Genomic DNA, 53,496 nt, shown 5'->3' with positions numbered 1-53,496 from the left:
GGTGCGCCCCACCGGGGTCCCGGGGGCGCCCCCGGGGCGGCCCGCGGCCCCCCCCCCCCCCCGCCCCCGCCCGGGGGGCCCGGGCGCCCGCGCGCCCCCCCGCACCCCTCTTCGGGACGTTAGAACAGGCCGGTCAGCCCGCCGCCTCGACGCTCTCACCGGGCGGGCGTCCGCTCACCCGTTCGGACTCAAGGGCGGTCTGCAGGATCACCACCGCGGCGGCCTGGTCGACCACCGAGCGGCCCTTCTTGGCCTTGACCCCCGAGGCGCGCAGCCCGTGGGTCGCGGTGACCGTCGACATCCGCTCGTCGACCAGCCGGACCGGCACCGGCCAGAGCCGGTTGGCGAGCCGGGCCGCGTAGCCGCGCACCTTCTCGGCGGCCGGGCCCTCCTTGCCGCTGAGCGAGCGCGGCAGCCCGACGATCACCTCGATCGCGCCGTACTCCTCGACGATCGCGGCGATCCTGGCCTGCGACTTCACCCCGGCCGGGACGGTCTCCACCGGGGTGGCGAGCACCCCGTCGGGGTCGCAGGACGCGACCCCGATCCGGGCGTCCCCGACGTCGACGGCGATCCGCCGCCCGCGCCGGAAGGGCTTCTCCTCGAACTCCATCAGAACGCGGACCCCATCAGGAGGCACGCTCCGCGACCAGGCCGCGCACCGCGGCGACGGCCTCGTCGATCGCGGCCGGGTTGGTGCCGCCGCCCTGGGCGACGTCGTCCTTGCCGCCACCGCCGCCGCCGAGGGTCTTGGCGGCGGTGCGGACCAGCTCGCCGGCCTTGATGCCGCGGCCGCGGGCGTCCTCGTTGGTGGCGATCACGGTCAGCGGGCGGTCGTTGGCGACGGTGAAGGCGGCGACCACGGCCGGGCGCGAGCCGAGCCGGCCGCGCACGTCCAGGACCAGCTTGCGCAGCTCGTCCGCGCCCGTGCCGTCGGCGACCCGGGCGGCGACCACGGCGATGCCGTGCACGTCCTCGGCCGAGTCGGCCAGGCCCGCGGCGGCCGCGAGCACCTTCTCGGCGCGGAAGCGCTCGATCTCCTTCTCGGCGTCCTTGAGCTTGGCGAGCATGCCGGAGATCTTCTCCGGCAGCTCCTCCGGACGGCCCTTGACCAGCTCGGTCAGCTGGGCGACCACGGTGTGCTCACGGGCCAGGAAGCGGTAGGCGTCGGCGCCGACCAGCGCCTCCACCCGGCGCACGCCGGAGCCGATCGAGGACTCGCCGAGCAGCTTCACCAGACCCAGCTGGGCGGTGTTGCCGACGTGCGTGCCGCCGCACAGCTCCTTGGAGAAGTCGCCGATCGTGACGACGCGGACCTCGTCGCCGTACTTCTCGCCGAACATCGCGATGGCGCCGGCCTTGCGGGCCTGGTCCATCGTCATGACCTCGGCGGTGACCTCCAGCTCGCGGGTCAGCACGTCGTTGATCTTCTGCTCGACGTCGGTCAGCACGCTGCCGGGCACGGCGGCGGGCGAGCCGAAGTCGAAGCGGAAGCGGCCCGGGGCGTTCTCCGAACCGGCCTGGGCGGCCGTCGGGCCGAGCGCGTCGCGCAGCGCCTGGTGGGTCAGGTGGGTGGCCGAGTGGGCGCGGGCGATGGCCCGGCGGCGGTCCACGTCGATGGTGGCGTACGCCGCGGAGCCGAGCACGACCTCGCCGAACAGCACGCCGCCGGAGTGCACGATCACGCCCGGGACGGGCTGCTGCACGTCGCGGATCTCGACGACCGCGCCGGAGTCCAGCCGGATCCGGCCGTGGTCGGCGAGCTGGCCGCCGCCCTCGGCGTAGAACGGGGTGCGGTCGAGGATGAGCTCGACCTCGTCGCCCTCGGTGGCGGCCGGCGCCGGAACGCCGTTCACCAGCAGGCCGACCACGGTGGCCTCGCCCTCGGTGAGGGTGTAGCCGGTGAAGACGCTGGCGCCGGACTTGTCGGCGACCTCGCGGTACGCGGCGACGTCGGCGTGGCCCATCTTCTTGGCCTTGGCGTCCGCCTTGGCGCGGTCCCGCTGCTCCTGCATCAGGCGGCGGAAGCCGGCCTCGTCGACCTGCAGGCCCTGCTCCTCGGCCATCTCCAGGGTCAGGTCGATCGGGAAGCCGTAGGTGTCGTGCAGCTTGAACGCCTGGTCGCCGGAGAGCACCGCGCCGCCGGCCTGCTTGGTCTCGGTGACCGCGGCGTCCAGCAGGTTGGTGCCGGCCTTCAGGGTCTGCAGGAAGGCCGTCTCCTCGGCGGTGACGACCGTCTCGATGCGCTTGCGGTCGGCCTCCAGCTCCGGGTACTGCGGGGCCATCGCCTTGATCGCGATGTCCGTCAGCTCCTTGGCCACCGGCTCGGTGGCGCCCAGCAGGCGCATGTTGCGGATGGCGCGGCGCAGGATGCGGCGCAGCACGTAGCCGCGGCCCTCGTTGCCGGGGGTGACGCCGTCGCCGACCAGCATCAGCGCGGTGCGGATGTGGTCGGTGACCACGCGCAGCGAGACGTCCGCCTTGTGGTCCGCGCCGTAGGCGTGGCCGGTCAGCTCGGCGGCCCGGTCCAGGATCATCCGGCTGGTGTCGATCTCGAAGAGGTTGTCGACGCCCTGCAGGATGGCGGCCAGGCGCTCCAGGCCGAGGCCGGTGTCGATGTTCTTGCTCGGCAGGTCGCCGAGGATCTCGAAGCCGTCCTTGCCGTCGCCGTGGCCGCGCTCGTACTGCATGAAGACCAGGTTCCAGATCTCCAGGTAGCGCTCGCCGTTGACGGCCGGGCCGCCCTCCTCGCCGTACGCGGGGCCGCGGTCGTAGTTGATCTCCGAGCACGGGCCGCACGGGCCGGGGACGCCCATCGACCAGAAGTTGTCCTTCATGCCCAGGCGCTGGATGCGCTCGGCGGGCACGCCGATGACCTCACGCCAGATCAGCTCGGCCTCGTCGTCGTCCTGGTAGACGGTGATCCAGAGCTTCTCCTTCTCCAGGCCGTAGCCACCCTCCGCGACGGGAGTGGTGAGCAGCTCCCAGGCGAACTTGATGGCTCCTTCCTTGAAGTAGTCACCGAAGGAGAAGTTGCCGCACATCTGGAAGAAGGAGCCGTGCCGGGTGGTCTTCCCGACCTCCTCGATGTCCAGGGTGCGCACGCACTTCTGCACGCTGGTCGCGCGCGAGAACTGCGGCTTGACCTCGCCCAGGAAGTAGGGCTTGAACGGGACCATGCCGGCGTTGACCAGCAGCAGGGTGGGGTCGTCGGCGACCAGGGACGCCGACGGAACGACGGTGTGGCCGCGCTCCTCGAAGAAGCGCAGCCAGCGGCGGCGGATCTCTGCCGACTCCATTAGTGGTCCTTCCGGTTGGTACCGCCCCGCGGCGGAATCGCGCGTCGGGGCGTCTTCTCGATGGCTTGGGGGGTGGTGCGGGGACCGTCCGAGGACGATGCGCGGGTACTGCTGGACGGAGGCAGGGCGGCGGCCGGGCTCCCGGGCGCCGCCGAGATAGCTCGGTACCGGGGCTCGCCGCGCACGACACCGCGGCGACGCGGCTCGACGACGGCGGTGCCCTCCAGTCCGAGGTCCTCTCGCAGCTGCTCCTCGCGCTCGGTCATGCCGGTCCGCACGTCCTGCGCGAACTGCTTGGCCCGGTCGCCCAGCTGCAGCGCGCCGCGGGCGGCGGTGCCGGAGAGGCTGTCCGGGGTGAGCCGGTGCACGGCCTCGTTGGCCTTGTTCATGGCCCAGACGGTGGCGCCGGCGCCGACCGCCATCCAGAAGATGCGTCGCACCATGCCGTCAGCCCCTCACCGCGCGCCGGACCCGGGAGAGCAGACCGCTCCTGGGGGCGGTCGCGGCCCGGACCTCGGCCCGGATCAGCCGGGCCAGCTCCTCGCGCTCGGCCGGCTGGGTCGGCAGCGTGGCCGTGCCCTGCTGCTTGGCGACCGCCTTGCGCACGCCGTAGCTGAACGCCGCGACCTTGACCAGCGGACCGCCCAGGGTGGCCGCGACGGTGGAGGAGAGCGCGTTGGCGTTGGCCGCCGCGTCCTGCACGTTGGCGGTGATCTCGTCCACCCGCTCCAGCTGCTCGTTGGCGCTGCGCACCGCGGTGCCGGCGTCGGTCAGCAGCGGCACCGCCTGCTCGGTGACGGCGGAGACCAGGACGGCGGCCTCCTTGAGCACCCGCGACAGCCGGACCAGCACGACCGCGAGCAGGGTGACCAGGACCGCCCAGAACACGGCGACGAGCAGGCCGGCCAGCTCTCCCACGGACACCTTTGCGCGCTCCCTCGCTGTGCGTACCTCAGGGCACCCATGCCCTAGGGAACCCTATCGCGACCGCGCGCGGTTTCCGGACCGGGTTTCCCGCGCGGGGCACGCGGCGATCCGACCGGATGTGCGATCCGCGCGCGTAACCCACCCGCCGGTCACCTCGTTCTGCCGGGCAGGCCGCGGCCACGCGGCCCGGACGGGCGGACGCCCTGGCCACCCCCGGCCCGGGCCTCGACGCGGGGAGCAGGGTGTGGAGGGGGAACCGACACCGCGACCGGAGGGGCCGCCGCCGGGGCAGGAACGTTTGCTCCGGGCCCGGCTGTCGGTCTTCGCGGGCGGCTTCGACGCCGACGCGGCCGAGTACGTCTGCGCCGGCGCGGGCATCGACCCGGACGAGTTGCCCGGACTGCTCACCGGACTCGTCGCCCGGTCCGCCCTGCTGCGCGAGCGGAGCCCGCACGGCGTGCGGTTCCGGCTGCCGGACGCCGGCCGTGCGGACGGGCGGCGACGGCTGCGCGCCGCCGGCGAGGAGCGCCGGCTGCGGCGGCGCCACCGGGACTGGTACCTGGGCGTGGCCACCTGGGGCGAGGTCGAGTGGTTCGGCCCCCGGCAGGCGGAGACCGCCGAGCGCACCGCCCTGGTGCACGCCGACCTGCGGGCCGCCCTGGAGTTCTGCCTGTCCGAGCCCGGCGAGCAGCGCACCGCCCTGCTGCTGGCCGGCACCCTCTGGTTCTACTGGGCCGGCTGCGGCCACCCCGCCGAGGGGCGGCGCTGGCTGGAACGGGCGCTGGCACTCGACCCGGAGCCCACCGAGGCCCGTGCCACGGCGCTCTGGGCGACCGGCTGGACGGCCGCACTGCAGGGCGATCCGGCCGCCGCCCGGGCCGCCCTGGAGGAGTGCCGCCGCCAGGCGCTGGCCACCGGCGACGACCGCGCGCTGGCCCGCGCCGTGCACCGGCAGGGCTGCGCCGCGCTGACCGGCGACCGGCCGGCCCGCGCCGCCGAGCTGTTCGAGGAGGCGCTGCGGCGCTACCGCGCCGTCGGCGAGCTGGACAGCAACGTGCTGTTGGCGATGGTCGGGCTGGGCACCGCCCAGCTGCGCCGGGGCGACCGGGAGCGCGGCGAGCTCCGGCTCGGCCGGGCCCGTGAGCTGTGCGAGCGGTACGGCGAGCAGTGGGCGTACGCGTACGGACTCCACGCGCTGGCGTACGCGCGCTGGCTGAACGGTGAGATCCGCCCGGCCCGGACGCTCGCCCGGGAGAGCGTCCGGCTGCACCGCCGCTTCAACGACCGGGCGGGCATCGGGCCGGCGCTCGACCTGCTGGCGCGGCTGGAGGGCGGGCCGCTCCCGCCCGGGAATAGTTGAAACTTGTCCGGTGCTGGAGGGGGCGGAACCACCGTACGGAAGGAGCACCCCGTGGCCAACATCGCCGACGACTACCGCATGGCGAACTTCTACTTCGACTCCAAGGCGTACACCGACGCCGCCCGGATGCTCGAAGGAGTGCTCGCCGAGGAGCCGGCCAACCTGTCGGTCCGGCTGCTGCTGGCCCGCAGCTACTTCCACTCCGCCCAGCTGCGCAAGGCGGAGGCCGAGCTGCTCCGGATCCTGGAGGCCGACCCGGCCGAGGACTACGCCCGGCTGATGCTGGGCCGCACCCTGGAGCGCCAGGGCCGCGCCGAGGAGGCCCGCCCGCACCTGCGGCTGGCCTCCGCGATGACCGGCGAGTCGTACTGACCCACCGCGACACCGCCCGGGGCACCACCCGGGACCGTCCGGACACCACCCGGACAAGGGGCGAGCCCCCGCCGCCACAAGGGCGACGGGGGCTCGCTGGGGTACTGCAGGTGATACCGCTCGCGGGTCAGCGCGAGTAGTACTCGACGACGAGCTGCTCGTCGCAGATCACCGGGACCTCCTTGCGCTGCGGCGCACGGTCCAGACGGAAGGCCAGGGCCTTCAGGTTGACCTCGAGGTACTTCGGGGTCTGGCCCTCACCCGCGTTGCCACCCTCACGGGCGACCTGGAACGGGACCTTCTCCTTGCTGCGCTCGCGGACGGTCACCACGAAGCCCGGCTTCATCTGGTACGACGGCTTGTTGACCTTGCCGCCGTTGACCTCGATGTGGCCGTGGACGACCATCTGACGGGCCTGGTAGATGGTGCGGGCGATGCCCGAACGCAGCACCAGGGCGTCGAGGCGGGTCTCCAGCTCGGCGACGAGCGCCTCACCGGTCTTGCCCTCGGCCTTCTTCGCGCGGTCGAACGCGCGCGCCATCTGCTTCTCGCTCAGGTCGTACTGAGCGCGCAGCCGCTGCTTCTCGACCAGACGGACCTTGTAGTCCGAGTTCTGCTTGCGGCCACGGCCGTGCTGGCCGGGCGGGTACGGGCGGGCCTCGAAGTACTTGACGGACTTCGGGGTCAGCGGCACGCCGAGCGCACGCGCGATCTTGACCTTGGGGCGCTTCTGGTTCGCCATGAACCAAACCTTCCTTGCTTACGAATACGGCTTCACCAGGTGTTGACGGAGGTCGCACGTCGCGGCCCGGAGAAAACCCCACTGCCCGAGGGCAGTGCGATCAGCCGCTCTCCGGAGCCGGGCACGAGATGTGCTTGTCACACGGAAATCGAACCGGGAACCGGTTCGCCCGCGACACCGAAACGGTGCGCGACGCTCCTGGTACGGACCTCCCGGAGGAGGCCGACGGCCGATGTCCCGCTGGTGCGGCCGGTCGGCTGGGTCTCCCCCGCCGCCGTCCCGGGACATGGCACTCCGCCCGAGTATACCGGCAGATCACCCGTCCTTTGACCCGGGCTCCTCCTGGCCCTTCGGCTCCCCCGTGGGCGCCGCCTTCGGCTCCTTCTTCGGCTCCGCCTTGGAAGCCCCCTTCGACGCCGCCCTCGGCTCCCCGCGCAGCCGCGCCCTGGTCCACTCCACCACGTCCGCGTAGCGCGCCTCCCCGCCGTGCCGGGTCGGCTGGTAGTACGCCTTGCCGTGCACCGCGTCCGGCGCGTACTGCTGGGCCGCGATGCCCTCCGGCAGGTCGTGCGGGTAGCGGTACCCCTTGCCGTGCCCCAGCTTGCCCGCGCCGCCGTAGTGCGCGTCCCGCAGGTGCGGCGGCACCGGCCCGGCCAGCCCCTGCCGGACGTCCGCGAGCGCCGCGTCGATCGCCAGGTACGCGGCGTTCGACTTGGGCGCCAGGGCGAGCGCGATGGCCGCCTGGGAGAGGATGATCCGGGCCTCCGGGAAACCGATCAGCGCCACCGCCTGGGCCGCCGACACCGCGGTCTGCAGCGCCGTCGGATCGGCCAGGCCGACGTCCTCGCTGGCCGAGATCATCAGCCGCCGGGCGATGAACCGCGGGTCCTCCCCCGCCTCGATCATCCGGGCCAGGTAGTGCAGCGTGGCGTCCACGTCACTGCCCCGGATCGACTTGATCAGCGCGCTGGCCACGTCGTAGTGCTGGTCGCCGTCCCGGTCGTAGCGGACCGCCGCCTGGTTGACGGCGGTCTCGGTGGTGGCCAGCGTGATGCTCGCCTCGCCCTTCTCCAGCGCCGCGCCGGCCGCCGCCTCCAGCGTGGTGAGCGCCTTGCGGGCGTCCCCGCCGGCCAGCCGCACCAGGTGGTCCTCGGCCTCCTGGCTCAGCTCCACCGCGCCCTCCAGGCCGCGCTCGTCGGCGACCGCGCGGCGCAGCAGCGCCCGCACGTCGTCGTCGGTCAGCGACTCCAGGGTCAGCAGCAGCGAGCGGGAGAGCAGCGGGGAGATCACCGAGAAGTACGGGTTCTCGGTGGTCGCGGCGATCAGGGTGACCCAGCGGTTCTCCACGGCGGGCAGCAGGGAGTCCTGCTGGGCCTTGGAGAAGCGGTGGATCTCGTCGAGGAACAGCACCGTCTCCCGGCCGGTCATGCCGACCGCGCGGCGGGCGCCGTCGATGACCGCGCGGACCTCCTTGACCCCGGCGGTGATCGCGGACAGCTCGACGAAGCGCCCCTCCACCGCCTGGCTGATCACGTGCGCCAGCGTGGTCTTGCCGGTCCCGGGCGGGCCCCACAGGATCACCGAGCTGGTCGCCGCCGGACCGCGCGAGCCCGCGACCAGCCGGCGCAGCGGGGAGCCGTCCTTGAGCAACTGCCGCTGGCCGGCCACCTCGTCGAGGGTGCGCGGGCGCATCCGCACGGCGAGCGGCGCGCGGCCGGGCTCCTTGCTCTGGCGTTCCTCGGCGGCGGCGGTGAAGAGGTCCGGTTCGTCCACACCGGAAGCCTATGCGAGCCCGCCGACAGCACGGCCCGGCCGGCGCCCGCGCCACTACTCCCCGAGGCCCGCCGCGTGGTCCGGGACGTAGCGCTGGAGGTCGCGCGGGGGCCGCTGGTAGCCGCGCGAGGCCGGGCGCCGCGGCAGCTCGATCCGCGGCGGCTTCACCTCGCGGTAGGGCAGGGTGGAGAGCAGGTGGGCGATCATGTTGATCCGGGCCCGCCGCTTGTCGTCGCTCTCCACCACGTTCCACGGCGAGTCCGGGGTGTCGGTGTGCAGGAACATCTCGTCCTTGGCCCGCGAGTAGTCCTCCCAGCGGCTGATCGACTCGACGTCCATCGGCGAGAGCTTCCACCGCTTCATCGGGTCCTCAAGACGGTCCCGGAAGCGTCGCTGCTGCTCGGTGTCGCTGACCGAGAACCAGTACTTGCGCAATAGCAGGCCGGACTCGGTGAGCATCCGCTCGAAGGTCGGGCACTGCTGCAGGAACTGCCAGTACTCCTCCTCGGTGCAGAAGCCCATCACCTTCTCCACCCCGGCCCGGTTGTACCAGCTGCGGTCGAACAGCACGATCTCCCCGGCGGCCGGCAGGTGCTCGACGTAGCGCTGGAAGTACCACTGGGTGCGCTGGCGCTCGGTGGGCGCGGGCAGCGCGGCGACCCGGGCGATGCGCGGGTTCAGGAACTCCGTCACCCGCTTGATCGCGCCGCCCTTGCCGGCCGCGTCGCGCCCCTCGAACACCACCACCAGCCGGGCGCCCTCGGCGCGCACCCACTCCTGGAGCTTCACCAGCTCGTGCTGGAGCCGCAGCAGTTCCTGCTCGTAGGGCTTCCTCGCCAGGCGCTCGCCCGGGCCGGTCCGCCCGTCCGCGGCGCTCTGCTCGTGCTGGGCCTTCGCTGCCACCCGGGGGCCTCCGTTCGGTGGGGTACTGATGACCCTTCACCGTACGTCCTGGAACCGGTTCCCGCAGGTCGGGGGGACCGGCCGGGCAGCGGCCGCCCCCTGAACCGCCGCTGCCCGGCTCCCCCGTGGGCCGGTCCGAGGACCGAGCGACCAACCATGACCCAGACCTGCCGGACGGGTCCAATTTCCGGTTCCATAACCTGGGGGCATGGATGTCGACACCCGCCTGCTGCGCAGTTTCGCCGCGGTCTGCGAGGAGGGTCAGCTGACCGCGGCGGCGGCCCGGCTGTTCGTCTCCCAGCCGACGCTGACCAAACAGATCCGCCAGCTGGAGAGCCAACTCGGGGTGGAGCTGTTCGAACGGTCGCGGCGCGGCATGGCCCCCACCCGGGCCGGCTGGGCGCTGGCCGCGCACGCCGGGGCACTGCTGGCGGGCTGGGAGGAGGCGCTGCGCGCCACCCGGGCGGCCGCGGCGGACCAGGGCTCGACGCTGCGGGTGGGATTCGAGGGCGGCATCATCAACCTGATGTCCCGGCGCACGGTGACGGACTTCGGCCGCAGGATGCCGGGCTGGCAGGTGGAACTGCGGCAGAACAACTGGTTCGACCCGACCTCGGGCCTGGCCTCCGGCGAGATCGACCTGACGCTCTGGCACGCTCCGCCGTCGCTCTCCGAGCGGTACGGGGTGGCCGTGCTGGGCGAGGAGGCGCGCTGCGCGGCGCTGCCGGCCGGGCACCGGCTGGCCGCCCGTGCGGTGATCGACTTCGAGGAGCTGCTCGACGAGCCCTTCGTGGCGATCCCGCACGAGGCCGGGCACTGGCGCGACTACTGGCTGGCGGTCCGGGAGCGGGGCGGGCGACCTGTGCGGATCGGCGCAGTGGCGCACAACACCGACGAGTGGCTGGCCGCGGTGGTGTGCGGCCAGGGCGTCGGTTTCGCCCCGGAGACGATGAGTCGGCTGGCACCGCGCGAGGATGTCGCGTACCGGCCGGTGCGAGGGTTGAGCCCGAGCCAGGTCGGGCTGTACTGGCCGAAGGACCGGAAGCCGACGCCCGCCATGACCGCGTTCGTGCGCAGTTGCCGCGCCACGATAGGTCTCGGAGGAGAGCCGGCTCGCTCGGCCCGGACGGCCCCGTCGGGCTGGCCAGGGGCCGGCCGTCGGGCTGGGGCTGGGGGCTAGACGGCCTCGAAGGGCTCGGGGTAGTGGCACAGGCCCCGCGGGGAGCCGTCGTACGCGGGCAGCGCGAGCGCCTGGAAGTACTCCCCGGGCACCTCGAACGGACCGCTCACCTCGTGCCGTTGGGCCGGGATGAAACCGAAACGGCCGTAGTAGTCGGGATCGCCGAGCACGACGACGAGCTTCTCGCCGGCCTCCTCGGCGGCCGTCAGCGCGGCCCTGACCACCAGCTCGCCGACGCCTTTGCGCTGCCATTCGGGAGCCACGGCGACCGGCGCGAGCGCCAGCCCCCGGCCCTCGCCGACCCGCAGCCGGGTGAGCAGCGCGTGGCCGACCACCAGCCCGGAGTCGTCGACCGCGACCACCGACAGGTCGGGCAGCCAGGCCGGGTCGCGGCGCAGTGCGTCGACCAGGTCTGCCTCGTCGGGGCCGGGGAAGGCGGCCATGTGAACACGTCTGGTGGCGGGCGCGTCCTCGGGACACTCGATCCTGGTACTGACCTTCACAGGGGAACCCTCTCTTTGTCGCACACCGTTGTGGACCGGCCCCGGACAGCGGAAAACCGTCCGGGGCCGTGAAAGGTTAGCCGATGTCGGCCGACGGGGTGTCAGGCCTTCGGCTGGCCCTCCGACTTGCCGTCCTCGCGGGCCTTCGGCTGGGCGTCCACGCCGGCCTCTCGCCGCTGCGCCGGGGTGATCGGGGTGGGGGCGCCGGTCAGCGGGTCGCCGCCGGTGGACGTCTTCGGGAAGGCGATGACGTCCCGGATGGTGTCGTACCCACCGAGCAGGGTGACGATCCGGTCCAGGCCGAAGGCGACACCACCGTGCGGCGGCGGGCCGTAGTTGAAGGCGTCCAGCAGGAAGCCGAACTGCGAGGCCGCCTCCTCCTCGGAGAGGCCGATCGCGTCGAACGCCCGCTTCTGCACGTCCCGCTGGTGGATACGGATCGAACCGCCGCCCAGCTCCGAGCCGTTGAGCACCAGGTCGTAGGCGTTGGACAGGGCGCTGCCCGGGTCGGTGTCGAAGGTGGCCAGCGACTCCGCCGTGGGGGCGGTGAACGGGTGGTGCACGGCGTGCCAGCCCTGGAAGGCGCCCTTGTCGTCCTCGATCGGCTCGAACATCGGGAAGTCGACGACCCACAGGAAGGCCCACTGGGACTCGTCGATCAGCTCGCAGCGGCGGCCGATCTCCAGACGGGCGGCGCCGAGCAGCTCCTGGGAGGGGCGCTCCTTGCCGGCCGCGAAGAAGATCGCGTCGCCGTTCTTGGCGCCGGCGGCGGCGGCCAGGCCGGCCAGGTGCTCCTCGGAGAGGTTCTTGGCGACCGGGCCGCGCAGCTCGCCGGTCTCGGCGTCGATCAGCACGTAGGCGAGGCCGCGGGCGCCGCGCGCCTTGGCCCAGTCCTGCCAGGCGTCGAGCTGCTTGCGCGGCTGCGAGGCACCGCCGGGCATGACCACGGCGCCGACGTACGGGGCCTGGAAGACCCGGAAGTCGGTGCCCTTGAAGTACCCGGTGAGGTCGGTGAGCTCCTGGCCGAAGCGGACGTCCGGCTTGTCCGAGCCGTAGCGGCCCATGGCGTCGGCGTAGGTCATCCGCGGCAGCGGGTTCGGGATCTCGTAGCCGTGGACCTCGCGCCAGACGGCGCCGATGATCTTCTCGCCGAGGGCCAGGATGTCCTCCTGGTCGACGAAGGAGGCCTCGATGTCCAGCTGGGTGAACTCCGGCTGGCGGTCGGCGCGGAAGTCCTCGTCGCGGAAGCAGCGGGCGATCTGGTAGTAGCGCTCCATGCCGGCCACCATCAGCAGCTGCTTGAACAGCTGGGGCGACTGCGGCAGGGCGTACCAGTGGCCGGGCTGCAGGCGGACCGGGACGAGGAAGTCGCGGGCGCCCTCGGGGGTGGAGCGGGTGAGGTACGGCGTCTCGATGTCGAGGTAGTCGTTCTCCTCCATCACCCGGCGGATGATGTTGTTGACCTTGGAGCGCAGGCGCAGGCCCTTGGCCGGGCCCTCGCGGCGCAGGTCGAGGTAGCGGTAACGGAGGCGCACCTCCTCGTTGACCGTGCCGGGCTCGTACTCGGCGACCGGGAACGGCAGCGGCGCGGCCTCGGAGAGGACCTCGATCTCGCTGACGACGACCTCGACGGCGCCGGTCGGGATGTCCGGGTTCTCGTTGCCCTCGGGCCGCACCCGGACGTCGCCGACCACCTTGACGCAGTACTCGGCCCGCAGGCCGTGCACCGAGTCGAGGTCGCGGACCACGATCTGCACGGTGCCGGAGGCGTCGCGCAGGTCGATGAAGGCCACGCCGCCGTGGTCGCGGCGGCGGGCGACCCAGCCGGCCAGGGTGACGGTGGTGCCTGCGTGCTCCGGGCGGAGCGTGCCCGCGTCGTGCGTGCGGATCACAGCTGCTTCTCCTTCAGGGTGGTGACGAGTGCGTCGAGGGCGACGGGGTTCTGCTCGCCGGTGGTGAGGTCCTTGAGCTGGACGACGCCCTCGGCGAGGTCGCGCTCCCCCGCGACGAGGGCGAAGCGGGCGCCGGAACGGTCGGCGGACTTCATGGCGTTCTTGATGCTCTTGACGCCGAAGGCGAGATCGGTGGCGACGCCGGCCCGGCGCAGCTCGATCACCTTGGCGAACAGGACGTTCTTGGCCTCCTCGCCGAGCGCGACGGCGTAGACGGAGGTGGCGGCCGGCAGGTCGAGGGTGACTCCCTCGGCCTCCAGGGCCAGGAAGGTGCGGTCCACGCCGAGCGCCCAGCCGACCGAGGGCAGCGCCGGGCCGCCGATCATCTCGGACAGGCCGTCGTAGCGGCCGCCGCCGCCGATCGCGGACTGGGCGCCGAGGCCGTTGTGCACGAACTCGAAGGTGGTCCGGGTGTAGTAGTCCAGGCCGCGGACCAGCTTGGGGTCGTCGACGAAGGCGACGCCGTTCGCGGTCAGCAGCTCGCGGACCTTCTCGTCGTAGGCCTTGCAGTCCTCGCAGAGGTAGTCGCGCAGCATCGGGGCGCCGCCGAGCTGGGCCTGCACGTCCGCGCGCTTGTCGTCCAGCACCCGCAGCGGGTTGATCTCGGCGCGGCGGCGGGTGTCCTCGTCGAGGTCCAGGCCGGCCAGGAACTCGACCAGGGCGGCGCGGTAGACCGGGCGGCACTGCTTGTCGCCGAGGCTGTTGAGCAGCAGGCGGTAGTCGCTCAGGCCGAGCGCGCGGAAGGCGTCGTCGGCCAGGATGATCAGCTCGGCGTCCAGCGCCGGGTCCTCGGCGCCGATCGCCTCCGCGCCGACCTGCGAGAACTGGCGGTAGCGGCCCTTCTGCGCCCGCTCGTAGCGGTAGTAGGAGCCGGAGTACCAGAGCTTGACCGGCAGGTTGCCCTGCTTGTGCAGGTTGGCCTGGAGCGCGGCGCGCAGCACGGAGGCGGTGCCCTCGGGGCGCAGCGCGAGCTCGTCGCCGCCCTTGGTGGTGAGGGTGTACATCTCCTTGCTGACGATGTCCGTCGACTCGCCGACGCCGCGCGAGAACAGCTTGACGTCCTCGAAGACCGGGGTCTCGATGTACCCGTAGCCGGCCCGGCGGGCCGGGGCGGCGATCGCCTCGCGGACCGCCAGGAAGGTCGCCGAGCTGGGCGGCAGCAGGTCGTAGGTGCCCTTGGGGGCGGTGAAGGTGCTCAACTTCTCTTCCGTCACATTCCTCGTCGCGGGAAAGCCGGGGCGCCGGCCGCCCCCGCTGCCTGCCGGAGGTAGGGGTTGGTGGCGCGCTCGCGGCCGATGGTGGTCTGTCCGCCGTGGCCGGAGAGGACCACGGTGGCGTCGTCGAGGGGCAGGCACACCCGGGCCAGCGAGCGCAGGATCGCCTCGCCGTCCCCGCCCGGGAGGTCGGTTCGCCCTATGGAGCCGGCGAAGAGCAGGTCGCCCGAGAAGAGCACCGGGGGAAGGTCCTCGGCGCCGGGCGTCCGGAACGTCACCGACCCCTTGGTATGGCCGGGGGCGTGGTCGACGGTGAGGGACAGGCCGGCCAGTTCCAGCACGCTGCCGTCGGTGAGCTCGCGCACGTCGTCGGGCTCGCCGACGGTCAGCTCGCCCATCAGCTGGGTGCCCAGGGAGCGGCCGAGCGCCTTCTCCGGGTCGCTCATCATGTAGCGGTCCTCGGGGTGGATCCAGGCCGGCACGCCCTTGGCGCCGCAGACCGGGACCACGGAGGCGACGTGGTCGATGTGGCCGTGGGTGAGCAGCACCGCGACCGGCTTGAGCCGGTGCTCGCGGACCAGTTCCTCGACGCCGGCGGCGGCCTGGTGCCCCGGATCGACGATGACGCACTCCTCGCCCGGCCCCGGCGCGACCAGGTAGCAGTTGGTGCCCCAGGCTCCAGCGGGGAATCCGGCGATGAACACGCGCGTCCTTCGGTGTCGGTCTTCGGGGTCTTCGGCGTTCCTCGCCGTGGCGGCTTCGGCTGCGGCTACGAACTGTGATGTAGGGGCAGCCTACCGGCGGTGCGGGCCCGGTTGCGAACCAGATGGGCGTGACAGGTTCACTTCGAGCTGAACGGTTCACCCCGTTCTTACGGTCGCGGTCCCTACACTTGGCCGCCGATGAGTGCGATGATCCGCATCGGCGTCGCACACAGACGAAGCCCCCACATCCGCGATCAGCACATCCGTAGGAGACAGAGCCGGTGGTCAGCAGCGAACAGCGACGGCGGCAGCTCGCCCGGGATAAGTACGAGCGCCAGCAGGAGCGCCGGGTCGCCGCGGCGGCCGCGCGCAAGCGGCGCAACACGATCCTCGGCGCGTCACTCGCCGTGGTCGTGCTGGCGGGTGGCGGCACCCTCTTCGCGACCGGCGCCTTCGACTCGGACGACAAGAAGAAGGACGGCGCCACCGCGCAGGCCGCGCCGACCCCGACCGAGCCCAGCGTGCCGACCCGCAAGCCGGTCGAGGGCTGCGGAGAGCCGGCGCCGGGCACCCCGAACGGCAAGAAGTGGCAGGCCGAGCCGGCCCTGACCGTCGACACCAAGGCCACGTACAACGTGACCCTGGACACCAACTGCGGCAAGGTGACGCTGGCGCTGGACGCCGCCAAGGCGCCGCACACGGTGAACTCCTTCACCTTCCTGGCCGGCGAGCAGTACTTCGACCACACCAAGTGCCACCGGCTCACCACCGGCGGCATCTTCGTACTGCAGTGCGGCGACCCGACCGCCAGCGCCACCGCTCCGGGCGGCACCGGCGGCCCGGGCTACAAGTTCGCCGACGAGAACCTCACCGGCGCCAAGTACCCGGCCGGCACCGTGGCGATGGCCAACGCCGGCCCGGGCACCAACGGCAGCCAGTTCTTCCTGGTCTACAAGGACACCGAGCTGTCGCCGAACTACACCCCGTTCGGCACGATCACCGGCGGTCTGGACGTGCTCCAGAAGATCGCCGCCGCGGGCACCCTGGAGGGCGGCGGGGACGGCCACCCGATGGCCGACGTCACCCTCAACTCGGTGACCGCCGCGAAGGGTTGACCCGCTCCGGGGCGGTCCTGGAGCGCCGTCGCGGCGCCCCCGGACCGCCCCGGACCGAAATCGCCCGGCCCGGATGCGGACAGCACCGGGCCTGGTCGCCTATGTTGGCGTTGTATAGGGTGCCCAGACCCGCCGGCCGTCACCCTCGGCAGCAGAAGAACACGGCGGACGGGGACGGCGGACTCATCGGTCCGCCGCACATCAACTGTGGACGACGGACGCGTACCGCCCCGGCGCGGGCGCGACGTCATGTGGAGGACGCGCTATGAGCAGCGACCCGTGGGGCCGTGTCGACGAGCAGGGCACGGTCTACGTCAGGACCGCGGACGGCGAACGCGTCGTCGGCTCCTGGCAGGCCGGCTCGCCCGAGGAGGCGCTCGCCTACTTCGAGCGCAAGTACCAGGGCATCGAGGTGGAGATCGGCCTGCTGGAGAAGCGGGTGCGCACCACCGACCTGGCCGCCAAGGACGCCCAGGCCGCCCTGGAGCACCTGCGCGAGCAGGTCACCGAGGCGCACGCGGTGGGCGACCTGGCGGCACTGGCCCAGCGGCTGGACACGCTCGCCGGCCAGATCGAGAGCCGTCGCGAGGAGCGCAAGGCGGCCCGGGCCAAGGCCCAGGACGAGACCCGCACCGCCAAGGAGGCGCTGGTCGCGGAGGCCGAGCAGCTCGCCGAGTCCACCCAGTGGCGGGAGGCCGGCGACCGGCTGCGCGCCCTGGTGGACACCTGGAAGGGCCTGCCCCGGCTGGACCGCAAGAGCGACGACGAGCTGTGGCACCGCTTCTCGCACGCCCGCTCGGTCTTCTCCAAGCACCGCAAGTCGCACTTCGCGGCGCTGGACGCCGAGCGCGAGCAGGCCCGGCTCACCAAGGAGCAGCTGGTCGCCGAGGCCGAGGCGCTCTCCTCGTCGACCGAGTGGGGCGACACCGCGGCCGGCTACCGCGACCTGATGGCCCGCTGGAAGGCCGCCGGCCGCGCCCAGCGCGACGTCGAGGACGAGCTGTGGGCGCGGTTCCGCGGCGCCCAGGACGTCTTCTTCCAGGCGCGCAGCGCGGTGTTCAGCGAGCGTGACGCCGAGCAGGTCGCCAACCAGAAGCTCAAGGAGGCACTGGCGGCCGAGGCCGAGACGATCCTGCCGATCACCGACCTCAAGGCGGCCAAGGCGGCGCTGCGCGAGGTCAATGAGCGCTGGGAGGCGATCGGCCACGTGCCGCGCGACGTCCGCCCGAAGCTGGACGGCCGGCTGAACGCGGTCGAGCGGGCCATCCGCGAGGCCGAGGACGCCGAGTGGAAGCGCTCCAACCCGGAGGCCAAGGCCCGTGCGGCCGGCATGGTCGGCCTGTTCGAGGCCAAGGCGGACAAGCTCCGCTCCGACCTGGACAAGGCCCGCGCGGCCGGCAACGCCGCCAAGGCGGCCAAGCTGGAGTCCGAGCTGGCCGGCGTCCAGGAGCTGCTGGAGCAGGCGCACCGCAGCCAGGAGGAGTTCAGCGGCTGATCCGGCCGCGGACACCACGCGAAGGGCCCCCGGGGAGCGATCCCCGGGGGCCCTTCGCGTCGCACGGCCGCGTCGGGCTCGTGCGGACCGTGCGGCGCGGCTACTTGCGGGCCGAGGTGACGCGGTAGACGTCGTAGACGCCCTCGACGCCGCGGACCGCCTTGAGGACGTGGCCCAGGTGCTTGGGGTCGCCCATCTCGAAGGTGAAGCGGCTCATCGCCACCCGGTCGCGGGAGGTCTGCACCGCCGCCGACAGGATGTTGACGTGCTGGTCGGACAGCACCCGGGTGACGTCCGAGAGCAGCCGGGAGCGGTCCAGTGCCTCGACCTGGATGGCCACCAGGAAGACCGAGGACTGGGTGGCCGCCCAGTCGACCTCGATCATCCGCTCGGGCTGCTGGCTGAGCGCCTCGACGTTGACGCAGTCGGCGCGGTGCACCGAGACGCCGTTGCCGCGGGTGACGAAGCCGACGATGGCGTCGCCCGGCACCGGGGTGCAGCAGCGCGACAGCTTGACCCAGACGTCCTCGACGCCCTTGACGATCACGCCCGGGTCGCCCTTGGCCCGGCGGCGCACCGCGCGCCGGTTGTCGTGGGTCGGGGTGGCCGTCTCCGCGAGGTCCTCGGTGGCACCCTCCTCGCCGCCGAGCGCCTGCACCAGCTTCTGGACGATGCTCTGCGCGGTGACGTGGCCCTCGCCGATCGCCGCGTACAGCGAGGAGATGTCCGGGTAGCGCATCTCGTGGGCGAGGGTGACCAGCGAGTCGCCGGTGAGGATCCGCTGGATCGGCAGGCCCTGCTTGCGCATCGCGCGGGCGATGGCCTCCTTGCCCTGCTCGATCGCCTCCTCGCGGCGCTCCTTGGAGAACCAGGCACGGATCTTGTTGCGGGCGCGCGGGGACTTCACGAAGCCCAGCCAGTCCCGGGACGGCCCGGCGTTCTCCGCCTTGGAGGTGAACACCTCGACGGTGTCGCCGTTCTCCAGGGTCGACTCCAGCGGCACCAGCCGCCCGTTCACCCGGGCCCCGATGGTGCGGTAGCCGACCTCGGTGTGCACCGCGAACGCGAAGTCCACCGGGGTGGCCCCGGCCGGCAGGGCTATGACGTCGCCCTTGGGGGTGAAGACGAAGACCTCGTTGCTGGCCAGGTCGAAGCGGAGCGACTCCAGGAACTCGCTGGGGTCGGCGGTCTCCTTCTGCCAGTCCAGCAGCTGCCGCAGCCAGGCCATCTCGTTGACGGCGCCGGCCTTGTCGTCCTTGCGGGTCTGGGTGGGGGTGTCGGTGCGCACCTTGGACGCGCCGGCCACCGCGCGCTGCTTGTACTTCCAGTGCGCGGCGATGCCGTACTCGGCGCGGCGGTGCATGTCGAAGGTGCGGATCTGCAGCTCGACGGGCTTGCCCCCGGGACCGATCACCGTGGTGTGCAGCGACTGGTACATGTTGAACTTGGGCATCGCGATGTAGTCCTTGAACCGCCCCGGCACCGGGTTCCACCGCGCGTGGATGGTGCCCAGCGCCGCGTAGCAGTCGCGGACGGTGTCGACCAGGACCCGGATGCCCACCAGGTCGTAGATCTCGGCGAAGTCCCGGCCCCGGACGATCATCTTCTGGTAGACCGAGTAGTAGTGCTTCGGCCGGCCGGTGACGGAGGCGGTGATCCGGGCGCCGCGCAGGTCGCCCTGGACCTGGTCGATGACGGTCGCCAGGTACTCGTCCCGCTTGGGGGCGCGCTCGGCGACCAGCCGGACGATCTCGTCGTACATCTTGGGGTAGAGGATCGCGAAGGCGAGGTCCTCCAGCTCCCACTTGATGGTGTTCATGCCCAGCCGGTGCGCCAGCGGGGCGTAGATCTCCAGGGTCTCGCGGGCCTTCTTCTCCTGCTTCTCCCGCTTGAGGTAGCGCATCGTGCGCATGTTGTGCAGGCGGTCGGCCAGCTTGATCACCAGGACCCGGGGGTCCTTGGCCATCGCGACGACCATCTTGCGGACCGTCTCGGCCTGGGCGGCCTCGCCGAACTTGACCCGGTCCAGCTTGGTGACGCCGTCCACCAGCAGGGCCACCGAGTCGCCGAAGTCCTTGCGCAGGGTCTCCAGGCCGTAGTCGGTGTCCTCGACGGTGTCGTGCAGCAGCCCCGCCATCAGGGTCGGGGCGTCCATGCCGAGCTCGGCCAGGATGGTCGCGACCGCCAGCGGGTGGGTGATGTACGGGTCGCCGCTCTTGCGCTTCTGCCCGCGGTGCCACTTCTCGGCGACCGCGTACGCCTTCTCGATGTCGCGCAGCAGCGCCGGGTCGGCCTTGGGGTCATTGGCCCGGATGGAGCGGAAGAGCGGCTCCAGCACGGGGTTGAGCACGCTGGAGCGCTGGCCGCCGAGGCGGGCGAGGCGGGCCCGCATGCCACCGGCGGAGGCGGCCCGGCCGGCCGGGGCGGACGAGCGGGACGGGGTCGGCGCCGGGCGTGCCGGGGTGGCCCCCGAGGGCGTGGGCCGGTTCTCGGGGGCGGCCTCGGCCGCCGTGGGCACAACCTCGTCGGGCAAGGACACTCCTCAGGGCACTCGACCTGCCCCCCGCGGGCGCCGCGCGGCTCGCGCCGCGGCCCGCGCAACCGGGAGGGGATGAATCTTCATGGTACCGAGCCCGGCGTCAGGACGTTCGGTCGGCCGGGCCCGCACACGTGGCGGACACACGCCCGACACAACGGCGGGCGGCGGCCGGAGCATTCCGACCGCCGCCCGCCGTTCGATGGGCCCCAACGGGACTTCAGACCGTGACCAGCGTCTCCAGCGGAGCGCCGCCCAGGTGCGGCGCCAGCCGCGCGCGGCCGTCGAGGAAGCCCAGCTCCATCAGCACGACCACACCGGCCAGCTCGGCCCCGGCCTCCTTGACCAGGTCCAGCGAGGCACCGATGGTCCCGCCGGTGGCGAGCACGTCGTCCACCACCAGCACCCGCTCACCGGGCGCGAAGGCGTCGCACTGGACCTCCAGCGTCGCCGAGCCGTACTCCAGCTCGTAGGAGCGGCGGAACACCTCGCCGGGCAGCTTGCCCTGCTTGCGGATCGGCACGAAGCCGAGCCCGGCCGCGAAGGCCGCCGGGGCGGCCAGGACGAAACCGCGCGCCTCCAGGCCGACCACCTTGGTGGCCCCGAGCTCCGCGGCCCGGCCGGCGAGCGCCCGGGTGAGCGCGCCGAAGGCCTCGGCGTCGGCGAGCAGCGGCGCGATGTCCTTGAACAGCACGCCCGGCTTCGGGTAGTCCTGGACGTCCCGGATCCGGCTGGTGAGCAGCTCGGCCAGGGGGGTGTCGGCGGTGGTCACGAAGGGTCCTTAGGGTCGGCGGCGGTCAGCGCTTGGTCGACGGACGGCCCTTGGCACGCGTGGTGCCGGCCGGGCGCCCGCGCTGACCGACCATACCCGCCGGCAGGTCCTCGTCGGCGATCTCCTCGGCCTCGCCCGCCTCGCCGGCCTCCTTGGCCGCGGCGGCCTTGGCGTCGGCGGCGCGGCGCTGGGCGACCCGCTTGGCCAGGGCCTTCATCTCCGGCGCCTCCTCCTTGAGCTGCGCGAGCAGCGGGGTGGCGACGCAGATCGACGAGTAGGCACCGGCGGCCAGACCGATGAACAGCGCCAGCGAGATGTCGTTCAGGGTGCCGGCGCCCAGCAGGCCGCCGCCGATGAACAGCAGCGCCGCCACCGGGAGCAGCGCGACCACGGTGGTGTTGAGCGAGCGGACCAGGGTCTGGTTGAGGCCCGCGTTGGCCGCGTCGCTGTAGGTGAGCTTGTTCTGCTTGGTGATCCCCTTGGTGTTCTCCTTCACGGTGTCGAAGACGACGACCGTGTCGTAGAGGGAGTAACCGAGGATGGTCAGGAAGCCGATCACGGTACCCGGGGTGACCTCGAAGCCCACCAGGGCGTAGACGCCGATGGTGATCAGGAGGTCGTGGATGAGGGCGACCAGGGCGGCCACCGCCATCCGCCACTCGAAGGCGATCGCCAGGTAGATCGTCACCAGGATCATGAAGATGACCAGACCGGTGAGCGCCTTGTTGGAGATCTGCTCACCCCAGCTGGGGCCGATCACCTGGGCCTCGATCTCGCCGACCGGGACGCCGAGCTCCTGCGAGAGCTTGCCGGTGACCTCGGCGGAGGTGGTCTTGTCCTCCGAGGAGACCTGGATGCGGATCTTGCCGTTGTCGGTCGACTGCACCAGCGGGTGCGAGGAGACGATCTTGTCGACCGCCTCCTGGGTCTGCGACACCGTCAGGCCGGGCTTGGTCACGGTGTAGACCGAGCCGCCCTTGAACTCGATGCCCAGGTGCAGGCCCATCGCCAGGCCGATCCCGGCGACCAGGACGATCACCGCGGAGATGCTGTACCAGAGCTTGCGCCGGCCGACGAAGTCGAAGCTGACCTCGCCCTGGTAGAGCTTGTGGCCCAGATTGGAGAAGCGCGACACGGTGTCAGGCCCCCTTCACGGCGGCGGAGGACGAGGGGGAACGACGGCGGGTGCTGCGCAGCGGCGGGCGGGCGCCCAGCCGCTTCGGGTCCAGGCCGGACCACGGGTGACCCTCGTAGAAGAACTTCCGGCGGGCCAGCAGCGTGATCAGCGGCTTGGTGAACAGGAAGATGACGACGACGTCGAGCGCCGTGGTCAGGCCCAGCGTGAACGCGAAGCCCTGCACCTTGCCGACCGAGACCAGGTAGAGCACGGCGGCACAGAGGAAGGAGACGAAGTCCGACACCAGGATGGTGCGCCGGGCGCGCGGCCAGGCCCGCTGGACCGCCGGGCGCAGCGGGGCGCCCTCGCGGACCTCGTCGCGGATGCGCTCGAAGTACACGATGAAGGAGTCGGCGGTGATACCGATCGCGACGATCGCGCCGCAGACCGCCGGCAGGTTCAGCGCGAAGCCGATCCCCGCACCGAGCAGGCTCATGATCGAGTAGGTCAGCGCCGCCGAGACGAGCAGACCGGCGATCGAGATCAGGCCCAGGCCCCGGTAGTAGAGCAGCGAGTAGGCGACCACCAGGATCATGCCGATCAGACCGGCGACCAGACCGGCCTTCAGCTGGTCCCCGCCGAGCTGCGGGGAGACGGTGGTGACGTCGCTGGTGGTGAACTCCAGCGGCAGGGCGCCGAAGCTCAGCACGTTGGCGAGGCTCTGCGCCTCGGTCTGGCTGAAGTTCCCGGAGATCACGGCCGAGCCGCCGGGGATGGCGCTGCGCACGTACGGGTGGGAGACGACCTGGCCGTCCAGCACGATGGCGAACTGGTTGGTCGGGTCGGGCTGGGTGGCGAGCTGGCCGGTGACGGCGGTGAACGCGTCGGTGCCCTTGCCGTTGAACTGCAGCTGGACCTGCCAGCCGCCGCCCTGCTGGGTGTCGATGGTGGCCTGCGCCTTGGAGACGTCCGCCCCCATGACCGCGACCGGGCCCAGCGCCAGCTTGTAGTAGGCGCCGTTCTCGTCCTTCTGCGTGCAGGCGACGGTCGGCGCGCCCTCGGCGCTCTGGTAGTTCTTGTTGCGCTGCTCGGGCTTGGTGCAGTCCAGCGAGCCGAACTGGGCGGCCAGCTCCGGCGGGACGGTGCCCGAGGTCATCGCCGCGGAGAGGTCCTGCGTGGCCGCCGGGTCGGTCGCGGCGGCGCTCGGGGCGCCGGTGGCGGCGGGGGTACCGGCGGTGGTGGCCGCGGGGGTGGTCGGGTTGTCGGCCGCGAGGGCCTCACCGGCCGGGCGGCCCTGCTTGGTGGCGCTCGCGCTCGGCGTACCGGTCGCGGCGGCGCTCGGGGCACCGGTGGCGGCCGCGGTCCCGCTCGGGGTGGCGGCGGCGCTCGGGGTGCCGGTCGCGCCCGCGGACGGGGTCGCGGTCGGCGCCGGGGCCTGGATGCCGCTGGGGGCCAGGGCCAGGACCGGGCGGAAGTAGAGCTTCGCGGTGGTGCCGACCTGGTCGGCGGCGCTCTGCTTGTCACCGCCCTTGGGGATGTTCACGATGATGTTGCGGTCGCCCTGGGTCTGGACCTCCGCCTCGGAGACGCCCATACCGTTGACGCGCTGCTCGATGATCCCGGTGGCGATGTCCATGTTGGACTTGTTGATCGCCTTGGGATCGGTCGACTTCGCGCTCAGCGTGATGCTGGTACCGCCGGCGAGGTCGATACCGAGCCGGGGCTTGGTGTTGCCCGTCCCGAACATGAGGGCGACCAGTCCGACGGTGACGACCAGGATGAGGGCCAGCGCCCGCCCTGGGTAACCGTCGCGCGGGCGCGACTTGGGTGTTGCCACCTTGCTCGTTTCTCCCTGTCCATGCCACTTCCCCCCACCGACCCCCGCCCAGCACGCGGCTGGGCGGGGTAATGGCGGAACTGCGGCCCTGAGTCCTGTGGGCTCGCGGCACAACGCCGCGCAGCCGGGCGGGTGCCCGACCGTACTACTTGCTCGCGGGAGCCCCGCCCTCGGCCTCGGCCTTCGCGTCGCCCCTGTCGGCGTCGTCCTTGCTGAACGACAGCGGCTTCGCGTCGGCCGACCCGGCCTCGACCTCGACGTCCTCGTCCGAGGCGTCGACCCCCTCGTCCTCGGCCGGGCGACCGTTGATGATCGCGTCGTACTCGGCGGGCTCCAGGACCGCCGCGATCGCGCTCTTGGTGAAGTGGGTGACCACGCCCGGCGCGATCTCCAGCTCGACGGTCTCCTCGTTGATCGCCTTCACCTGCGCGTACAGGCCGCCGATGGTCCGCACGCCCGCCCCCGGCTCGAGTGCCGTCTGCATCTGGGTCATCTGCGCCTGGCGCTTCTTCTGCGCCCGGAACATGAGCACGATGGCGAGGATCGGGAGGAGGAGGATGATGAGGTTCACTGCAGCCAGGGTCCTTTACGGGCCGCCGGCCGGCGGCCTGTGTGGTATTGGTCGTCCCGTCGGGTGAGAGGGGCGGTCCGGCGGAGTCTAGGCGACCCCGAACTGATCGGACAACGCCAAGCATCGCATCCTGCCGCCGAAAGTGGCGACCCTCCGCCTGCACAGTTTCCCCGGACTTCTCCCCCGGCTTCTGCAGGCGCCCCGGGCGGCGGGCGCACATGGTCCGCACACGCTCCGCCATCACCCGTTCGGCCCTGACCGGGCGGCGCGTCGTCAGCCCTGGCCGGATCCGCCGTCCCCGTCCGGGGCGAACAGCTCCGGCTGGGGGGCCGCCGCGGCGCGTCCGGGCTGTGCCGGCGGGGTGAGCCCCAGGTGCCGCCAGGCCGCGGCGGTGGCGATCCGCCCGCGCGGAGTGCGGGCCAGCAGACCCTCGCGGACCAGGAACGGCTCGGCGACCTCCTCGACCGTCTCGGCCTCCTCCCCCACCGCGACCGCCAGGGTCGACAGCCCGACCGGGCCGCCGCCGAACAGCCGCAGCAGCGCGTCCAGCACCGCCCGGTCCAGCCGGTCCAGACCACGGGCGTCCACCTCGTAGACGTCCAGCGCCCGGCCCGCGATCGCGGGGGTGATCACGCCGTCGTGCCGCACCTGCGCGTAGTCGCGCACCCGGCGCAGCAGCCGGTTGGCGATGCGCGGCGTACCCCGGGAGCGGCCGGCGATCTCGGCGGCGCCGGCCGGGTCGATCTCCACGTCCAGCAGCGCGGCCGAGCGGTGCACCACCCGCTGCAGCTCGGCGGGCGCGTAGAACTCCATGTGCCCGGTGAAGCCGAAGCGGTCGCGCAGCGGCGGCGGCAGCAGACCGGCCCGGGTGGTCGCGCCGACCAGGGTGAACGGCGGCAGCTCCAGCGGAATGGCGGTCGCGCCGGGCCCCTTGCCGACGATCACGTCGACCCGGAAGTCCTCCATCGCCATGTAGAGCATCTCCTCGGCCGGCCGGGACATCCGGTGGATCTCGTCGAGGAACAGCACCTCCCCCTCGGCGAGCGAGGAGAGGATCGCCGCGAGGTCGCCCGCGTGCTGGATCGCCGGCCCCGAGGTGATCCGGATCGGGGCACCCAGCTCGGCCGCGATGATCATCGACAGGGTGGTCTTGCCGAGCCCGGGCGGCCCGCTGAGCAGCACGTGGTCGGGGGCCGCGCCGCGCTGGCGGGCCGCCTGGAGCACCAGCGACAGCTGCTCGCGCACGCGCTCCTGGCCGATGAACTCGTCCAGCAGCCGGGGGCGCAGCGCCGCCTCGACGGCCTGGTCCTCACCGTCGGCGGCGGCGGTCACCAGCCGGTCGGCGGGCTCGGAGTCGTACGGGCTCATCGGAGGTGGCTCCCACATCGGTGTCGGCGGCACTGTCGGCGCCGTCGGTGTCGGCGGTGTCGACAAAAGGACAGGTCGTCAGATGGCTTCAGCGAGAACGGTTGAGCCCGCGCAGCGCCAGCCGCAGCAGCGCGCCGACGTCCGGCACCGGCTGCGCCTCGGCCTGCGGGGTGACGGCGGCGACCGCCTCGTCCGCCTCGCGCGGCGCGTAGCCGAGGCCGACCAGCGCGGAGTGCAGCTGCTCGCTCCACGGCGCCGGCCCGGTGGCGACCGGCTTCTGCGCGGGGACCGCGCCGTGCGGGGCGCCCAGCTTGTCCTTGTACTCCAGCAGCAGCTTGGCGGCCTTGGCCTTGCCGATGCCGGGCACCGCCACCAGTGCCTTCTCGTCGCCGTTCGCGACCGCGAGGCGCAGCGCGTCGGGGCTGTGCACTCCGAGGATCGCCTGGGCGAGCTTGGGGCCGACGCCCGGCGCCGCCTGCAGGATCTCGAAGATCGCCCGCTCGTCGTCGTCCGCGAAGCCGAACAGGGTCAGCGAGTCCTCCCGGACCACCAGCGAGGTCGCCAGCCGGGCCGGCTCCCCCAGCCGCAGACCGGCCATGGTGTTCGGGGTGCACTGCACGGCCATGCCGACCCCGCCGACCTCGACCACCGCGACGCCGCCGGACAGCGCCGCCACGGGTCCTTGCACGAAGGCGATCATCGGGTGGTTCCTCTCGGGCCGTGCGGGGAGCTGGTACGGGCCGCCAGGATCGCGGCCTCCAGGCGGTTGGCGGCGCCGCCGCGCCAGATGTGGCAGATGGCCAGCGCCAGCGCGTCGGCGGCGTCGGCCGGTTTGGGGGGCGCGTCCAACCGCAGCAGCCGCTGCACCATGGCCGTGACCTGCGCCTTGTCGGCCCGGCCCGAGCCGGTGACGGCGGCCTTGACCTCGCTGGGGGTGTGCAGGGTGACCGGTATGCCGCGCCGGGTCGCGCAGAGCATCGCCACCGCGCTGGCCTGCGCCGTGCCCATCACGGTGCGGACGTTGTGCTGGGCGAAGACCCGCTCGACCGCCACCAGGTCGGGCCGGTGCTCGTCCAGCCAGGCCTCGATGCCCTGCTCCACCAGCAGCAGCCGGTGCCCGATCTCCGCCTCGGCGGGGGTGCGCACCACACCGACGCCGGCCATCCGCAGCGGCCGGCCCGGCGCGCCCTCGACCACGCCGACGCCGCACCTGGTCAGCCCAGGGTCGACACCCAGCACCCGTACCAAGGCTCCCCCTCCCTCATGCTCTCCTCCGACCTGCGAAGGCTACCCGTCACCACCGACAGCGCCCCGAACGACACCGGCCCGGCGGTCCTGGGGACCGCCGGGCCGGAAGGGGGCACGATCACTCGGCGTCGAGCTGCGCACCGACCTCGTCGCTGATGTCGAAGTTGGCGAAGACGTTCTGCACGTCGTCGCTGTCCTCCAGGGCGTCGATCAGCTTCAGGATCTTGCGGGCGCCGTCGACGTCCAGCTCGACCTGCATGCTCGGCAGGAAGTTGGCCTCGGCCGAGTCGTAGTCGACGCCGGCGTCCACCAGGGCGGTGCGGACGGCGACCATCCGGGAGGCCTCGGAGACGATCTCGAAGGAGTCGCCGAGGTCGTTGATCTCCTCGGGCTCCTGGTCCAGGACGACCTCGAAGAGCTTGTCCTCGTCCACGCCGTCCGCCTTGGGGACGATCACGACGCCCTTGCGGGTGAACAGGTAGGAGACCGAGCCCGGGTCGGCCATCGAGCCGCCGTTGCGGGTCATCGCCACGCGCACGTCGGAGGCGGCGCGGTTGCGGTTGTCGGTGAGGCACTCGATGAGCACCGCGACGCCGTTCGGGCCGTAGCCCTCGTACATGATGGTCTGGTAGTCGGCTCCGCCGGCCTCCAGACCGCCACCGCGCTTGACGGCGCGGTTGATGTTGTCGATCGGGACCGAGCTCTTCTTCGCCTTCTGGATGGCGTCGTAGAGCGTCGGGTTGCCGGCCGGGTCGGGGCCGCCGGTGCGCGCCGCCACCTCGATGTTCTTGATCATCTTGGCGAAGAGCTTGCCGCGCTTGGCGTCGATCACGGCCTTCTTGTGCTTGGTGGTAGCCCACTTAGAGTGGCCGGACATCGCCAGCTCCTTTACGTCGCCAAAGGGAAATGAACAGATGAGATCTTACCGGTGCGGCCGCCGCCCGACCGCACACGGTCACCTACGCGCGGTCACGCGGCGGCGAGGTGCTCCTCGACCATGCGCACGAAGTAGGCGTGCACCCGGTGGTCGCCGGTGAGCTCCGGGTGGAACGAGGTGGCCAGCAGGTTGCCCTGGCGCACGGCCACGATCCGGCTCTCCGGGCCGTCGGCGGCCGGCAGCTCGGCCAGCACCTCGACGGCCGCGCCGACCGACTCCACCCAGGGGGCGCGGATGAACACGCCGTGCACCGGGGCGTCGTCCAGGCCGCGGAAGGCGATGCCGGACTCGAAGGACTCGTTCTGGCGGCCGAAGGCGTTGCGGCGCACCGTCATGTCGATGCCGCCGACCGTCTCCTGGTCCTCGCGCCCGTCCAGGATCTTGTCGGCCAGCATGATCATGCCGGCGCAGGTCCCGTACACCGGCATGCCGGCGGCGACCCGCTCGCGCAGCGGGTCCATCACGCCGAACAGCAGGGCCAGCTTGGACATCGTGGTGGACTCCCCGCCGGGGATCACCAGCGCGTCGACCTCGGCCAGCTCCTCCGCACGACGGACCGGACGCGCCAGCGCGTCGGCCTCGGCCAGGGCGATCAGGTGCTCGCGGACATCACCCTGGAGGGCGAGGACGCCGATGACTGGAGTGGACACTTCTCGTACCTCTTGACTCTCGAACTCGACGACGCACGGCGGCCCGCCGCGCCGATGATCTCACCGCGCGGCGGGCCGTCCACAGCGCATTACCAGCCGCGGTTGGCGTACCGCTCGCTCTCGGGCAGGGTGTCGCAGTTGATGCCGACCATGGCCTCGCCCAGGTTGCGGGAGGCGTCGGCGATGATCTTCGGGTCGTCGAAGAAGGTGGTGGCCTTGACGATCGCGGCGGCGCGCTTGGCCGGGTCGCCCGACTTGAAGATGCCCGAACCGACGAAGACGCCCTCGGCACCCAGCTGGCGCATCAGCGCGGCGTCGGCCGGGGTGGCCACGCCACCGGCGGAGAACAGGACGACCGGCAGCTTGCCGAGCTCGGCGACCTCCTTGACCAGCTCGTACGGGGCGCGCAGCTCCTTGGCGGCGGCGAACAGCTCGTTGTGGTCCAGGGCGCGCAGGTGGCCGATCTCGTTCTTGATCTGGCGCAGGTGGCGGACCGCCTCGACGACGTTGCCGGTACCGGCCTCGCCCTTGGAGCGGATCATGGCCGCACCCTCGGCGATGCGGCGCAGCGCCTCGCCCAGGTTGGTGGCACCGCAGACGAAGGGGGTGGTGAAGGCCCACTTGTCGGAGTGGTTGACCTCGTCGGCCGGGGTCAGCACCTCGGACTCGTCGATGTAGTCGACACCCAGCGACTGCAGGACCTGGGCCTCGACGAAGTGGCCGATCCGGGACTTCGCCATGACCGGGATCGAGACCGCGCCGATGATCTCCTCGATCATGTTCGGGTCCGACATGCGCGCCACGCCGCCGTCCTTGCGGATGTCGGCCGGCACCCGCTCCAGGGCCATGACGGCCACAGCGCCGGCGTCCTCGGCGATCTTGGCCTGCTCGGCGTTGACCACGTCCATGATCACACCGCCCTTGAGCTGCTCGGCCATGCCGCGCTTGACCCGGGCGGTACCGATCTGCGGCTGGTCTGCGGTGGTGGGGGTGGTGGACACGTGAGACCTCACTCGAAGATGAACCAGTGCTATCGCCCTATGGTAGGCGGAAGAAACCGGCCCTCCATGCGCCACCAAGTCCAGCCGCTCCGGTGGGATACGACAAAGAGGCCGTATCCGGGGCAAGCCGTCACCGCAGGTGGAGCGGGTGCCACGGACAGGTCCCGCACGACACGTCCTAGGCGGGAGCACCCTCAGGAGTGAGTGCCACCGGCGGCGCGTCGTCCATCTCGAAGGCCATCGGGAACGGCGCCTTGCCCGCCAGCCGGAAGTACCGCACCAGCCGGTGCTCACGCACCGCCCGCGCCGCCCGCACCGCGTCGTTGTGGAACCGCCGCGCCATCGGCACCCGCCGCACCGCCGCCGTCAGATCCCGCACCGCGTCCTCGCCGCCCGGCTCCGCCACCAGCGCCGCCACCTGCTCCGACTCCGCGAACACCGCCCGCAGCGCCAGGCTCAGCTGGCTCTCCGCCACCTCGCGCTGCTCGTCCTCCGCCTGCCGGGCCGCGTGCGCCGCGTCCAGCAGCAGCAGCGACGCCGCCGGATCCAGCAGCGAGGACGTCGCCAGCTCCATCGCCACCGACGCCCGGCGGACCAGCTGCGCGTCCAGCGCCGCACGGGCGGCGTCGATCCGGGCGTGCAGCCGGTCCAGCCTTCCGGCCGTCCAACTCAGGTACATGCCGAACAGCACCACGGCCACGCCGGCCCAGATCCAGGTAGTCACGGGGCGCTACGCTACCGGGTGCCCCCGGTTCACCCCTCGATCGCGGTGTTCCGGTACGCGTCGCGGTCGATGTCGCGCACGTCCACCGCCAGGTGCAGCCGCTCCCCCGGTGCCGGCTTCACCCGCTCCGCCAGCAGCGCCAGCACCCCCTCGGTGAGCGCCGACTTCGCCTCCGGGCTGCGCCCCGGGAAGATCTGGAACTGCACGAACACCTGCGCCTCGGGACGCTCGCTCCAGCCGACCACGACCTCCGGGTCGGTCGGCCGGAAGATCGTCTTGCAGCCCTCCGGCTGGGCGGCGATGGTCTCCACCGCCAGCCGGTTGATCGCCAGGCCCAGCTCACGGCGGTCGAAGGAACCGGCCAGGCTCGGGGAGTAGTCGACGGAGATCTGCGGCATCGGGCCCTCCAGGGACACGGGGACTGCGGACGGTGGAACCGTCCGACCTTAACCGCGCCCGCCGCCCGTTCAGTCCCGGGCCAGCCCGAACCGGCCGCGCCGCCCGCTGCGCTCGTCCTCCACCACTGCGGCCTCCCCCGCCGTCACCGTCTCGTACACGGCCAGGATGTCCGCGCCCACCGTCGACCAGTCGAACCGCCGCACGTGCCGCGACGCCGCCTTGCGCAGCTCCTCCAGCCGGGCCGGATCCCCCAGCAGCCGCAGCGCGGTGCGCGCCAGCGCGTCCGCGTCCTCGACCGGGAAGAGCTCGCCCGCGTCCCCGCCGTCCAGCACCTGCTTGAACGCGTCCAGGTCGCTCGCCAGCACCGGCGCCCCCGCCGACATCGCCTCGACCAGGATGATCCCGAAGCTCTCGCCACCGGTGTTCGGCGCCACGTACAGGTCCACGCTGCGCAGCAGCCGGGCCTTGTCCCGGTCGCTCACCATGCCCAGGAACTCCACCTGCGCCCGGACCTCCGGCGCCAGCCCGGCGACCGCCTCCTCCTCATCGCCCTTTCCCGCCACCAGCAGCCGCACCCCCGGCCGCTCCGCGAGGATCCGCGGCAGCGCCGCCAGCAGCGTCGGCAGCCCCTTGCGCGGCTCGTTGATCCGGCCGATGAAGCCGATCGTCCCCGGCCGCCCCTCGGCCGCACCGCCGCTCCACCGCTCGTCCGGCTCCGCGCCGGCGAAGAAGCCCACGTCCACGCCGTTGGGGATCACCACCGCGTCCCCGCCCAGGTGCTCCACCAGGGTGCGCCGCGCGTACTCGCTCACCGCGATCCGCGCCCGCATCTTCTCCAGTCCCGGCTGCAGGATCGGCGAGGCCGCGATCATCGCCCGCGAGCGCGGGTTCGAGGTGTGGAAGGTGCCCACCATCGGCCCCGACGCCGACCACGCCGCCAGCATCGACAGGCTCGGCGAGGCCGGCTCGTGCACGTGCAGGATGTCGAACCGCCCCTCGTGCAGCCACCGCCGCACCCGGGCCGCCGACAGGATCCCGAAGCTCAGCCGCGCCACCGAGCCGTTGTACGGCACCGCCACCGCGCGCCCCGCCGACACCACGTACGGCGGCAGCGCCTCGTCGTCCTCGGCCGGCGCCAGCACCGACACCTCGTGCCCCAGGCCGATCAGGTGCTCGGCGAGGTCCCGGATGTGGAACTGCACACCACCGGGGACGTCCCAGTCGTACGGGCAGACGATGCCGATCTTCACGGGTCTCCTCGAATCCTGCGGGCGGTGCGGGTGCGGGTACGGACTGCGGTCGGGCGGACGGGCGCCTCAGGCCCCCGACGCCTCGGCCGCCGGCTCCCCGGCCGCCTCCGCCGCCGGACGGACGGCGGGCTCCCGGACGGCCGGACGGGCGCCGCCCGCGGCCCGGGACGCCCCCGCCTCCACCGTCTCACGGACCGGGAGGTCGGCCAGCCAGAAGCGCTGCAGCATGTGCCAGTCCTCCGGGTGCTCCCGGATCGCCGCCTCCCACACCCCGGCCATCGCCTGCGTCATCACCCGGGTCTTCTCCGCCCGGTCGCCCTGCGCCGGCACCACGACCTCCGGGTGCACCTGCGCCCGCATGGTCCGCCCCTCGTACCAGATCGACACCGGCAGCAGCGCCGCCCCGGTCCGCTGGCACAGCGCCGCCGGACCGGCCGGCATCCGCGTCGCCTCACCGAAGAACGACACCTCGATGCCCGCCTCCGAGAGGTCCCGGTCCCCGACCAGGCAGACCAGCTTCCCCGCCCGCAGCCGCCGCGCCAGCGTGCCCACCACGCTCACCGAGCCGCCGGTCAGCGCCAGCACCTCCATGCCCAGGCTCTCCCGGAACGCCACGAACCGGTCGAACAGCCGCTCCGGCTTCAACCGCTCCGCCACCGTCGTGAACGGGTACCCCCGGCTCGCCACCCAGGCGCCCGCCAGGTCCCAGTTGCCCATGTGCGGCAGCGCCGCCACCACGCCCCGCCCGGCGTCCAGCGCCTGCTGCACGTGCTCGAAGCCGTCCACCCGCACGTCCCGCAGCACCCGCCCGCGGCCCCAGACCGGCAGCCGGAACGACTCCTGCCAGTACCGCATGTACGAGCGCATCCCGGCGCGCGACAGCTCCCGCAGCCGGGCCTCGTCCGCCTCCGGGCACACCCGCAGCAGATTCGCCTCCAGCTGCAGCACCCGCTTGCCGCGCCGTCGCCACGCGTAGTCCGCCAGCCGGTCGAACAGCGCCCGCACCACCGGCTCGGGCAGGTGCTTGAGCGCCCCCCAACCCGCCGCGTACGCCGTGTACACCAGCCGCTCCACCACTCGGTCCTTCACCGCGACTCGGTCCTCCACCGCGGGCCCCCTCTCAGCTTCCGGCCGCCACGCGGTCCGCCTCGAACGCCTCACGGCGCACCTGCAGCATCCGCTGGAACACCGTCACCAGGCTGCCGACCGCCACCAGCCACAGCGCCACCGGCAGCAGCCACTCCACGTACGGCACCCCGAACGTGTGCAGACCCGCCACACCGGCCGCCACCAGACTGATCACCAGCCGCTCGGCCCGCTCCACCAGCCCCGACACGTCGCACGGCAGCCCCTGGCTCTCCGCCCGCGCCTTGGTGTACGACACCACCAGCCCGCTCGCCAGGCAGAACACCGCGACCGCGCACAGCAGGTTGTTGTCACCCTTGCCCGCGTACCACATCGCCAGACCACCGAAGACCGCCGCGTCGGCGACCCGGTCCAGCGTCGAGTCCAGGAACGCCCCCCACTTCGTGGACCGCCCCAGCTGCCGCGCCATGTTCCCGTCCACCAGGTCCGAGAAGATGAACAGCGTGATCGTGATGGTGCCCCAGAAGAACTCCCCGCGCGGGAAGAACACCAGCGCACCCGCCACCGAACCGGCCGTGCCGACCAGCGTCACGGTGTCCGGGCTCACACCCAAACGGATGAGGAACGCGGCGAACGGGGTCAGGACACGTGTGAAGAAGGCACGCGCGTATTTGTTGAGCATGGCCTTCCCGACCGCTCCGATCTCCCTGGTACCCGCCTGCGGCCAGATGCGCGGCAGACGACCCGATGGATCAGCCCATCCGGCGCACCCATCGTAGCCACGCCCACCGACCTCCCCCGGCACACACCGCCCCCGGATGCCGCTCGCGCGCCCCTCGCCGCCCCCGCCCCTAGACTTTCACCGACAGCCTCGGCGCGACGGGAGGAGACCCCGATGCCCGACCGCAGCAACGCCAGAGCCGGCCAGGCCCCCGCCGTCACCGGCCCGGGCGACCTGCGCAACGTCGTCCTCATCGGCTGCGCCGGCGTGGGCAAGACCACCCTCGCCGAATCCCTCGCCCACGCCGCCGGCGCCATCGGCCGCCCCGGACGGGTGACCGACGGCACCACCGTCTCCGACCACGAATCCATCGAGCACCAGCAGCAGCGCTCCGTACAGCTCTCCGTGCTCCCCCTGGAGTGGCGCGGCACCAAGATCAACCTGATCGACCCGCCCGGCCACCCCGACTTCGCCGCCGACCTGCGCGCCGCCCTGCACGCCGCCGACGCCGCCGTCTTCGTCGTCTCCGCCACCGACCCCGTCACCGCCCCCACCCGCGCCCTGTGGCGCGAGTGCGCGGCCGAGAACATCCCGCGCGCCATCGCCGTCGCCAAACTCGACATCGCCCGCGGCAGCCTCGACGACATCCTCACCGCCTGCCACGACGCCTTCGGCCTCGGCCCCGACACCCTCCGGCCGCTGTTCCTGCCCGTCCACCACGACGGCCGGCCCGACGGCAGCGTCGACCTCCTCACCGGCCACACCTACGGCCAGGCCGACCCCCTGCCCGACAGCGCCCCCGCCCGCGAGAGCCTCGTCGAAGCCATCTCCGGCCAGGACGACGCCCTCATGGAGCAGTACCTCACCGGCGAAACCCCCGACACCGACTCCCTCGAAGCCGGCATGCGCCGCGAGGTCCTCGCCTGCACCCTCCACCCCGCCGTCCCCACCAGCGAACACGGCCTCGGCGCCACCGAACTCCTCGACCTCATCACCACCACCTTCCCCACCCCCGCCGAACGCACCCGCCCCGCCCCCGCCTGCGACCCCGACGCACCCCTCGCCGCCCAGGTCGTCCGCGTCACCGGCGACGCCTACGTCGGCCGCATCAGCCTGCTGCGCCTCTACGCCGGCACCCTGCGCCCCGACACCCGCATCCGCCTCACCGGCCCCGACCACCCCGCCGAGCAGGACGGCGAGGAACGCGTCACCGGCCTCACCAGCCCCTTCGGCAAGCTCCAGCGACCCGTCCCGCACGCCGTCGCCGGCGACCTCGTCTGCGCCGCCAAACTCACCACCGCCCGCGCCGGCGACACCCTCCAGGAACCCGGCGGCCAGCTCGAACTCGACACCTGGACCCTGCCCGAGCCCCTGCTGCCCATCGCCGTCGAGGCCCACAGCAAGGCCGACGACGACAAGCTCTCCCAGGCCCTCTCCCGGCTCGCCGCCGAGGACCCCGCGCTACGCCTCGAACAGAACCCCGACACCCACCAGCTCGTCCTCTGGTGCACCGGGGAGGCCCACGCCGACGCCGTCCTCGACCGGCTGCGCAACCGCCACGGCGTCCACGTCGACACCGTCGAGCACAGGGTCGCCCTGCGCGAGACCTTCGGCACCGCCGCCGCCGGCCACGGGCGCCTCGTCAAACAGTCCGGCGGCCACGGCCAGTACGCCATCTGCGACCTGGAGGTCGAACCCCTTCCCGCCGGCTCCGGCTTCGAGTTCCAGGAGCACGTCGTCGGCGGCTCCGTCCCCAAGCACTTCATCCCCTCCGTCGAGAAGGGCGTCCGCGCCCAGCTCGCCAAGGGCGTCGCCACCGGCCACCCGCTCGTCGACATCCGGGTCACCCTCACCGACGGCAAGGCGCACTCCGTCGACTCCTCCGACGCCGCCTTCCAGAACGCCGCCGCCCTCGCCCTGCGCGACGCCGCCGAACACGCCGTCATCCGGCTCCTCGAACCCGTCGCCGCCGTCGGCGTCCTGCTGCCCGACGACTACCTCGGCGCCGTCCTCGGCGACCTCTCCGCCCGCCGCGGCCGCGTCCTCGGCACCGAGACCGGCGGCCCCGGCCTCACCCTGCTGCGCGCCGAGGTCCCCGAACTCGAACTCGCCCGCTACCCCGTCGACCTGCGCTCGCTGACCCACGGCACCGCCGAGTTCACCCGCGCCCACCTGCGCCACGAGCCCATGCCGGCCGCCCTCGCCGCCCGCTTCGACGGCCGGGACGACTAGTCTCCGAGTCGCCGCGGCTCAGCGCCGCGGCAGCGCGCAGGCCGGCGTCCCGCCCGGCATCCGGTGCCGGTTCTTCGCCACCCAGCGGTACACCAGCGCCGCCACCGGCCGCACCGGCGCCAGCGCCAGCACCCCGCCCAGGTACGCCCACACCCCGCCCGAACGCATCAGCAGCCGCGCCACCGCCTGCGCCCCGCCGTACACCCGGCCCGCCGGCGTCACCCAGAGCACCTCGCGCTCCGCGCGCTCCCAGGACACCTCCGCGCGCCCCCCGGCCACCGCGTCCAGCCCCGCCAGGTCCGCGAACTGGAACGGCACCGCCTCCCAGCCCCCCGACGCCAGCGTCTGCCGCGGATAGCGCTCCGCCCAGGTCACGCACGTCGTGCAGAACCCGCAGTCCCCGTCGAACACCAGCACCGGATCCGTCAGTCCATCGCTCTCCATGCCGTCATCGTGCACCATCCCGTCCGACCGCCCGCGACCGGGCACCGGACGGTGCGTCGGACGGTCGAAACGTGGGCATCATGCCCCACAGGTCCATCGTGGCCCGTTCGTGACGGCACTTCAGACGATCATGCCCGCGCCGGCACCCCGGCACGGTAACCTGCCGCAGGACAAAGGGGAGGAGGGGACGCCACCGTGACCACACTCGACATGACCCCGGGTGCGCAGATACCCCGGACCGACGCCGGACCGCAGACCGCCGGCACCCAGGCGCTCTCCTCGGCCGCCTACCGCGACACCAACCTGGAGGAGGGCGCCGGCAAACTCGACGGCGTCAGCGCGAAGAAGGGCCGCTTCGCCCTGTTCGCGCCCAACTTCGGCGAGGCCTTCAGCAAGGCGCTCATCTCGCGCGCGCTCGGCGGCGACCGCAAGCCCCTGGTGCCCTCGTTCGGGGTGGAAACCCGCCAGATCGTCGAGCACGCCCTCGCCGCCGAGGAGATCCGCCGCAACCGCGACCGGCAGCTGTCCACCGTCTCCGTCGTCACCGGCCTGCTCTGCCTGCCCGGCGCCCTGGTCTGGCTCGGCGCCTTCCAGCTGCGCGCCTGGCTCAAGCGCGACAACCCCAAGAACGCCGGCGCCTACGGGGCCGCCGTCCTGCTCCTGGCCGCCGCGCTCGCCGTGCTGCTCGCGATCAAGCCACCGGCCGGCGGCATCCTCGGCCTCTACCTGCGCGTCGTCATGCTCGCCCCGGTGATCGGCTGGTACCTCGCCCGGCGGATCGTCGAACGCACCGCCGTCGACCTGCGCGCCCGCTGGCTCTCCCTGGCCGACGGCAACGCCGTCGCCGCGACCGTCCCGATGGCCGTCCCCCGCGACGACCTCGACAAGAAGGCCGCCGACCTGCGCGCCAAACTCGGCCGCCTGGAGGCCGAGCAGGAGACCAACGTCCAGCACTACGCCGGCCCCAAGGGCATCCTCGGCGCCGGCCGCCGCTGGGGCGAGTGGAAGCTCATCGACACCCTGCGTCCCGCCGAGGGGCAGATCGACTTCCGCCAGTTCCACCCCTGGGACCTCGTCCGCAAGATCTCCGGCCACCTCAAGGCCCTGGGTATCAGCGAGGTCGCCAACAGCGGCATGCCCAACGTCCAGGTCAAGCAGTGGGTCGTCTTCGAGGTCGGCGAGAGCGCCGACGAGATCAGCCGCCCCGGCAGCGCCGACATGGACGGCGACCACATGCGCGACTTCGCCGTCCAGGCCATCGCCGACAAGCAGACCTTCGGCGGCGGACCCCGGCACTACCTCGCCACCCAGTTCATCACCCACGACGGCAAGCTCGTCCTGACCTTCACCGTCACCGTCGTCCTGCTCGCCAACACCCTCAACATCACCGTCGCCGGCTACGCCCTCGGCCCGATCAACGGCTTCTTCTTCGACAAGCCCAAGGACAAGGAGAAGTCGGTCTCCAAGACCTTCCGGTTCTGGGAGGACCGCACGGTCAAGCTCCCGCTGATCGACAACGACGAGGTCGTCCGGCAGGCCGTCCGCGCCCCCTTCTACCGGACGCCCAGCCTGCTCTCCTGGCTCGGCGGCGGCCTCGGCCTGCCCGAGCCCTTCGGTCTGCGGCACACCTGGGCCGGCCAGCCCTGGGGCACCCGCACCATGGCCGACAACGCGCTCAACGCCTCCCACCCGGTGCTCGCCGCGGTCCACACCGCCACCCTGGAGTTCCTCGCCGAGCACGACCTCGACACCGAGCGCGCCTTCAAGGGCCGCGCGGCCGGACTCAAGGCCGAGGCCCAGGGCAGCCGCCCGTTCAGGGTCGACCAGTACGACGCCGGCTGAGCCGACCACCTGCCCACCGACGCGCAGGGCCCCCGCCGACTCGACGGTCGGCGGGGGCCCTGCGCGTCGCGGGTCTCAGCCCTGCGGCCAGGCCTCGGCCAGCATCTTCCGGGTGTCCGCCAGCAGCTGCGGCAGCACCTTGGTGTGCCCGACCACCGGCATGAAGTTGGTGTCCCCGCCCCAGCGCGGCACCACGTGCTGGTGCAGGTGGGCCGCGATGCCGGCGCCGGCCGCCGCGCCCTGGTTCATGCCGATGTTGAAGCCGTGCGCGCCCGAGGCCGCGCGCAGCGCCGTCATCGCCTTCTTGGTGAAGACCGCCAGCTCGGCCGTCTCCGCCTCGTCCAGCTCGGTGTAGTCCGCCGCGTGCCGGAACGGGACCACCATGAGGTGCCCGCCGTTGTACGGGTACAGGTTGAGCACCGCGTACACGGAGTTGCCGCGCGCGACGACCAGCCCGTCCTCGTCGCTCAGCGACGGGATCGAGCAGAACGGGCAGCCGTCGTCCGGAGCCGGGCCGGTGGGCTTGTTCTCGCCCTGGATGTAGGCCATCCGATGGGGGGTCCACAGGCGGCGGAAGCCGTCCGGCTCCCCGACGCCCTGCTGCAGTTCCGGCTCAGTCGTCATGCTGATCAGCATATTCGCCCAACCGTGGTTGCGAAGCCGCGCGGGGCGGACTCCCGAAGGAGCCCGCCCCGCGCTCACGCCCGACGCCCGGCGTCAGACCTGGATCCGGCGCTCGACCGCGTCCACGATCTCGGTGATCGCGTCGGCCAGCGGCACGCCGTTCTTCTGCTCGCCGTTGCGGTAGCGGAAGGAGACCGCGCCCGCCTCGACGTCGTCGTTGCCGGCGATCAGCATGAACGGGACCTTGCTGCGCTGGGCGTTGCGGATCTTCTTCTGCATCCGGTCGTCCGAGGTGTCCACCTCGACCCGGATCCCGCGCTTCTTGAGCTCGGCCGCGACCTCCAGCAGGTACGGCACGTGCTCGTCGGTGATCGGGATGCCGGTCACGGTGACCGGGGCCAGCCACGGCGGCATGGCACCGGCGTAGTGCTCCAGCAGCACCGCGAAGAAGCGCTCGATCGAGCCGAACAGCGCCCGGTGGATCATGACCGGCCGCTGGCGCGAACCGTCCGCCGCCGTGTACTCCAGGTCGAAACGGACCGGCAGGTTGAAATCGAGCTGGATGGTCGACATCTGCCAGGTGCGCCCGATGGCGTCCCGCGCCTGCACCGAGATCTTCGGGCCGTAGAAGGCCGCGCCGCCCGGGTCCGGGACCAGCGGCAGACCCTGCTTCTCGGCCACCGCGGCGAGGACGGCGGTGGCCTCCTCCCACGTCGCGTCGTCCCCGACGAACTTCTCCGGGTCCTTGGTGGACAGCTCCAGGTAGAAGTCGGTCAGGCCGTAGTCGCGCAGCAGGTTGAGCACGAAGGTGAGGGTCGAGTCGAGCTCGTCCGCCATCTGCTCGCGGGTGCAGTAGATGTGCGCGTCGTCCTGGGTGAAGCCGCGGGCGCGGGTCAGACCGTGCACCACGCCGGACTTCTCGTACCGGTACACCGTGCCGAACTCGAACAGGCGCAGCGGCAGTTCACGGTACGAGCGGCCGCGCGCGTCGAAGATCAGGTTGTGCATCGGGCAGTTCATCGGCTTGAGGTAGTAGTCCACGCCCTCGTCGAGCTGCATGGGCGGGTACATACCGTCCGCGTACCAGTCCAGGTGGCCGCTCTTCTCGAAGAGCTTCCCCTTGGTGGCGTGCGGGGTGTAGACGAACTCGTAGCCCTCCTCCTCGTGCCGGCGGCGCGAGTAGTCCTCCATGGCGCGGCGGATGATGCCGCCCTTGGGGTGGAAGACGGCGAGGCCGGAGCCGATCTCCTCGGGGATGGAGAAGAGGTCGAGCTCGTTGCCGAGCTTGCGGTGGTCGCGCTTGGCGGCTTCCTCCAGGAACTCCAGGTGCGCCTTGAGCTCGTCCTTGCTCGGCCAGGCGGTCCCGTAGAGGCGCTGCAGCATGGGGTTCTTCTCGCTGCCGCGCCAGTAGGCGGCGGCGGAGCGCATGATCTTGAACGCCGGGATCATCCTGGTGCTGGGCAGGTGCGGGCCGCGGCAGAGGTCGCCCCAGCACTGCTCGCCGCTCTTGGCGTCCAGGTTGTCGTAGATGGTGAGCTCGCCGGCGCCGACCTCGACGTCGGCGCCCTCGCCGGCGGTGGCGGCGGAGCCCTTGAGGCCGATCAGCTCCAGCTTGTACGGCTCGTGGGCGAGCTCCTCGCGGGCGGCCTCGTCGGTGACCACCCGGCGGGAGAACTTCTGCCCGCGCTTGATGATCTCCTGCATCTTCTTCTCGATGGCCTTGAGGTCATCGGGGTGGAACGGCGTCGCGACGTCGAAGTCGTAGTAGAAGCCGTCCTTGACCGGCGGGCCGATGCCGAGCTTGGCCTCCGGGAAGAGCTGCTGCACGGCCTGGGCCATGACGTGCGCGGTGGAGTGGCGCAGGATGTCGAGGCCGTCCTGGCTGCTGATCACGACCGGCTCGACCTCGTCGCCGTCCTGGAGGGCGTAGGCGAGGTCCTTGAGCTGGCCGCCGACGCGGGCGGCGATGATCGAGCGGTCGTCGGCGAAGAGCTCGGCGGCCGTAGTGCCCGTGGTCACCACGCGCTCTTCCCGATCGGGTTCGCGGTTGATGATTACCCGGACGTCCGTCACCGGTCTCTCCTGACGTGCTGGATTCAGAGGACGCAGCACAGCGCTGCGCCTGACGATGGTACCGAGAGCGGTGGCCCCACCGTCACCTCCGTACCCTTCCTACGCGTCCTTCCCGCTCCGCCCCTCCCCCAGGGTCTTGAGCAGGCGCTCCCGCTCGGCCTCCTCCAGCCCGCAGGGTTCCGGGCCGGTGGGCCGGACGAGCCGGCGGAAGCCGCCGCGCCGCTCCAGGCGGCCGCTGATCCGCACGGGGGTGCCGGCCAGGTGGGCCTCGGCGGCGATCCGGTAGGCCGGGTCGGGCAGCCGGACCTTGACCTCGTCGACCTCGGCGCCGCCGAGCACCCGCAGCCGCACGCTGCCCGGCCCGGCGGGGTCGGCGCGCTTGAGGCGGACGACGAGGCCGACCAGGGTGACGGCGACCGCGGGCTCGATGCGTTCGAGCAGGTCGGCGGCCTCTCCGAGGGCGGGCAGGTCGCCGGGCGAGAACTCGACGGCGATCCGGCGGTCGCCGAAGCCGCCCGGAGTGCCGGCGGCGGCCGACCAGGCGACGGTGAACCGGCCGGCGGTGGCGCCGCGCACCAGGTCCTGGACGGATTCGACCAGTTCGCGGCTGACGCCGGACTGGACGGCGTTCTCGAAGGCCTCGCCGCCGCCGCTGACCCGCCGGTAGTCGACGGCGTCGCGCAGCGCCTCCAGGGCGCGGACCAGGGTGGTGACCGCCGCCCGGCCCTCGGGGGCGGGTGTGTAGGCGGTCAGGCCGGGGCCGCCGGCGACGACCAGGACCCGGTCGAGGAAGTCGCCGGCCCAGGCGTCGAGGCGGGCGCCGAAGTAGGCGGCGCGGGTGCGACCGGCCTTGGCGCCGGCGGCGAGCATGGCGCGGGCGGCGTGCCGGAGCCGTTCGGTGTCGTCCCAGGGCGCGGCACCGGGGGCGGTGGCGCCGGTGGGTGCGGCGAGGTCGCGGTGCCACTGGAGTTCGTCGCCGGGGACGGCCAGCGCGAGCAGGATGGCGCGGGCGGAGGGGCTGGCGGAGCGGGCGAGGGCGGTGACGGCGTCGGTGAGCAGTTCGACCGCGTCGTCGAAGCCGTCGCCGGCGGGGACGAGCAGGCTGACACCGGGGTCGGTGCCCTCGGGGGGCGTCCAGCGGCCGTAGCGGGCAGAGGGTCCGCCGCGCCGGACCCAGCCGTGCCGGGCGAGCAGGGTGGCGAGCACCGCGGGGTCGACGGCGCCCGGATCGGGCAGCGGCCCGGTCTGCGGCGGTTCGCCGAGCGTGGGACGCATCGGCCCGTGGGGCAGTGTCATGGGGCGGCTCCTCCCGGCCGGGGCCGGGCCGTCACGGGCTGCCGCCCGCGCCGACCCTGGCCATGATGTCGCACAGGGCGCGGTCGTCGAAGACCTTCGCGGTGGGGACGCGGACGTTGGTCCGGCGCTGCCCGGTGATCGGGTGGCCGGCCAGGTTGACCCAGTAGCAGCAGTGCCGCAGTTCGAGGGCGTCGGGGCGGGCGGCCAGCCAGCGGTCGACGCGGCGGGGCAGCAGCATGACGACGAGGATCCGGGGCACGGCGACCCGGGGGCGGGCGAGCTTGCGCAGGTGGTCGTTGTCCAGGGTGAAGGAGAAGAAGGGACCGCGCGGGTCGGGGGCGATCTGCTGGGTGGCCTTCAGCTGGATCTTGACGGTGACCTCGTCGTCGACCTCGTGGCTGCGCGAGCCGTGGCTGACCTGCCAGTCGATGCCGTTGTCGGGGAACGGCTGGGAGAGCGAGCAGCCGGCCGCGGCGGCGACCGCGTGCAGGTAGCCGACCTGCAGGGTCTCCATGCAGGCGGTCACCGCCAGCTCGCCCCGCAGGACGGCCGCCGCCTCCTCGGGCTGCGGCTGCGTCAGCGCCATGACCGTCCGGCCTCCCCCGTCCCTCAGGGGCCCGTCCGGATTCGAACAGGGCGCCCGTGGGCAGGGTGCCCGGCCGGTGCGGCGCCAAACGGTTGAGGGGGCGTCAGGGGCGGGTATCACCCGGGCGGGACCGCGCAGTTTTCGAGGGGCAGTCATGCAGCAGCACTGGTTCACCGGCCCGCTCGCCTCCTTCGACACCGAGACCACCGGCGTGGACGTCGAGACCGATCGCATCGTCTCGGCCGCCCTGGTCGTCCAATCCGCCCCGGGCGCCGTCCCGGAGGCCACCGACTGGCTCGCCGATCCCGGCGTGCCGATACCCGACGGCGCCCGGGCGGTGCACGGGATCAGCGACGAGAGGGTGCGGGCGCACGGGCGGCCGGCGGCGGTGGTGGTGGCGGAGCTGGCCGCCGCGCTCGCCGAGCAGGCCCGGGCCGGGCGGCCGGTGGTGGTGATGAACGCGCCGTACGACCTGACGCTGCTGGACCGGGAGTTGCGTCGGCACCGCGGGGTCTCGCTGGCCGGGGCGATCGGCCCGGGCGAGCTGCTGGTGCTGGATCCGCGGGTCCTGGACAAGTACGTGGACCGCTACCGCCGCGGCCGGCGGACGCTGACCGACCTGTGCGCGCACTACGGGGTGGAGCTGGCCGGGGCGCACGACGCGGGGGCGGACGCGACGGCGTCGCTGGAGCTGGTGCGGGCCATCGGCACCCGGTTCCCGAGGGCGCTGGGCGGGCTGACGGCGGCGGAGCTGCACCAACGGCAGACGGTCTGGCACGCGGCGCAGGCGCGCGGGCTGCAGGCGTGGTTCGACCGGTCGGGGGCGGACGAGCGGGTGGACCTGTCGTGGCCACTGCGGCCGGCCCGGTGCGGTTGCGGCCGCCGGCTGTCGCCGGAGCACGCGTGCGAGGTGGCGGCGTAGCCGCCGGGCCCGGGAACGCCGCAGGCCCTGACCGGTCTCCCGATCAGGGCCTGCGTGCTGTCCGGTGGGCGATACTGGGATCGAACCAGTGACCCCTTCGGTGTGAACGAAGTGCTCTCCCGCTGAGCTAATCGCCCGGGCAACGAGAAGAACTGTAGCACCATTCGGGCGGTGTCGTACAACTCGTTCAGGGAGTGCCGCCGACGCGTCCGCAGAACTCCCGCGCGAAGCGGAAGGTGACTGCCCCTCAGCACATTCCCGGCACCGTTCGGCGGATTGTGGAAATACATGTGAGGCCCAGCCGAAAATCGGCTGGGCCTCACATATCACAATGCATTCCGGTGGGCGATACTGGGATCGAACCAGTGACCCCTTCGGTGTGAACGAAGTGCTCTCCCGCTGAGCTAATCGCCCGGGTGCAGAGAAAACATTACCGCATCCCGGAGGGTGCTCCGAACACTCCGCCGCCCCCGGACGGCCCCGCCCGGGGGCGGCGGCGGACGGGGCCGGGCGGCTCAGTCCTCGTGGATCTTCCAGGGCATGACCAGCCCGTACTTCCACAGGTACCAGCCGCAGAGCGCGGCGATCACGGCCAGGCCGATCGCGGTGAGCGTCAGGTTGCGGCGCCGCACCCGCGGGTCCAGGGCCTTCTGCGCGGCCTCGGCCACCTTGCGGCGGGTCCAGCGCAGCACCAGCTGGGCCCAGACGAACTCGGTCGCCCAGATGCCCATGCCGAGGAAGATGACCACCCAGCCGGGGCCGGGCAGCGGAAGCATGATCACACCGAGCACCACCACGGCGAGACCGACCAGGAAGACGGCCACCTGCCAGCTCAGGTGCAGCGGACGGGAACGGCGGATGAACCCCGGGGCGCGCGAGCCCAGCGGCTTGTCACCCTCCGTACCGGCCCCGTCGCCGGCCTCCGTCGGCACCCCCGTGTCGTCCGGCACGATCGCATCCCCCGTTCCGGTGTTCCCGCCCGCGTCCCCGCGTGCCTCGTCGCTTCGCACAGTCATGCCACGAAACTAACCGAGAAGCGGACCGGTAATCGTCCGGCGGGCACTCTGTGGCGATTCCGCAATGCGCCGTAAGGGGTACGACTCGCGCCCGAATCGGGACAGAGGGGTTTACATCGGTCGTGGAGGTGGGATGGTCCGTTCGCCGACGTGCGATTCCCCGAGCGCACACTGAGCGAAAGGCCATGGCGCTTATGAACACCACGGTCAGCTGCGAGCTGCACCTGCGCCTCATCGTGTCCAGCGAGTCCTCACTGCCCGTCCCCGCGGGCCTGCGCTACGACACCGCCGACCCCTATGCCGTGCACGCCACCTTCCACACCGGCGCCGACGAGACCGTGGAGTGGGTGTTCGCCCGAGATCTCCTTGCGGAGGGGCTGCACCGACCCACCGGTACGGGCGACGTCCGGGTGTGGCCCTCGCGCAGCCACGGACAAGGGGTGGTCTGCATCGCCCTGAGCTCTCCGGAAGGAGAAGCCCTGCTGGAGGCCCCGGCCCGGGCGCTTGAGTCGTTCCTCAAGCGGACGGACGCCGCCGTTCCCCCCGGCACCGAACACCGTCACTTCGACCTCGACCGGGAGCTGTCCCACATCCTCGCCGAAAGCTGACCCCGACCGGAGGCGGTCGCACCCCGCTGCACGCGGGGTCGTAACCCCTGCCGTCAACCGCAGCCGTCCTACTCGGGGGCACGGCAGCAGACTCAGCCGCGCACGACGCGGTCTCGGGGCCGGTGACGAAACGGTTCTCTCCCAATCGGAGCGGGCCGGAAGCACCGAAGGCGCCCGGCACCGGAGCCGGCCATCTCTTGGATGGCCGGCCTCGCTGCCGGGCGCGGCCGTTTTCCGCGGAAATCTCCGCACAGAGTGACGGGATCCGTACGCATCTTCGACGGAAGCCACCGCCGCACGTCGCACCACCCCGGTAAGGTCTGGGAATGACCCGTAGTCGCGGGGTGCCCACGGCCCCCTCCGCGCGAGGAGCCGCCCGTGCTGATCACCCATGACACCGAGTGCGCACTGAGCATCCTCGTCGAGCTGCTCAACACCGCACCCGAGGTGTGCGGCACCGAGCTGCTGCCCGACGTGGCCGCGCTCGACGCCTTCGTGGTCCGGCAGGAGATCAGTGAGGTCGACTCGCTGACCGACGGCGACCTGCACCAGGTGCACCGGCTGCGCTCCCGGCTGCGCGAGGTCTTCGGCACGGAGTCCACCGAGGAGGCCGCCGAACTGGTCAACGCCCTGGTCGCGGCGGCCGGCACGACGCCCCGGCTGACCAACCACGACCACCACGGGTGGCACATCCACTACTTCGCGCCGCACGCCGCCATCGGCGACCACCTGGCCGCCGAGATCGGCATGGCACTGGCGTTCATCCTCACCGCCGGCGAGCGCGAGCGGCTGCGCCGCTGCGAGGCGCCGGACTGCGCGCGGGTCTTCGTGGACCTCTCGCGCAACCGCTCGCGCCGCTACTGCGACAGCCGGACCTGCGGGAACCGGCTGCACGTGGCCGCCTACCGGGCCCGCCAGCGCTCGGCGGAGACGGTCCCCTCCGCCTGAGCGCTCCGCACGGGGCTCAGATGCCGCGGCGGCGCAGGATCTCCTCGATGTCCGCGAAGTCGCCGAGCCCGTCGTCGCCCTTGCCCTTCTCGGCGCGCTGGGCCTTCTCGGCGCGCTTGGGCTCCGTCTGGGCGCCCTGGCCGGCGGGAGCGACGGCCGGGCGGGCCGGAGCGGGCCCGGCGGCGGGGGCGGCGCTCTCGCGTCCCCCGGTCACGGCGCCGCGCCGGCCCACCCAGCGGGTGGTGACGAGCAGCCCCGCCGAGACCGCCAGCAGCACGATGCCGGTCCACACCCGGGGGTCGAAGACCAGCTTGACCGCCCAGTCGGCGATCTCGTCGCCGATCGTCCGGGCCACCGGGAACAGGCCGGTCAGATAGAGGCCGGCGGGCAGCAGCGCGACGGCGAACCAGCGGGTCGCGGAGAGGAAGCGCCGGCGGTAGGCGCGCAGGCCCGCCACCGCCACGCCGCCCGCGGTGAGCGCGAAGGCGACCGCCGCCGTCAGCACGGCCGCCTCCCCGCGGCCGTCGTCCCTGGCGCTCCGGGCGTCGCTCCGGATGTCGGACTGCCAGTCGGACTGATCATCTCGTCGGACCTCCCACTACCTCGGTCTGGCGAACCGGCCGGACCCGGCCGCCGGAACGGCACGGGCCCCACTGATGGAACACTGGGGGCATGATCGAAGGTTCCCTCCCCCGTCTTGAGTTCTGGTGCGAACTGCAGTGCCCGGACTGCCGCACCGCCCTCGGCGACGTCCGCGCGCTGCGTGCCCGCTACGGCGACGCGCTGCCGATCGAGCTGCGCCACTTCCCGCTGGAGAAGCACAAGCACGCCTACCCCGCCGCCGAGGCGGCCGAGGAGGCCTTCGCGCAGGGCCTCGGCTGGCCGTTCGTCGAGGCGCTGCTGGAGCGGGTCGAGGACCTGGAGGCGCGCGGCACCCAGGTGCTCCTGGAGGTGGCCGGGCAGGTGGGGGTGGACGCCGAGGAGGTGGACACCGCGCTGGTGGACGGGCGGCACATGCTGATCGTGGACGCGGACCAGGCCGAGGGCCGGGCGATCGGGGTGACCGGCACGCCGACGTACGTGGTCGCCGGGCAGCGCTTCGACGGCGGGCAGAGTCAGGACGGCCTGCTGGAGCGCGTCATCGCCGCCGTCGAGGCCGCGCGGGCTTCCTGACCCGTCACAGCAGCGGCTTGCCGAACACCCGGTTGGTGACCCGGTAGCCGAGCGACTCGTACAGGCGGATCGCGACCTCGTTGCCGCTGAAGACGTTCAGCCCGAGGTCGCGGACGCCCGCCGCCAGGCACTCGCGCTCGGCGAGGCACATCAGCGTCCGGCCGTGACCGCGGCCCCGGTGGGCGTCGGCCACCTCGACCACCATGACCCAGGCCAGCGGGGCACCGTCGGGCAGGTCGCGCAGCCGCAGCGCCAGCCAGAGCGAGCCCAGCGGCTCCTCGCCCGCCGCGTACAGCCGGCGCAGCGCGACGCCCGGGGTGTCCGCGCCCTGCGGCAGCAGTCTCACGTGGTCGGCGTCGGACTTGGCGCGGGCCTCCTCCGCGCCGAGGCCGGAGGCGCGCAGGTCCTCCAGGTAGCCGGCCTTGGAGTCGGCCAGCCAGGCCGGGAACTCCTCGGCCCCGATCGGGCGCGCGGTGGCGCCGGACGGCAGGGCGGGCGGCTCGTCCAGCCGCTTGACCATGTTCCGCATCCGCTCGGTGTAACCGAGGGTGACCGCGAGCGAGCGGGCGACCTGCGCGGACTCGGGGATGTCGGCGTCCACCCGGGTGCAGCCCCAGCCGCGCAGCACCTCCTCGGCGGCCAGCGCGCCGATCGTTCCGCGCCCCCGGCCGCGTCCGCTGTGGACCTCCAACTCGGCTATCTCGCCCCACGTCTGACTGCCACGCGGGACGGCGGTGGTGCGCAGGCCGCCGACCGGGCGGCCGTTGACGCAGATCTGCCAGCGCCGGGTGCGGCCGCCGGTGGGGGTGGGGGTCTCCGGGCTCTCGGGGCGCAGCGTGGTGGTCATGTCGGGGTCCCTTCCCCGCCGTCCGGCTCTTCTACCGGCCGGGACGCGTCGTCCCCGCCGCGGGGTTCCCGGCGGGGACGGCGCGGGGCGGTGCTCAGGGGTCGAGGTCGTCGCCGCTGCGCTCGGCGAAGGTGGCCATGGCCTTCGCGGTGGCCGGGCCGGGGCCGGGCAGTTCGCGGTCGTCGACACGGGTGACGGCCTGGACGTCGCGCAGCGAGGAGGTCAGGAAGATCTCCTCGGCCTCCCGAAGCGCGTCGAGCGGGAGGTCTGCCTCCTCGGCGCCGCACCAGTCGACGACGAGCCGGCGGGTGATGCCGGCCAGGCAGCCGGAGGAGAGCGGCGGGGTGAGCAGGCGGCCGTCGAGGACGACGAAGACGTTGGAGCCGGTGCCCTCGCAGAGCCGGCCGGCGGTGTTGGCGAGCAGCGCCTCGGAGGCGCCCGCGCGGTGGGCGGCGGCGAGGGCGACGACGTTCTCGGCGTAGGAGGTGGTCTTGAGGCCGGCGACGGCGCTGTGCTCGTTGCGGCGCCAGGGGACGACGGTGACGGCGGTGGTGTCGGGGCGGCGGGTGGCGGTGCCGAGGGAGGCGACCAGGGTGGGTCCGGTGTCGCCGCGCTCGGAGCCGAGCGGCGCGGTGCCGCCGGTGTAGGTGATGCGCAGGCGGCCGAGCGGCATCGGGTTGGCGGCGAGGACGGCCGCGCAGGCCTCGCGGACCCGGTCGTGGTCGGGGTCGGGCAGGCCGAGGCCGCGGGCGGAGCGGGTGAGCCGCTCCAGGTGGCGGGTGACGGCGAAGGCCTTGCCGTCGACGGCCTTCATGGTCTCGAAGACGCCGTCGCCGGTGGTGAGTCCGTGGTCGAGGACGGACAGGGCCGGGTCGGCGGAGTCGACGAGGGTGCCGTTGACCCAGCTGGTGGTCGGGTGCTGCATCGCGGGGTGCTCCTCGCGGGAGGGTGCGGGCCGGCCGGCGGCGGTGGCGGGCGCGGTCCGGGGCGGGTCGGGTCCGGGGCGGGTTCAGTCGGTGTCGGGACGGGGCTCGGTGCCCGACGCTATCGCGACCAACCGGGCGGCCTTCAGCTCGGTTTCCGCCCACTCGCGTTCGGGGTCGGAGCCCCAGGTGATGCCGGCGCCGGTGCCGAAGCGCAGCTCGGGCACCGCCGGGTCGGTCCGGTCGATCCAGAAGGTGCGGATGCCGACGGCGAGTTCGCCCTCGCCGCGGTCGGCGTCGACCCAGCCGACGGCGCCGCAGTAGGGGCCGCGCGGGGCGGTCTCCAGGGCCTCGATGATCCGCAGGGCGCTGGACTTGGGGGCGCCGGTGACGGAGCCGGGCGGGAAGGTGGCGGCGAACAGCTCGGGCCAGCCGGCGTCCGGGCGCAGGGTGCCCTCGACGGTGGAGACGAGGTGGACCAGGCCGGGGTGCTTCTCGACCGCGCACAGGTCGGGCACGGTGACGGTGCCGGTGGCGCAGACCCGGCCGAGGTCGTTGCGGACCAGGTCGACGATCATCACGTTCTCGGCGTGGTCCTTGTCGAGCAGGTCGTGCTCGGTGCGGCCGGTGCCCTTGATCGGGCCCGAGGAGACGGTGCGGCCGGTGCGGCGCAGGTAGAGCTCGGGCGAGGCGGTGGCGATCTCCACGCCGTGCCCGGGCAGCCGGATCGTTCCGGCGTACGGGGCCGGGTTCCCGTGGGCGAGCAGGCCGGTGAGGGCGTCGACGTCCGAGCGGGCGGGGTCGGGCAGCGGCGCGGAGAGCACTCGGCAGAGGTTGGCCTGGTAGACCTCGCCGGCCGCGATGTGCTCGCGGATGCGGCGCACGCCCGCGGTGTAGGCGGCGCGGTCGAGCGAGCTGTGCCAGGAGCCGGCGGCCGGGCCGTGCCAGCCGGCGCCGGAGGGCGGGGCGGGGGCCGGGCGGACGTCGTCGAAGCGGGCGCAGGTGAGCCGGCCCTCGAAGTCGTGGGCGACGGCCCACCAGCCGGCGGAGTCCAGGGCGGCCGGGTCGGAGGTGACGTCGCGCAGCCCGGTCGCGAGGCGGCCGCCGAAGCGGGCGAGGGGGTGCTGGGGGTCGAGGTGGCCGGACACGGTTCTCCTGCGCGGGGCTTTGCTTGGGGTTGCGGTGCCTGAAGTGTAGGTCGGGGGGCGCGAGCAGAACCGGCCGTCGCGCGGGCGTACGCGGGGTGACCTGCGGGTGTCACTCAGGGTGTCGTTCCACCGCCGCCGCGCCCGTCCGGGCCGGTCCGCGCCGGGGCGTCCGACGGCCGCCCGCCGGACATGCTGCGGGAACGGATTTTTAGCTGGCCCGGGAATCCGCTAGAGTTCAACACGTCGCCACGGAGCGCAGCCGGGAAAACCGGTGAAGATCCCGGCAGACAGGCGGACGTGGCTCAGTTGGTAGAGCATCACCTTGCCAAGGTGAGGGTCGCGAGTTCGAATCTCGTCGTCCGCTCGACGAAGGACAGTGTAAGATCGTCCTTCGAGTGTTGCCTGGTGGAGTGGCCGAGAGGCGAGGCAACGGCCTGCAAAGCCGTCTACACGGGTTCAAATCCCGTCTCCACCTCCAAGAGGCTCGCCCGGCTCCGCCGGGTGGCCTCCCCGCGCGATTAGCTCAGCGGGAGAGCACTACCTTGACACGGTAGGGGTCACTGGTTCAATCCCAGTATCGCGCACCATGCCCGGCCCTGCCGGACACCTGCCCCGCGCGATTAGCTCAGCGGGAGAGCACCACCTTGACACGGTGGGGGTCACTGGTTCAATCCCAGTATCGCGCACGTCGGATCTTCCAGGATCTTCGGATCCCGGGGTTCGCCGCGGAACACCACCGCACCAGCGCGATTAGCTCAGCGGGAGAGCACTACCTTGACACGGTAGGGGTCACTGGTTCAATCCCAGTATCGCGCACGTCGGGTCCTCCGGGGCCTGCTGCAGGACCGCCTTACCAGGCGCGATTAGCTCAGCGGGAGAGCACTACCTTGACACGGTAGGGGTCACTGGTTCAATCCCAGTATCGCGCACAGTGACGGCCGGGGCCGCGACTCGTACGGGTCGCGGCCCCGGCCGTTTCGGCGTTCCCGGAGCCGTTCTCACGGGGTGTTCCCGAAAGCCTTGCCCGAGGGCGTCGCCCGGGAGCGCTGCCCGGAAGGAACGGAAGACGCAGAAGAGCCGCGTACGGTCGCCCTCACCGACGTCCGTACGCGGCCTCTCCGCCTGCCGGGGCGCTCTGCGCGCCGCTCCTCGCCCGTCCGCGTGTCATCGCGGGCGCGGCCTCCCCGGCGGCACTGGCTCCCCGTCCCCAGGGGATCAGTGCCCGTTTCGGTGGGCACCCGAGGTGCCCGGCCCGGTCAGCGGCCGATCAGTTCGGCCACCGCCTGGGCCTGGTTCGCCATCTGCTCCCAGCCGCCGAACAGGACGGCCAGCAGCACCGCGCAGGGCAGTGCCATCGCCACCGCCACCGCCGGGTGCCGGGTCCGCTCCGCGGCGCCGGGCTGGGTGAAGGCCGGCCGACGTCGGCGGGAGGTGGATCCCGTGGGCTGCGGTGCCATGCCCCTGACTCCTCTTTCGTGAGCTCGGCCGGTGGATGGACGGTGGTGCACGTGGACGCGGTGGACGGCTTACCTCGGGGGACGAGCTCCCCGTCCACCGCTGAGAACAACGGTATGGCGGGAGGGGGTTGGCGGGCGTCATGCCGTCGTACTGTTCTCCGGGCCTCCCGGAGGATGACGATCAGACCTGGGTAGTACTACCGCAGGGGGAGACGTCCGAGACCCGGTCCCAGGGGGAACCCTGAGAGGCGACCCCGAGAAACGATTCGCCGGCACACCGACCGGATGTCAGTGCAAGATCCGACAATCGGACGGTGGCTTCAGGTGTTGCGTATCAGCACACCGCAGCGGGCAGTCCGTAAGCTGTGCCAGACAGGAACTGACGACGCCCCATCCGACGGGGCCTCACCCACAGTCTGACGGGGAAACGAGAATGGCGATGATGCGGCTGAGGCGTGAGGACCCCCGCATCGTCGGGCCGTACCGCCTGCACCGGCGGCTGGGAGCCGGCGGCATGGGCGTGGTCTACCTCGGATCGGACCGCAGGGGGCAGCGCGTCGCGCTCAAGCTGATCCGCGCCGAGCTGGCCGAGGACGTCGAGTTCCGCACCCGCTTCGCCCGCGAGATCGCCGCCGCCTCCCGGATCCGCGGCGGCTGCACCGCCCGCGTCATGGGCTCCGACATCGAGGCCGACCGGCCCTGGCTGGCCACCGCGTACGTCCCCGGGCCGTCGCTGTACAAGCGGGTCGGGGACGAGGGGCCGCTGGGCTGGTCCGAGGTCGCCCGGATCGGGGCCTCGCTCGCCGACGGGCTGGTCAAGGTGCACGAGGCCGGCGTCGTCCACCGCGACCTCAAGCCGTCCAACATCCTGCTGTCGCCGCGCGGGCCGCGCATCATCGACTTCGGCATCGCCTGGTCGCGCGGGGCCAGCACGCTCACCCACGTCGGCACCGCCGTCGGCTCGCCCGGCTTCCTCGCCCCCGAGCAGGTGCGGGGGGCCGCCGTCACACCCGCGACCGACGTCTTCGCCTTCGGCGCCACCCTCGCGTACGCGCTCACCGGGGACAGCCCGTTCGGCTCCGGGGCCTCCTCGGAGGTCATGCTCTACCGCGTCGTCCACGAGGAGCCCGACCTGTCGGCGGTGCCGGCGCAGCTCGCGCCGCTGATCCGGGCCTGCCTGGCCAAGGAGCCCGCCGAACGGCCCGGCGCGGCGGCGCTGCACGAGCGGCTGAGCGAACTGGCGGCGCGCGGTGCGACGACCGGCCCGGGCGCGATGCCGGGCGGCGCGGCCGGCCACGGCTCCGGCGGGCCCTTCGGCCGGGGCCGCGGGGCCGGGCGCGGCCAGGCCGCCGCCGGGAACGGCGGCGTCGGGGCCAGTGGGGTCGGTGGGGTCGGCCCGGCCGGTGGCGTGCCGGGCGTGGGCCGGGCGGGCGCCGTCCGGGGTGCCGGGCCAGGGGCGGAGCGAGTCGGGGCACCGGGACACCCGGGACGTCCGGCGCACCCGGGGCACCCCGTGCGTCCGGCCGGGCCGGTGCCGGCCGCACCGGCCGCCGCCGCACCGCGCGGAGTCCCGGCGCCCGGGCGGGCGCCCGAGCAGGCCG

The 53,496-nt window shown here is 72.8% G+C and carries 50 protein-coding genes and 8 tRNA genes; 18 read left to right on the top strand and 40 right to left on the bottom strand.

Going from position 1 to position 53,496, the window contains the following annotated elements; translation table 11 throughout:
* Positions 1 to 133: 133 nt before the first annotated feature.
* From ruvX to ACFVVU_RS34355, 4 genes are read right to left on the bottom strand one after another with little or no spacing between them, the layout of a single operon-like run.
* Complete coding sequence (gene ruvX, locus ACFVVU_RS34370; protein ID WP_344325577.1) at positions 134 to 613, bottom strand: Holliday junction resolvase RuvX; 480 nt, start codon at positions 611 to 613, stop codon at positions 134 to 136.
* A 16-nt stretch (positions 614 to 629) separates the two neighbouring features.
* A complete protein-coding gene (gene alaS, locus ACFVVU_RS34365; RefSeq protein ID WP_380683383.1) occupies positions 630 to 3,299 on the bottom strand; it encodes an alanine--tRNA ligase in 2,670 nt (889 codons plus the stop codon).
* Entirely contained in the window at positions 3,299 to 3,742 is a 444-nt protein-coding gene (locus ACFVVU_RS34360) for a DUF6167 family protein (RefSeq protein WP_380683384.1), read from the bottom strand. The genes alaS and ACFVVU_RS34360 overlap by 1 nt, the downstream gene beginning before the upstream one ends.
* Positions 3,743 to 3,746: 4 nt before the next feature.
* Positions 3,747 to 4,223, bottom strand: coding sequence for a DUF948 domain-containing protein (locus ACFVVU_RS34355; RefSeq protein WP_355374397.1), 477 nt, complete (start codon positions 4,221 to 4,223; stop codon positions 3,747 to 3,749).
* 301 nt (positions 4,224 to 4,524) lie between these two features.
* Between ACFVVU_RS34355 and ACFVVU_RS34350 the strand changes: the two genes are divergently transcribed.
* Positions 4,525 to 5,586: a hypothetical protein gene (locus tag ACFVVU_RS34350; protein WP_380683385.1), complete on the top strand. Its 1,062-nt coding sequence runs from the start codon at positions 4,525 to 4,527 to the stop codon at positions 5,584 to 5,586.
* A gap of 78 nt (positions 5,587 to 5,664) precedes the next feature.
* Positions 5,665 to 5,958 carry a tetratricopeptide repeat protein gene (locus ACFVVU_RS34345; protein WP_380683396.1) on the top strand — a complete coding sequence of 98 codons (294 nt, stop codon included), beginning with the start codon at positions 5,665 to 5,667 and terminating at the stop codon, positions 5,956 to 5,958.
* A gap of 127 nt (positions 5,959 to 6,085) precedes the next feature.
* Here ACFVVU_RS34345 and rpsD read toward each other — a convergent pair whose 3' ends face one another.
* The 3 genes from rpsD to ppk2 form a co-directional block, all read right to left on the bottom strand.
* A complete protein-coding gene (gene rpsD / locus ACFVVU_RS34340) occupies positions 6,086 to 6,700 on the bottom strand; it encodes a 30S ribosomal protein S4 (protein WP_350570297.1) in 615 nt (204 codons plus the stop codon).
* Positions 6,701 to 7,015: 315 nt separating this feature from the next.
* Complete coding sequence (locus ACFVVU_RS34335) at positions 7,016 to 8,473, bottom strand: replication-associated recombination protein A (protein ID WP_380683386.1); 1,458 nt, start codon at positions 8,471 to 8,473, stop codon at positions 7,016 to 7,018.
* Between the two features lie 54 nt (positions 8,474 to 8,527).
* Complete coding sequence (ppk2, locus tag ACFVVU_RS34330) at positions 8,528 to 9,313, bottom strand: polyphosphate kinase 2 (RefSeq protein WP_380683397.1); 786 nt, start codon at positions 9,311 to 9,313, stop codon at positions 8,528 to 8,530.
* A gap of 271 nt (positions 9,314 to 9,584) precedes the next feature.
* Here ppk2 and ACFVVU_RS34325 point away from each other — a divergent pair, with 271 nt between their 5' ends.
* Positions 9,585 to 10,556, top strand: a complete 972-nt coding sequence (locus ACFVVU_RS34325; RefSeq protein WP_380683388.1) for a LysR family transcriptional regulator — start codon at positions 9,585 to 9,587, stop codon at positions 10,554 to 10,556.
* Here ACFVVU_RS34325 and ACFVVU_RS34320 read toward each other — a convergent pair.
* From ACFVVU_RS34320 to ACFVVU_RS34305, 4 genes are all read right to left on the bottom strand, one after another.
* A complete protein-coding gene (locus ACFVVU_RS34320; protein ID WP_380683389.1) occupies positions 10,553 to 10,999 on the bottom strand; it encodes a GNAT family N-acetyltransferase in 447 nt (148 codons plus the stop codon). The genes ACFVVU_RS34325 and ACFVVU_RS34320 overlap by 4 nt on opposite strands.
* A 161-nt stretch (positions 11,000 to 11,160) precedes the next feature.
* Positions 11,161 to 12,951 carry an aspartate--tRNA ligase gene (aspS, locus tag ACFVVU_RS34315; RefSeq protein ID WP_380683390.1) on the bottom strand — a complete coding sequence of 597 codons (1,791 nt, stop codon included), beginning with the start codon at positions 12,949 to 12,951 and terminating at the stop codon, positions 11,161 to 11,163.
* Positions 12,948 to 14,210 (bottom strand): histidine--tRNA ligase, encoded by a 1,263-nt coding sequence (gene hisS / locus ACFVVU_RS34310; protein ID WP_380683391.1) that lies wholly within the window; start codon positions 14,208 to 14,210, stop codon positions 12,948 to 12,950. Before hisS ends, aspS begins: the two co-directional genes overlap by 4 nt.
* Before the next feature lie 11 nt (positions 14,211 to 14,221).
* Complete coding sequence (locus tag ACFVVU_RS34305) at positions 14,222 to 14,929, bottom strand: MBL fold metallo-hydrolase (protein WP_380683392.1); 708 nt, start codon at positions 14,927 to 14,929, stop codon at positions 14,222 to 14,224.
* A 281-nt stretch (positions 14,930 to 15,210) separates the two neighbouring features.
* On the opposite strand from ACFVVU_RS34305, the gene ACFVVU_RS34300 reads away from it, so the two are divergent.
* A complete protein-coding gene (locus tag ACFVVU_RS34300) occupies positions 15,211 to 16,044 on the top strand; it encodes a peptidylprolyl isomerase (RefSeq protein WP_387793894.1) in 834 nt (277 codons plus the stop codon).
* Positions 16,045 to 16,309: 265 nt separating this feature from the next.
* Complete coding sequence (locus tag ACFVVU_RS34295; protein WP_380683394.1) at positions 16,310 to 17,539, top strand: DUF349 domain-containing protein; 1,230 nt, start codon at positions 16,310 to 16,312, stop codon at positions 17,537 to 17,539.
* Between the two features lie 100 nt (positions 17,540 to 17,639).
* Here ACFVVU_RS34295 and ACFVVU_RS34290 read toward each other — a convergent pair whose 3' ends face one another.
* The 16 genes from ACFVVU_RS34290 to pgsA form a co-directional block, all read right to left on the bottom strand.
* The gene (locus ACFVVU_RS34290; protein WP_380689936.1) at positions 17,640 to 20,057 is read right to left on the bottom strand and encodes a RelA/SpoT family protein; all 2,418 of its coding nucleotides are present in this window, start codon (positions 20,055 to 20,057) and stop codon (positions 17,640 to 17,642) included.
* A gap of 238 nt (positions 20,058 to 20,295) precedes the next feature.
* Positions 20,296 to 20,847 carry an adenine phosphoribosyltransferase gene (locus ACFVVU_RS34285; RefSeq protein WP_380687477.1) on the bottom strand — a complete coding sequence of 184 codons (552 nt, stop codon included), beginning with the start codon at positions 20,845 to 20,847 and terminating at the stop codon, positions 20,296 to 20,298.
* A 25-nt stretch (positions 20,848 to 20,872) separates the two neighbouring features.
* Positions 20,873 to 21,982, bottom strand: coding sequence for a protein translocase subunit SecF (gene secF, locus ACFVVU_RS34280; RefSeq protein WP_380687479.1), 1,110 nt, complete (start codon positions 21,980 to 21,982; stop codon positions 20,873 to 20,875).
* A 4-nt stretch (positions 21,983 to 21,986) separates the two neighbouring features.
* The gene (gene secD / locus ACFVVU_RS34275; RefSeq protein ID WP_380687481.1) at positions 21,987 to 23,801 is read right to left on the bottom strand and encodes a protein translocase subunit SecD; all 1,815 of its coding nucleotides are present in this window, start codon (positions 23,799 to 23,801) and stop codon (positions 21,987 to 21,989) included.
* Positions 23,802 to 23,946: 145 nt separating this feature from the next.
* On the bottom strand, positions 23,947 to 24,372 hold the full coding sequence (yajC, locus tag ACFVVU_RS34270) for a preprotein translocase subunit YajC (protein ID WP_380687483.1): 426 nt from the start codon (positions 24,370 to 24,372) through the stop codon (positions 23,947 to 23,949).
* Positions 24,373 to 24,645: 273 nt separating this feature from the next.
* The gene (gene ruvB, locus ACFVVU_RS34265; protein ID WP_380687485.1) at positions 24,646 to 25,740 is read right to left on the bottom strand and encodes a Holliday junction branch migration DNA helicase RuvB; all 1,095 of its coding nucleotides are present in this window, start codon (positions 25,738 to 25,740) and stop codon (positions 24,646 to 24,648) included.
* 88 nt (positions 25,741 to 25,828) lie between these two features.
* Positions 25,829 to 26,440, bottom strand: coding sequence for a Holliday junction branch migration protein RuvA (gene ruvA, locus ACFVVU_RS34260; RefSeq protein ID WP_355374438.1), 612 nt, complete (start codon positions 26,438 to 26,440; stop codon positions 25,829 to 25,831).
* Complete coding sequence (ruvC, locus tag ACFVVU_RS34255) at positions 26,437 to 26,988, bottom strand: crossover junction endodeoxyribonuclease RuvC (RefSeq protein ID WP_380687487.1); 552 nt, start codon at positions 26,986 to 26,988, stop codon at positions 26,437 to 26,439. The genes ruvA and ruvC overlap by 4 nt, the downstream gene beginning before the upstream one ends.
* A 118-nt stretch (positions 26,989 to 27,106) precedes the next feature.
* The gene (locus ACFVVU_RS34250) at positions 27,107 to 27,865 is read right to left on the bottom strand and encodes a YebC/PmpR family DNA-binding transcriptional regulator (RefSeq protein WP_355374443.1); all 759 of its coding nucleotides are present in this window, start codon (positions 27,863 to 27,865) and stop codon (positions 27,107 to 27,109) included.
* A gap of 92 nt (positions 27,866 to 27,957) precedes the next feature.
* Positions 27,958 to 28,575 (bottom strand): pyridoxal 5'-phosphate synthase glutaminase subunit PdxT, encoded by a 618-nt coding sequence (gene pdxT / locus ACFVVU_RS34245; RefSeq protein WP_380690270.1) that lies wholly within the window; start codon positions 28,573 to 28,575, stop codon positions 27,958 to 27,960.
* Positions 28,576 to 28,664: 89 nt separating this feature from the next.
* A complete protein-coding gene (gene pdxS, locus ACFVVU_RS34240) occupies positions 28,665 to 29,576 on the bottom strand; it encodes a pyridoxal 5'-phosphate synthase lyase subunit PdxS (RefSeq protein ID WP_350545123.1) in 912 nt (303 codons plus the stop codon).
* A 178-nt stretch (positions 29,577 to 29,754) separates the two neighbouring features.
* Complete coding sequence (locus tag ACFVVU_RS34235; RefSeq protein WP_380685660.1) at positions 29,755 to 30,300, bottom strand: hypothetical protein; 546 nt, start codon at positions 30,298 to 30,300, stop codon at positions 29,755 to 29,757.
* A 29-nt stretch (positions 30,301 to 30,329) separates the two neighbouring features.
* Complete coding sequence (locus ACFVVU_RS34230; protein ID WP_380685658.1) at positions 30,330 to 30,698, bottom strand: 5-carboxymethyl-2-hydroxymuconate Delta-isomerase; 369 nt, start codon at positions 30,696 to 30,698, stop codon at positions 30,330 to 30,332.
* A gap of 69 nt (positions 30,699 to 30,767) precedes the next feature.
* Positions 30,768 to 31,949, bottom strand: coding sequence for a glycosyltransferase family 4 protein (locus ACFVVU_RS34225; RefSeq protein WP_380685656.1), 1,182 nt, complete (start codon positions 31,947 to 31,949; stop codon positions 30,768 to 30,770).
* A 66-nt stretch (positions 31,950 to 32,015) separates the two neighbouring features.
* Positions 32,016 to 33,038, bottom strand: coding sequence for a phosphatidylinositol mannoside acyltransferase (locus ACFVVU_RS34220; RefSeq protein ID WP_380685654.1), 1,023 nt, complete (start codon positions 33,036 to 33,038; stop codon positions 32,016 to 32,018).
* A gap of 31 nt (positions 33,039 to 33,069) precedes the next feature.
* The gene (gene pgsA / locus ACFVVU_RS34215) at positions 33,070 to 33,717 is read right to left on the bottom strand and encodes a phosphatidylinositol phosphate synthase (protein WP_380685652.1); all 648 of its coding nucleotides are present in this window, start codon (positions 33,715 to 33,717) and stop codon (positions 33,070 to 33,072) included.
* Positions 33,718 to 33,930: 213 nt separating this feature from the next.
* On the opposite strand from pgsA, the gene ACFVVU_RS34210 reads away from it, so the two are divergent.
* Positions 33,931 to 35,988 (top strand): elongation factor G-like protein EF-G2, encoded by a 2,058-nt coding sequence (locus ACFVVU_RS34210; protein ID WP_387793893.1) that lies wholly within the window; start codon positions 33,931 to 33,933, stop codon positions 35,986 to 35,988.
* Between the two features lie 18 nt (positions 35,989 to 36,006).
* Here ACFVVU_RS34210 and ACFVVU_RS34205 read toward each other — a convergent pair whose 3' ends face one another.
* Positions 36,007 to 36,432, bottom strand: a complete 426-nt coding sequence (locus ACFVVU_RS34205; RefSeq protein ID WP_380685648.1) for a thiol-disulfide oxidoreductase DCC family protein — start codon at positions 36,430 to 36,432, stop codon at positions 36,007 to 36,009.
* Between the two features lie 195 nt (positions 36,433 to 36,627).
* Between ACFVVU_RS34205 and ACFVVU_RS34200 the strand changes: the two genes are divergently transcribed.
* Entirely contained in the window at positions 36,628 to 38,274 is a 1,647-nt protein-coding gene (locus ACFVVU_RS34200; protein WP_380685646.1) for a hypothetical protein, read from the top strand.
* Positions 38,275 to 38,349: 75 nt separating this feature from the next.
* On the opposite strand, the gene ACFVVU_RS34195 is transcribed toward ACFVVU_RS34200, so the two are convergent.
* From ACFVVU_RS34195 to ACFVVU_RS34180, 4 genes are all read right to left on the bottom strand, one after another.
* Positions 38,350 to 38,910: an HIT family protein gene (locus tag ACFVVU_RS34195; protein WP_380685596.1), complete on the bottom strand. Its 561-nt coding sequence runs from the start codon at positions 38,908 to 38,910 to the stop codon at positions 38,350 to 38,352.
* 81 nt (positions 38,911 to 38,991) lie between these two features.
* Entirely contained in the window at positions 38,992 to 40,971 is a 1,980-nt protein-coding gene (thrS, locus tag ACFVVU_RS34190; RefSeq protein ID WP_387793892.1) for a threonine--tRNA ligase, read from the bottom strand.
* Positions 40,972 to 41,070: 99 nt separating this feature from the next.
* Positions 41,071 to 42,267, bottom strand: a complete 1,197-nt coding sequence (locus tag ACFVVU_RS34185; protein ID WP_380685600.1) for a hypothetical protein — start codon at positions 42,265 to 42,267, stop codon at positions 41,071 to 41,073.
* Positions 42,268 to 42,298: 31 nt separating this feature from the next.
* The gene (locus tag ACFVVU_RS34180; protein WP_387793891.1) at positions 42,299 to 42,853 is read right to left on the bottom strand and encodes a DUF4365 domain-containing protein; all 555 of its coding nucleotides are present in this window, start codon (positions 42,851 to 42,853) and stop codon (positions 42,299 to 42,301) included.
* A gap of 154 nt (positions 42,854 to 43,007) precedes the next feature.
* On the opposite strand from ACFVVU_RS34180, the gene ACFVVU_RS34175 reads away from it, so the two are divergent.
* Positions 43,008 to 43,775, top strand: coding sequence for an exonuclease domain-containing protein (locus ACFVVU_RS34175; RefSeq protein WP_387793890.1), 768 nt, complete (start codon positions 43,008 to 43,010; stop codon positions 43,773 to 43,775).
* Positions 43,776 to 43,840: 65 nt separating this feature from the next.
* Here ACFVVU_RS34175 and ACFVVU_RS34170 read toward each other — a convergent pair.
* The 3 genes from ACFVVU_RS34170 to ACFVVU_RS34160 form a co-directional block, all read right to left on the bottom strand.
* Positions 43,841 to 43,912 (bottom strand) — tRNA-Val (locus tag ACFVVU_RS34170).
* 205 nt (positions 43,913 to 44,117) lie between these two features.
* Positions 44,118 to 44,189 (bottom strand) — tRNA-Val (locus ACFVVU_RS34165).
* A 101-nt stretch (positions 44,190 to 44,290) separates the two neighbouring features.
* Positions 44,291 to 44,791 (bottom strand): TIGR02611 family protein, encoded by a 501-nt coding sequence (locus ACFVVU_RS34160; protein ID WP_380685607.1) that lies wholly within the window; start codon positions 44,789 to 44,791, stop codon positions 44,291 to 44,293.
* A gap of 194 nt (positions 44,792 to 44,985) precedes the next feature.
* On the opposite strand from ACFVVU_RS34160, the gene ACFVVU_RS34155 reads away from it, so the two are divergent.
* Entirely contained in the window at positions 44,986 to 45,399 is a 414-nt protein-coding gene (locus ACFVVU_RS34155) for an SsgA family sporulation/cell division regulator (protein ID WP_030056266.1), read from the top strand.
* Positions 45,400 to 45,777: 378 nt separating this feature from the next.
* Positions 45,778 to 46,347, top strand: coding sequence for a CGNR zinc finger domain-containing protein (locus tag ACFVVU_RS34150; protein WP_380685609.1), 570 nt, complete (start codon positions 45,778 to 45,780; stop codon positions 46,345 to 46,347).
* A gap of 16 nt (positions 46,348 to 46,363) precedes the next feature.
* On the opposite strand, the gene ACFVVU_RS34145 is transcribed toward ACFVVU_RS34150, so the two are convergent.
* Positions 46,364 to 46,852 (bottom strand): hypothetical protein, encoded by a 489-nt coding sequence (locus ACFVVU_RS34145; protein WP_380685611.1) that lies wholly within the window; start codon positions 46,850 to 46,852, stop codon positions 46,364 to 46,366.
* A 167-nt stretch (positions 46,853 to 47,019) separates the two neighbouring features.
* Between ACFVVU_RS34145 and ACFVVU_RS34140 the strand changes: the two genes are divergently transcribed.
* Positions 47,020 to 47,520: a DsbA family protein gene (locus ACFVVU_RS34140; protein ID WP_387793889.1), complete on the top strand. Its 501-nt coding sequence runs from the start codon at positions 47,020 to 47,022 to the stop codon at positions 47,518 to 47,520.
* Positions 47,521 to 47,524: 4 nt separating this feature from the next.
* Here the strand turns inward: ACFVVU_RS34140 and ACFVVU_RS34135 are convergent, their stop codons facing one another.
* The 3 genes from ACFVVU_RS34135 to ACFVVU_RS34125 all read right to left on the bottom strand — a co-directional run bounded on the left by ACFVVU_RS34135 (position 47,525) and on the right by ACFVVU_RS34125 (position 50,438).
* A complete protein-coding gene (locus ACFVVU_RS34135) occupies positions 47,525 to 48,367 on the bottom strand; it encodes a GNAT family N-acetyltransferase (RefSeq protein WP_387793888.1) in 843 nt (280 codons plus the stop codon).
* A gap of 94 nt (positions 48,368 to 48,461) precedes the next feature.
* Entirely contained in the window at positions 48,462 to 49,292 is an 831-nt protein-coding gene (locus tag ACFVVU_RS34130) for an aminotransferase class IV (protein ID WP_387793887.1), read from the bottom strand.
* Positions 49,293 to 49,376: 84 nt separating this feature from the next.
* Positions 49,377 to 50,438, bottom strand: a complete 1,062-nt coding sequence (locus tag ACFVVU_RS34125; protein WP_387793886.1) for a chorismate-binding protein — start codon at positions 50,436 to 50,438, stop codon at positions 49,377 to 49,379.
* A 291-nt stretch (positions 50,439 to 50,729) separates the two neighbouring features.
* On the opposite strand from ACFVVU_RS34125, the gene ACFVVU_RS34120 reads away from it, so the two are divergent.
* From ACFVVU_RS34120 to ACFVVU_RS34095, 6 genes are all read left to right on the top strand, one after another.
* Positions 50,730 to 50,802, top strand: a tRNA-Gly gene (locus tag ACFVVU_RS34120).
* Between the two features lie 40 nt (positions 50,803 to 50,842).
* Positions 50,843 to 50,916 (top strand) — tRNA-Cys (locus tag ACFVVU_RS34115).
* 34 nt (positions 50,917 to 50,950) lie between these two features.
* Positions 50,951 to 51,025: transfer RNA gene (locus ACFVVU_RS34110), tRNA-Val, on the top strand.
* Positions 51,026 to 51,052: 27 nt separating this feature from the next.
* Positions 51,053 to 51,124 (top strand) — tRNA-Val (locus tag ACFVVU_RS34105).
* A gap of 58 nt (positions 51,125 to 51,182) precedes the next feature.
* A tRNA-Val gene (locus ACFVVU_RS34100) sits at positions 51,183 to 51,254 on the top strand.
* 41 nt (positions 51,255 to 51,295) lie between these two features.
* A tRNA-Val gene (locus ACFVVU_RS34095) sits at positions 51,296 to 51,367 on the top strand.
* Between the two features lie 327 nt (positions 51,368 to 51,694).
* On the opposite strand, the gene ACFVVU_RS34090 is transcribed toward ACFVVU_RS34095, so the two are convergent.
* Positions 51,695 to 51,895, bottom strand: coding sequence for a hypothetical protein (locus ACFVVU_RS34090; RefSeq protein ID WP_380690098.1), 201 nt, complete (start codon positions 51,893 to 51,895; stop codon positions 51,695 to 51,697).
* A gap of 433 nt (positions 51,896 to 52,328) precedes the next feature.
* Between ACFVVU_RS34090 and ACFVVU_RS34085 the strand changes: the two genes are divergently transcribed.
* The coding region (locus ACFVVU_RS34085; RefSeq protein WP_387793885.1) for a serine/threonine-protein kinase at positions 52,329 to 53,496 on the top strand (1,168 nt) is incomplete at its 3' end.

The organism is Kitasatospora sp. NPDC057965 (genome assembly GCF_042887135.1).
Lineage (GTDB): Bacteria > Actinomycetota > Actinomycetes > Streptomycetales > Streptomycetaceae > Kitasatospora.
This window is presented reverse-complemented; position numbering and strand designations above follow the sequence as displayed.

Bases quoted from the DNA above. Each gene is read 5' to 3' on its own strand.
- ruvX (WP_344325577.1), bottom strand. From the start codon at position 613: ATGGAGTTCGAGGAGAAGCCCTTCCGGCGCGGGCGGCGGATCGCCGTC.
- alaS (WP_380683383.1), bottom strand. From the start codon at position 3,299: ATGGAGTCGGCAGAGATCCGCCGCCGCTGGCTGCGCTTCTTCGAGGAG.
- ACFVVU_RS34360 (WP_380683384.1), bottom strand. From the start codon at position 3,742: ATGGTGCGACGCATCTTCTGGATGGCGGTCGGCGCCGGCGCCACCGTC.
- ACFVVU_RS34345 (WP_380683396.1), top strand. From the start codon at position 5,665: ATGGCGAACTTCTACTTCGACTCCAAGGCGTACACCGACGCCGCCCGG.
- rpsD (WP_350570297.1), bottom strand. From the start codon at position 6,700: ATGGCGAACCAGAAGCGCCCCAAGGTCAAGATCGCGCGTGCGCTCGGC.
- ACFVVU_RS34325 (WP_380683388.1), top strand. From the start codon at position 9,585: ATGGATGTCGACACCCGCCTGCTGCGCAGTTTCGCCGCGGTCTGCGAG.
- ACFVVU_RS34320 (WP_380683389.1), bottom strand. From the start codon at position 10,999: ATGGCCGCCTTCCCCGGCCCCGACGAGGCAGACCTGGTCGACGCACTG.
- ACFVVU_RS34295 (WP_380683394.1), top strand. From the start codon at position 16,310: ATGAGCAGCGACCCGTGGGGCCGTGTCGACGAGCAGGGCACGGTCTAC.
- ruvB (WP_380687485.1), bottom strand. From the start codon at position 25,740: ATGAGCCCGTACGACTCCGAGCCCGCCGACCGGCTGGTGACCGCCGCC.
- ruvA (WP_355374438.1), bottom strand. From the start codon at position 26,440: ATGATCGCCTTCGTGCAAGGACCCGTGGCGGCGCTGTCCGGCGGCGTC.
- ACFVVU_RS34250 (WP_355374443.1), bottom strand. From the start codon at position 27,865: ATGTCCGGCCACTCTAAGTGGGCTACCACCAAGCACAAGAAGGCCGTG.
- ACFVVU_RS34230 (WP_380685658.1), bottom strand. From the start codon at position 30,698: ATGCCGCAGATCTCCGTCGACTACTCCCCGAGCCTGGCCGGTTCCTTC.
- pgsA (WP_380685652.1), bottom strand. From the start codon at position 33,717: ATGCTCAACAAATACGCGCGTGCCTTCTTCACACGTGTCCTGACCCCG.
- ACFVVU_RS34210 (WP_387793893.1), top strand. From the start codon at position 33,931: ATGCCCGACCGCAGCAACGCCAGAGCCGGCCAGGCCCCCGCCGTCACC.
- ACFVVU_RS34205 (WP_380685648.1), bottom strand. From the start codon at position 36,432: ATGGAGAGCGATGGACTGACGGATCCGGTGCTGGTGTTCGACGGGGAC.
- ACFVVU_RS34195 (WP_380685596.1), bottom strand. From the start codon at position 38,910: ATGCTGATCAGCATGACGACTGAGCCGGAACTGCAGCAGGGCGTCGGG.
- ACFVVU_RS34185 (WP_380685600.1), bottom strand. From the start codon at position 42,267: ATGACACTGCCCCACGGGCCGATGCGTCCCACGCTCGGCGAACCGCCG.
- ACFVVU_RS34180 (WP_387793891.1), bottom strand. From the start codon at position 42,853: ATGGCGCTGACGCAGCCGCAGCCCGAGGAGGCGGCGGCCGTCCTGCGG.
- ACFVVU_RS34175 (WP_387793890.1), top strand. From the start codon at position 43,008: ATGCAGCAGCACTGGTTCACCGGCCCGCTCGCCTCCTTCGACACCGAG.
- ACFVVU_RS34160 (WP_380685607.1), bottom strand. From the start codon at position 44,791: ATGACTGTGCGAAGCGACGAGGCACGCGGGGACGCGGGCGGGAACACC.
- ACFVVU_RS34155 (WP_030056266.1), top strand. From the start codon at position 44,986: ATGAACACCACGGTCAGCTGCGAGCTGCACCTGCGCCTCATCGTGTCC.
- ACFVVU_RS34140 (WP_387793889.1), top strand. From the start codon at position 47,020: ATGATCGAAGGTTCCCTCCCCCGTCTTGAGTTCTGGTGCGAACTGCAG.
- ACFVVU_RS34135 (WP_387793888.1), bottom strand. From the start codon at position 48,367: ATGACCACCACGCTGCGCCCCGAGAGCCCGGAGACCCCCACCCCCACC.
- ACFVVU_RS34130 (WP_387793887.1), bottom strand. From the start codon at position 49,292: ATGCAGCACCCGACCACCAGCTGGGTCAACGGCACCCTCGTCGACTCC.
- ACFVVU_RS34090 (WP_380690098.1), bottom strand. From the start codon at position 51,895: ATGGCACCGCAGCCCACGGGATCCACCTCCCGCCGACGTCGGCCGGCC.